Origin of the sequence: Kosakonia sp. N21 (assembly GCF_050587465.1) — a bacterium.
GTDB lineage: Bacteria > Pseudomonadota > Gammaproteobacteria > Enterobacterales > Enterobacteriaceae.
This window is the reverse complement of record NZ_JBOBHR010000011.1, coordinates 1-57,671: the sequence shown is the minus strand read 5'-3', so window position 1 is coordinate 57,671 and position 57,671 is coordinate 1. Positions and strand designations below refer to the sequence as shown.

The window sequence follows — 57,671 nt, the reverse complement described above, 5'->3', positions numbered from 1 at the left end:
CCGGACTCTTTCTCCCCTCAGTTACTGTTTCTGGATGCCGATCGCAACACGCTGATCCGTCGTTACAGCGATACCCGTCGTCTGCACCCTCTTTCCAGTAAAAATCTGTCGCTGGAAAGCGCCATCGACGAAGAGAGTAACCTGCTGGAGCCGCTGCGTTCCCGTGCGGATCTGATTGTTGATACTTCAGAGATGTCGGTGCATGAGCTGGCAGAAATGCTGCGCACGCGCCTGCTGGGTAAACGTGAGCGCGAGCTGACGATGGTGTTTGAATCCTTCGGCTTTAAGCATGGCATCCCCATTGATGCGGACTACGTGTTTGACGTGCGTTTTCTGCCTAACCCGCACTGGGATCCCAAGCTGCGCCCGATGACCGGTCTCGACAAACCTGTCGCCGCGTTTCTTGACCGGCATACCGAAGTCCACAACTTTATCTACCAGACACGCAGCTACCTTGAGTTGTGGCTGCCGATGCTGGAAACCAACAACCGCAGCTACCTGACCGTGGCTATCGGTTGTACCGGTGGTAAACACCGCTCTGTTTATGTCGCCGAACAGCTTGCGGATTATTTCCGCTCGCGCGGTAAAAACGTTCAATCCCGTCACCGTACGCTGGAAAAACGCAAAACATGACCGTAAAACAAACTGTTGAAATCACCAATAAGCTGGGCATGCACGCGCGCCCGGCGATGAAACTGTTTGAACTGGTGCAGGGCTTCGATGCAGAAGTACTGTTGCGCAACGATGAAGGCACCGAGGCGGAAGCCAGCAGCGTTATTGCGTTGCTGATGCTGGACTCCGCGAAGGGGCGGCAAATAGAGATTGTGGCAAGCGGTCCCCAGGAAGCTGAAGCGCTGGCGGCAGTGATTGCCCTGTTTAATGCGGGCTTTGACGAAGACTAATTAATGCAGCTTGTTACGCTGCAAGAACTCTTCACCACCCAACTGGCGCATCTGCCGCATGATCCACGCCTGCCGGCTACGAACATAGCCTGACGGCGCGCCTGCATTAAAGCGAATGGGGTTAGGTAACACCGCAGCCAGTAGCGCCGCTTCAGACATCGACAACCGACTGGCGGGTTTATGAAAATAGCGCTGCGCCGCCTCTTCCACACCAAAAACGCCCTCGCCAAATTCCGCGATATTCAGATAAACAGTGAGGATCCGTCGTTTGCTCCAGACGGTTTCCATGCCTAGCGTCAGTCCCGCTTCCAGCCCTTTACGCACCCAGCTCTTCCCATCCCAGAGCAGCAGGTTTTTTACCGTTTGCTGTGAAATCGTCGATGCGCCGCGGATACGGTTTTCATGGCGCTCATTATGGGAAAGCGCTTTTTGGATCGCGGGAAGATCCAGTCCCCAGTGATCGGGAAAACGCTGATCTTCTGCCGCAATCACCGCCAGCGCCATCGATGGAGAAATCTCATCCATACTGACCCAGTCAGAATGCGCCACGTAGCCGAAGTCGCCGGTAAACCATGCACCCAGTTGGCGCTCCACCATCACCGCAGAGAAGGGCACCGGCAGGAAGCTGAACAGCACAATGCTGCCGCCCCAGAAAATAGCCAGCACCAGTAAAAACCGCAGGAAAAGTCGCTTCAGGATAGTTTTCAGCGGGCCGCGAAACACCGTCTTCATTCGGTCAGCACCAGCACCCGCGCCACCAGTTTTTCGATGCCTGTCGCCGCCTGGGCGATATCTTCCGCCAGCATATAAGCAGGCGTGGTCACCACTTTGTTCTCTTCGTCGACAACAATGTCATCCACCGGGCAGGGAACGTGTTCCGCCCCCATCTCTTCCAGCACCTCGGCGGTATCGATGTCTGTCCCGATGGTTAGACGTAGCGGAAAGTCAAAAATCTTCGGCAGCATCGCAGGGGCGATACACATAAAGCCCAGTGGTTTCCCCGCTTGGTGCATCTCAAGCACCAGGTGTTTTAACGCGCTGTCGACCACGCATTCGCTGCCCTGACTGGCAAAATTACTCAGATTTTTGGCCGCGCCAAAACCGCCCGGAACAATCAGCGCATCCAGATCGTTTGTTGATGCCTGGGCCAGATTTTGGATCGCGCCGCGCGCAATACGGGCGGATTCAATCAGTACATTACGGCTACCGGCCAGCGTTTCGCCGGTAAGGTGATTGATAACATCGCTCTGGCTTTTATCAGGCGCAAAACAGACAGCCTGTGCGCCATTGCGTGCGATGGCCAGCAGGGTAATGACAGCCTCATGAATTTCTGACCCATCATAAACGCCTGCGCCGCTGAGAATAACGCCCACTTTTTTCATTTTGCTCATCCCTTACGCAACGTACTGTCGATAATTAAAAATTTTGATAAGAGCGCCGTGCTTCACACATTTCACTGATTGATGTAACAAGTCATTTAAGATTTGCTATCTTATGTGCGTGCAGTCGAATTTTTTCTGACTACGCCCTTGCAAAAAAATCTAAAAATTACGGCGCAGCCACGGTTTCCCTGGTGTTGGCGCAGTATTCGCGCACCCCGGTTAATCCGGGGTCATTTTTTTCCAGCGTCCGCAACCCAGGCTTTCAATACCGCAACATCGTTACGCCACTCTTGCTTCATCTCTTCCACCCAGTCACCGACATTGTCTGACCAGGCCGGAAGATCCGGCGACTGGATCTGCTGACCCAGTTGCTGCAAATGGCGCAACCCAACAGAGCCCGCCGCGCCCTTGATTTTGTGCCCTTCGTCGACGATCCCTTTCTGATCGCGCGCAGTCAGATTCGACTCCAGCACACTCAGGTAGCCCGGCATCATTTTCTCGAACACCGCCAGCCCGTCAGTGATCAATTTCGGCCCGACCAGCTCGATATATTGCTCAAGCATGGCGATATCAAGCAGCGTTTGCGCTTTACTGTTATCCGTGGTCGTCACTTGCTCCTCCTCGTCATCACCGGCATCCCAGAACTTTTTAATCATGGCAGTTAATGCCGGGACCGCCAGCGGTTTGCTCAGCACATCATCCATGCCAGCATCGAGATATTCCCGTTTGTCTTTCAGCACGTTGGCGGTTAACGCCACCAATGGTGGTAACTCTTCGCGGGGATACCGGCTGGTCAGCGCCCGGGAAATATCCAGACCGGTCATATCCGGCAACTGGATATCCAGCAACACCAGGTCGTATTCGCCCGGCGTGAACATCTCCAGCGCAGCCGTACCCGTCATCGCCACGTCCACGCTGCTGCCCAGTTTTTCCAGCACCGAGCGGGCAACAATCACGTTCAGCTCAATGTCTTCCACCAGCAGCACATGCAGTGCTGGAAGCGGCATGTCATCGTCGTCAAACGCGTCTTCGACTTCTTCCGCGACCGCCGGGGCATGGATGGTCAGGGTAAAGACGGAACCGGAACCCGGCTCACTGCTGACGGTAATATCGCCGCCCATATTTTTCGCCAACCGACGTGATACGGCCAGACCGATACCGGTCCCGGTGGCCGGTTTACCGCCATGGCTATCTTTGACCTGATAGTACATGGCGAAAATTTTATCCTGCTCTTCGCGGGGAATACCGATACCAGAATCCTGCACGTCAAAGTGCAGCATCTCGCCTTCGTCGTAGCGCACGCGCACCACAACCTGACCTTCGCGGGTAAATTTGACGGCGTTACTGATCAGGTTCCACAGGATCTGCCGCAGTCGCGTACCATCGGCGATAACCTGATGCGGCAATGGCAACGTCGGTTCAAGCACAAAACGCAGCCCTTTCTGATGCGCCTGCAAGCCGGAGAGGTTTTCCAGGTCCGCCAGGAAACTGGTGAAGTCGAGCGGCTGGTTATCCAGTTGCACCTTACGGCGCTCCATCTTATCCATGTCGATAATATCGTTAAAAATATTCCCCAGCGTGACCGCAGAGACATGGATAGTTTTCAGGTATTTCTCTTGCTCTTCCGTCAGCTCAGTGTCGAGCAAAATGCGGCTCAGCCCGACAATGCCGTTAAGCGGCGTACGCAGCTCGTGGCTGATCGTTGAGATAAAGGTCGTCTTATCCCGGCTGGCGCGCTCCAGCGCATCCTGATAGCGCTTACGCTCGGTAATATCGCGGCCAAAGCCCATCAGTCCGTGGCGTTTACCGACACGGTCGTAATAAGGCACTTTGCGGATTTCGAAACAGGCTTTGCGCCCGTCAGGATAGTCAAGCCACTGCTCATAGGTCAGTGACACGTTATGGCGGAAGACTTTCTCATCGGTTTCGATCACTTTTTCCGCCGCTTCCGGTGAGTAGACATCCTGCGGTTTCAGGTTGATCAACTGTTTTTCGCTTTTCCCCGTCAGCAGCTCCATCGCCCGGTTACAGCCAGAAAACTCTTTGTCTTCATTGCGGTAAAACACCAGATCCGGGGAGGCATCGAGGAAAGAGCGCAGGAAAGAAGATTGTTGTTCGAGCTGGATCTGCGTTTGTTCGCGCTCCTGCATCTCTATTTTGAGTTGCTCAAACGTCGACTGCCGTTCAGCCTCCGCCTTTTCGCGATCGCTGATTTCCTGATTGAGCTGCGTAATGTTGTCTTTCAGTTGCACATTGAGCTTCAGATCGCGCTCACGCATCTCTTCCAGCTTATCCACAAGGCGAGACAAGCGCTGACGCGACTCTTCAAGCTGCTCCACCACCACCGACAGGAAGTAGACCGCCCAGGGCGTAATCAACAGACCAAAGAAGATGGAGCGGATAACGTCAATGCTTTCCACCTCCCCTTGCAACACCATGGTAACGGCCATCTGCACCACAATCGCAGTCACGACCAGCGCCAGCGCCAGCAAGAGGGAAAAACGCACCAGACCCAGTTTCATCATCAGGTCGACGTAATATTGCGCCAGTAAACGGATTTGCTTCATAGAGATTTCCTCAAACAAGTCCGCTCAATAATACCCAATTCTGAGCAAAGGGTTGAAGCGTGTGCGAAAAATGCGGCGGTAATTTGCGTTCCGATGGAAAAATACGAAGGAAGCAGCGAATGTTACGCGGGAGATTGCCAACAGCGACCTAATGCGGAGCCTTGCACACCGTGGGCTGTCAGATAACGATCGAGCTCCACCATGCCCGTCCAACGGTTTTCGCACCATAACGGCGCCAGCAACGTCGGGCGACGCGCGCTGGCAGAAACGCGGTGATAGATCACCTCTGGCGGCGTATGGCGGATCATTTCGCCGGCAATCACCGTGTACTCCTCCAGCCCGATGCCATTAAGACGACCGGCTTCCCACGCTTTCGCCATGATGCTGCCTTTTACAATATGCAGCGGATGCAGCTTAATCCCGTCGACGCCGGTCTCAACAACGCGTTCAATGGTTTGCAGACAGTCCGGCTCACGCTCGCCAGGTAATCCCACAATCAGATGGGTACACACTTTCAGACCGCGTTCACGGGCCAGTTGCGTGGTTTTCTGATAGCAGGCGAAGTCATGGCCGCGATTAATACGATGCAGTGTTTTATCGTGTGCGGTTTGCAGACCCAGCTCCAGCCAGACTTCATAGCCCTGATGGTGATATTCGCACAGCAGATCCAGCACCGCGTCCGGAACGCAGTCCGGGCGCGTGCCGACGCATAGCCCGACAATGCTCGCCTGGCTGACGGCCTGCTGGTACATCGAGCGCAGCACCTGCACTTCAGCCCAGGTGCTGGTATAGGCCTGGAAATACGCAAGATAACGCCTGGCGCGGTTAACAAGCATGGCCTGATGGGTCAGTTGTTCAGCAATGGAGCGATGCTGCTGCGCCTCGTCAGCAAAGGAAGCCACATTGCAAAAGGTGCATCCCCCACGACCAATCGTGCCATCGCGGTTAGGGCAACTAAAACCGCCATGCAGCGTCAGTTTGTGAACTTTTTGCCCATAACGGCGAGCAAGATCCCCACCAAACATATTGACTAATTTCTGTAACTGCATAATCTGGAAGGCCGCCCTGAAGAAAGGGTGTAGCCTGCCACTTTTAGCTTTCGTCGGCGATGACCTGGATCAATCGCCCGGGAAGGCCTTTATCCATTGCATAAACAGTCAATATAATCGCAATTTCATTCACGCTACAGGCAATTACTTTTCCTTATGTTCCTGCATTATTTTGCAGAAATACGAACACCGGTGAAAAACAGTGACTTTATGCGGGCGGCGCGTCAGGAGCAGAATAAAAATCTGCCATTAATTCGACAATCAGAATAGAACATCATAAAGAGCGCTTTTGGATAGTGAGTCAGATCACACTCTGCTGCCGCTTAGTCTGCCGTTTACTTAATGTAAAAATAGTTAAATTTACTTATTTATCAAATAGTTAGTGCATTTTTAGCACATTTTTGTATAAATAAGCTCGGCATTTGACCTGTGTACGGATTCCCGATAACTTGGAAATCCGCTGGAAGCTTTCTGGATGAGCAGTCTGCTCATCATATTTATGCAGTTATTGAGATTCCCTCTTAAGCAAGTCCTCAACACTTGTGTATCGATGCGAAAAGGAAATTAAAAGAGGGCGACATGCGAGGCAAATGCCCCGTCGCCATGCTCTTTTTACGCCTGTGCGCATCGTTCAGGAGGGGCTCCCATAGAGCCTGGGGAGGTTCACTGATATGTTGTACGATAAATCCCTTGAGAGGGATAACTGTGGTTTCGGCCTGATCGCCCACATAGAAGGCGAACCTAGCCACAAGGTAGTGCGCACCGCTATTCACGCACTGGCCAGAATGCAGCACCGCGGCGCAATTCTCGCCGACGGTAAAACCGGTGATGGTTGCGGTTTGCTGCTGCAAAAACCCGATCGTTTCTTCCGTATTGTGGCGGAAGAGCGCGGCTGGCGTTTAGCCAAAAATTACGCCGTGGGCATGCTGTTCCTGAACCAGGATCCGGAAAAAGCCAGCGCATCGCGCCGTATTGTTGAAGAAGAGCTTCAACGTGAGACCTTGTCCATTGTTGGCTGGCGCGATGTGCCGACGAACGACGGGGTGCTCGGTGAAATCGCCCTCTCCTCGCTGCCTCGTATTGAGCAAATTTTTGTTAACGCCCCGGCAGGCTGGCGTCCGCGCGATATGGAGCGTCGTCTGTTTATCGCCCGTCGCCGTATTGAAAAACGCCTGCAGGAAGATAAAGAGTTCTACGTTTGTAGCCTCTCGAACCTGGTGAACATCTATAAAGGTCTGTGTATGCCGGCTGACCTGCCGCGCTTCTACCTGGACCTGGCGGACCTGCGTCTGGAATCGGCCATTTGCCTGTTCCACCAGCGCTTCTCCACCAATACCGTACCGCGCTGGCCGCTGGCGCAGCCGTTCCGCTACCTGGCACACAACGGTGAAATCAACACCATCACCGGCAACCGTCAGTGGGCGCGTGCGCGTACCTATAAATTCCAAACGCCGCTGATTCCGGATCTCCATGATGCCGCGCCGTTCGTCAACGAAACCGGCTCAGACTCCAGCTCAATGGATAACATGCTCGAACTGCTTCTGGCAGGCGGGATGGATATCGTGCGCGCAATGCGTCTGTTGGTGCCACCAGCATGGCAGAACAACCCGGATATGGATCCGGACCTGCGCAGCTTCTTCGACTTTAACTCCATGCATATGGAGCCGTGGGACGGCCCGGCGGGCATTGTGATGTCCGACGGTCGTTTCGCCGCCTGTAACCTCGACCGTAACGGTCTGCGTCCGGCACGCTATGTCATCACTAAAGACAAGCTGATCACCTGTGCTTCTGAAGTGGGCATCTGGGATTACCAGCCGGACGAAGTGGTGGAAAAAGGCCGCGTTGGCCCCGGTGAGTTGATGGTTATCGATACCCGCGGCGGGCGCATTCTGCACTCGGCGGAAACCGATGACGATCTGAAAAGCCGCCACCCGTACAAAGAGTGGATGGAGAAAAACGTCCGCCGTCTGGTACCGTTTGAAGATCTGCCGGATGAAGAAGTCGGCACCCGCGAAATGGATGACGACCTGCTGGCCAGCTATCAGAAGCAGTTTAACTACAGTTTTGAAGAGCTGGACTCCGTTATCCGCGTACTGGGTGAAAATGGCCAGGAAGCGGTCGGATCGATGGGGGATGACACACCATTCGCCGTGCTCTCCAGCCAGCCGCGCATTATTTATGACTACTTCCGTCAGCAGTTTGCGCAGGTGACCAACCCGCCTATCGATCCGCTGCGTGAAGCGCACGTGATGTCGCTGGCCACCAGCATTGGCCGCGAAATGAACGTCTTCTGTGAAGCCGAAGGCCAGGCGCACCGTCTGAGCTTTAAATCGCCGATCCTGCTCTATTCCGATTTCAAACAGCTCACGACGATAAAAGAAGAGCACTACCGCGCCGATACGCTGGATATTACGTTCGACGTCACCGAAGTGACGCTGGAAGAGACCGTTAAAGCGCTGTGTGATAAAGCTGAACAGATGGTGCGTAACGGCACCGTGCTGCTGGTGCTCTCCGATCGCAATATCGCGAAAAATCGCCTGCCGGTTCCGGCGCCAATGGCGGTGGGCGCTATCCAGACACGTCTGGTTGATAAGAGCCTGCGCTGTGACGCCAACATTATTGTCGAAACCGCCAGCGCCCGCGACCCGCACCACTTCGCGGTGCTGTTGGGCTTCGGCGCGACGGCTATCTACCCGTACCTGGCGTATGAAACGCTGGCAAAACTGGTCGACAATAAAGCCATCGAGAAAAACTACCGCACCGTGATGCTGAACTACCGTAACGGCATCAACAAAGGTCTGTACAAGATCATGTCCAAAATGGGCATCTCGACCATTGCCTCTTATCGCTGCTCAAAACTGTTCGAAGCGGTCGGTCTGCATGACGATGTCGCCGCACTGTGCTTCCAGGGTGTGATTAGCCGTATTGGCGGCGCAGGCTTTACCGACTTCCAGCAGGATCTGCTGAACCTCTCTAAAGTCGCCTGGCTGGCGCGTAAGCCGCTGTCACAAGGCGGTCTGCTGAAGTATGTCCACGGCGGCGAATATCACGCTTACAACCCGGACGTGGTGCGTACGCTGCAACAGGCGGTGCAGAGCGGCGAGTATAGCGACTATCAGGAATATGCGAAGCTGGTGAACGAACGCCCGGCGGCAACGCTGCGCGACCTGTTATCCATCACGCCAAACGGCGAAGCGGTCAATCTGAAAGACGTGGAACCGGCAAGTGAGCTGTTTAAACGCTTTGATACCGCGGCCATGTCTATCGGTGCATTGAGCCCGGAAGCCCACGAAGCGCTGGCTGAAGCCATGAACAGCCTTGGCGGTTTCTCTAACTCCGGTGAAGGCGGTGAAGATCCGGCGCGTTACGGCACCAACAAAGTCTCGCGTATTAAGCAGGTTGCTTCCGGTCGCTTCGGCGTAACACCGGCTTATCTGGTGAACGCTGATGTTATCCAGATCAAAGTCGCGCAGGGGGCCAAACCGGGTGAAGGCGGTCAGTTACCAGGCGATAAAGTCACGCCGTACATCGCGAAACTGCGCTACTCCGTACCTGGCGTCACGCTGATTTCCCCGCCGCCGCACCACGATATTTACTCTATTGAAGATTTGGCGCAGCTGATTTTTGACCTGAAACAGGTCAACCCGAAAGCGATGATCTCCGTGAAGCTGGTTTCCGAACCGGGCGTCGGCACCATCGCGACCGGTGTGGCAAAAGCGTACGCCGACCTGATTACTATCGCCGGTTACGATGGCGGCACCGGCGCAAGCCCGCTCTCCTCGGTGAAATATGCCGGTTGCCCGTGGGAACTGGGTCTGGTGGAAACCCAACAGGCACTGGTCGCCAATGGCCTGCGCCATAAGATCCGTTTGCAGGTGGATGGCGGTCTGAAAACCGGGCAGGACATCATTAAAGCGGCGATCCTGGGTGCAGAAAGCTTTGGCTTCGGCACCGGTCCGATGGTGGCACTGGGCTGTAAATATCTGCGTATCTGTCACCTGAACAACTGCGCCACCGGTGTAGCAACACAGGACGATAAACTGCGTAAGAACCACTATCACGGTCTGCCGTTCAAAGTGACGAACTACTTTGAATTCATCGCACGTGAAACCCGCGAGCTGATGGCGCAACTGGGTGTTAAACGCCTGGTCGACCTGATTGGCCGCACTGACCTGCTGAAAGAGCTGGATGGTTTTACCGCCAAACAGCAAAAACTGGATCTGGCGAAACTGCTGGAAACCGCTGAACCCCATCCGGGTAAGGCGCTGTACTGCACCGAAAACAACCCGCCGTTTGATAATGGCGTGCTGAATGCGCAGTTGTTGCAGCAGGCGAAACCGTTTGTGGATGAGAAACAGAGCAAAACCTTCTGGTTCGATATCCGTAACACCGACCGCTCCGTTGGCGCGTTGCTGTCTGGCTATATTGCGCAGACGCACGGCGACCAGGGTCTGGCGGCCGATCCGATTAAAGCCCACTTTAGCGGCACCGCGGGCCAGAGCTTCGGCGTGTGGAACGCAGGCGGCGTTGAGCTTTACCTGACCGGTGATGCCAACGACTACGTCGGGAAAGGTATGGCGGGCGGTCTGCTGGCCATTCGTCCTCCGGTGGGTTCGGCTTTCCGCAGCCATGAAGCGAGCATTATCGGCAACACCTGTCTGTATGGCGCCACCGGTGGCCGACTCTACGCCGCAGGGCGTGCTGGCGAGCGTTTCGCGGTGCGTAACTCGGGTGCGATTACCGTGGTGGAAGGCATTGGCGATAACGGTTGTGAATACATGACCGGCGGTATTGTTTGCGTACTGGGTAAAACCGGCGTCAACTTTGGTGCGGGTATGACAGGCGGCTTCGGCTATGTACTGGATGAAGACGGTGAATTCCGTAAACGCGTTAACCCGGAACTGGTGGAAGTGTTGAGCGTCGATGACCTCGCCATCCATGAAGAACATCTGCGCGGTCTGATCACCGAACATGTGCAGCATACCGGTTCTCAGCGCGGCGAAGAGATCCTGGCGAACTGGCCAGCATTTGCGGCGAAATTCGCTCTGGTTAAGCCGAAATCCAGCGATGTGAAAGCCCTGTTAGGTCACCGTAGTCGCAGCGCGGCTGAGTTGCGCGTGCAGGCGCAGTAAGGAATTCAGATGAGTCAGAATGTTTACCAATTTATCGACCTACAGCGCGTTGACCCGGCAAAAAAACCGCTGAAGCTACGTAAAATCGAATTTGTTGAGATCTATGAGCCCTTCTCTGAAGGCCAGGCCAAGGCGCAGGCAGATCGCTGCCTCTCCTGCGGCAACCCTTACTGCGAGTGGAAATGCCCGGTTCATAACTACATTCCGAACTGGCTGAAGCTGGCTAACGAAGGGCGTATTTTCGAAGCTGCGGAACTGTCGCATCAGACCAACACCCTGCCGGAAGTGTGCGGGCGCGTATGCCCGCAGGATCGTCTGTGCGAAGGTTCCTGTACGCTGAATGACGAGTTTGGCGCTGTGACCATCGGCAATATCGAGCGTTATATCAACGATAAAGCCTTTGAAATGGGCTGGCGTCCGGATTTAACCGGCGTGAAGCAGACCGACAAGCGTGTCGCCATTATCGGCGCGGGTCCGGCTGGGCTGGCGTGCGCCGACGTGCTGACCCGCAACGGTGTCAAAGCGGTCGTCTTCGATCGTCACCCGGAGATCGGCGGCCTGCTGACCTTTGGTATTCCGGCATTTAAGCTGGAAAAAGAAGTGATGACGCGTCGCCGTGAAATCTTCACCGGCATGGGCATTGAGTTCAAACTGAATACGGAAGTCGGTCGTGACGTACAGCTGGAAGATCTGCTGAAAGAGTATGACTCCGTCTTCCTGGGCGTGGGGACTTACCAGTCCATGCGTGGTGGCCTGGAGAATGAAGATGCGCAGGGTGTTTATGACGCATTGCCGTTCTTGATCGCCAATACCAAACAGCTGATGGGCTATGGCGAAACGCCGGACGCGCCGTACGTCAGCATGGAAGGTAAACGCGTTGTGGTGCTTGGCGGGGGCGACACGGCGATGGACTGCGTACGCACTTCTGTTCGTCAGGGGGCCACGCACGTTATCTGCGCCTATCGCCGTGACGAAGAGAACATGCCGGGCTCGAAACGCGAAGTGAAAAACGCACGCGAAGAGGGTGTGGAATTCCAGTTTAACGTGCAGCCGCTGGGTGTTGAGATCAACGCCAACGGCAAAGTCTGCGGCGTGAAAATGGCGCGTACCGAGATGGGCGCACCGGATGCGAAAGGCCGTCGTCGTGCAGAGATCGTTGCAGGTTCAGAGCATGTGGTGCCAGCGGATGCGGTTGTTATGGCGTTTGGTTTCCGTCCTCACAGCATGGAGTGGCTGGCGAAGCATAGCGTGGAGCTGGACTCTCAGGGCCGTATTATCGCGCCTGAAGGTAGTGAAAATGCCTTCCAGACCAGCAATCCAAAAATCTTTGCCGGTGGAGATATCGTACGGGGTTCCGATTTGGTCGTTACCGCCATCGCCGAAGGCCGTAAAGCGGCTGAGGGCATCATGAATTTCCTCGAAGTGTAATATCCATGTAGTGCCCAAAAGGAGGCTTCGGCCTCCTTTTTTATTGTCTTTTTTCAGGGAAGGACTACAGGGAACTGCCGATAGCAAAACAGGGCCAACCGGCCCTGTTTTGTTTTACTTCACTACCCGCAGCGACGGACGCCCACCACGCGGCGGCGGATCGTCGTCAGGATCGTTATCCTGATCTTCTGCGTGGTCAGGTTTATCACCGTCGATAACCGACATTACCGTCTCGCTTTCCTGCGCGGAAGTCTCGTCGTCACCGTTCAGACTAACGGCGTCTTCGTCGTATGCAGCTTCCGGTTCAAACATGGTGCCGGCACCGTTTTCACGGGCATAAATCGCCAGTACGGCGGCCAGCGGCACAGAGACCTGGCGAGGTACACCACCGAAGCGAGCGCTGAAGCGCACTTCGTCATTGGCCAGCTCCAGGTTTCCGACCGCGCGCGGCGCGATGTTTAACACGATTTGCCCGTCACGCGCATACTCCATCGGCACGCGTACGCCCGGCATCGTCACATCAACAACCAGATGCGGCGTAAGCTGGTTATCCAGCAGCCATTCGTAAAAGGCCCGTAATAAGTACGGACGGCGTGGAGACAGTTGTGACAAATCCATGCAATTAACCCCGGCCCAGGCGCATTTCGCGCTCGGCTTCTGTCAGAGAGGCGAGGAAGGAGTCGCGTTCAAATACCCGCGTCATATATCCTTTCAGCTCTTTAGCGCCTGTACCGCTCAGCTCAATACCCAGTACCGGCAAACGCCACAGCAGCGGAGCAAGGTAGCAATCCACCAGGCTGAATTCGTCATTCAGGAAGTAAGGTTTCTGGGTGAACAGCGGGCCAATTGCCAGCAGTTCTTCACGGAGCTGTTTACGCGCCGCGTCAGCCTGCGCACCACTGCTGTTCTGGATAGTATTCATCAGCGAATACCAGTCCTTCTCAATACGGTGCATGTACAGACGGCTTTCACCACGCGCGACCGGATAAACCGGCATCAACGGCGGATGCGGGAAACGCTCATCCAGATATTCCATAATGATGCGTGATTCCCACAGAGTGAGCTCACGATCTACAAGTGTCGGTACGCTTTGATTCGGGTTGAGGTCAATCAGATCCTGAGGAGGATTATCCTTTTCCACGTGCTCAATTTCGAAGCTGACACCTTTTTCGGCCAGCACGATACGGACCTGATGGCTATAGATGTCCACAGGACCAGAAAACAGCGTCATTACCGAACGTTTGTTGGCAGCGACAGCCATGAAAACCTCCAGGTATATTCAGTATTTACTACTACCGGACCAAATCGACCGGTCAGATGTTGAGTTAACCACCCGCGCGTACTGTCACTCTCGTTTAAAAAGCAAACAAAAAATGAACAATCCCAGCCATTTGGGCAGAAAATTGGATGATAGTTTACCAGATTTTGCGGGCTTTGTGGTGAGGGGATTCTGGAAATGCTGAAAAAGAAGAGATAATCAATCAATTACTGTGGATAACATGATTTTTATCCATAAAAAAACCCGGTTTGCACCGGGTTTTTTCGCCAATCGTTCTGCCGAAGCAGAAACCAATTAACGTTTGGAGAACTGCGGACGACGACGTGCTTTGCGCAGACCGACTTTTTTACGTTCAACCTGACGAGCGTCACGGGTGACGAAGCCAGCTTTACGCAGTTCGGAACGCAGGGACTCGTCGTACTCCATCAGAGCGCGGGTGATACCGTGACGGATCGCGCCGGCCTGACCAGAGATACCACCACCTTTAACAGTGATGTACAGGTCCAGTTTTTCTACCATATCAACCAGTTCCAGCGGCTGGCGAACTACCATGCGAGCAGTTTCGCGACCGAAGTACTGTTCCAGAGAACGCTGGTTAATAACGATTTTACCGTTGCCCGGTTTGATGAACACGCGAGCGGCGGAGCTTTTGCGGCGACCAGTGCCGTAGTATTGATTTTCAGCCATTGCCTATAATCCCGATTAGATGTCAAGAACTTGCGGTTGCTGTGCCGCGTGGTTGTGCTCGTTGCCTGCGTAAACTTTCAGTTTACGGTACATAGCACGACCCAGCGGGCCTTTTGGCAGCATGCCTTTAACCGCGATTTCAATCACACGCTCAGGACGGCGGGCAATCATCTCTTCAAAGGTCGCTTCTTTGATACCACCGATGTGACCAGTGTGGTGGTAGTACATTTTGTCTTCGCGCTTGTTGCCGGTTACAGCAACTTTTTCTGCGTTCAGAACGATGATGTAATCACCAGTATCAACGTGCGGAGTGTATTCCGCTTTATGCTTACCGCGCAGGCGACGAGCCAGTTCGGAAGCCAGACGGCCCAGAGTTTTACCGGTCGCGTCAACAACATACCAGTCGCGTTTTACGGTTTCTGGTTTAGCTGTAAAAGTTTTCATTAAAAGCTTACCCAAATAAATTAGTTACACGTTGGTGAACACCCAAACGCTTAAATACAAGTGAGGTTCACACGACATTGTCCAGTAAACCCACCCCTTCGGATATGTTTAGCCGGCACACAAGTGTTTCGGGAAAAAAACCTTGTTGTAACGTGGGGTCGCAGGATTATAGAGAAGTCGGGGTCAAAGATCGACCCCTTTTTGTGATTTGGATGGGGATTTGTCGCGTCTTTTCCCGCCCCACTACGGCATATGCGTGCGTTTCAGGTACTCCTCGCTCTGCATCTCCTGCAAACGCGATAAGCAGCGCTGAAATTCAAACTTCAGACGTTCGCCTTGATAAATCTCATGCAGCGGCGATGCGGCGCTCACCACCAGTTTTACATGACGCTCGTAAAACTCATCCACCAGTGCGATAAAGCGCCGTGCCTCACTTTCCATCAGCGGCGTCATCACCGGCACCTCAAATAACAGAACGGTATGGAACAGCCGTGAGAGTGCAATGTAATCGTGCTGGCTACGCGCATCCACACAGAGCGTGGCAAACGACACCGCCAGCGTCTGGTTTTCCACGCCCAGAGTCGGCAACGGACGGTGATTAATTTCCAGCTCCGGCGCACGCTCGCGTTTTGCGCCCGCCAGCGCCAGCCAGAGTTTGTCCATCTGCTGACTGGTTTCACCATTGAGCGGCGTCAGCCACAGATGCGCCTGCGTTAACGTACGCAGGCGATAATCGACACCCGTATCGACATTCATAATGTCACAGAACTGCTTGATTGCATCGATAGCAGGCAGGAAACGCGAACGCTGCAAGCCGTTGCGATAGAGCTCATCTGGCGGAATATTCGAGGTGGCGACCAGCGTGATCCCACGCGCGAACAGCGCTTTCATCAACCCGCCAAGCAACATTGCGTCGGTAATGTCCGACACGAAAAATTCATCGAAACACAGCACATCAGTTTCAGCTTTAAAGCGGTCAGCCACAATCTCCAGTGGGTCCGTTTGCCCTTGCAGCGACGTCAGCTCTTCGTGCACGCGCAGCATAAAACGGTGGAAATGCAGGCGCTGCTTACGGGCTCCTGGCAGGCTTTGATAGAACAGATCCATCAGCCAGGTCTTCCCGCGCCCTACGCCGCCCCACATATACAGGCCACGTACCGGCGCTGGCGTGCGCGTATCGCGCTTGCCCAGCAATTTGCCGAACGTCGCCAGCAGGCCGCTGCTCTGCGGCGCGGCAGTTTCACTGCGGTTGATTAACGCCTGGTAAATAATATCCAGCCGGTTAACCGCTTCTTTTTGCACATCATCCGGCTGATGGCTACCCTCGTGCAGGGCATTGAGATATCGCGATGTCGGGGAAAGGCTTTGCATGGTGTTATTGTTGTTCCTTGAAAATCGATCCGCCCCCACAGGGTTGACGAAAAAAAGGCCGTTCTACACTACGCGATGCTGCGGCAGGATTCCACTTCTGCACTATTAGCGGTTATAGTGGCACTATCAGGCGCAGGCAGGAGCTTGCCGCCGGGACCCTACGGAATCACAAAACAACGGGAGAAGTTCATGACCTGGGAATATGCGCTAATTGGGTTGGTTGTCGGCATTATTATCGGTGCCGTGGGCATGCGTTTCGGAAACCGCAAATTGCGCCAACAACAGGCCTTGCAGTACGAACTGGAAAAAAACAAAGCCGAACTGGAAGAGTACCGCGAAGAGCTGGTGAGCCACTTTGCCCGCAGCGCAGAGCTTCTGGATAACATGGCGCACGACTACCGCCAGCTTTACCAGCACATGGCTAAAAGCTCCTCCAGCCTGCTGCCGGAAATGTCCGCGGAAGAAAACCCGTTCCGTAACCGTCTGGCTGAATCGGAAGCCAGCAACGATCAGGCGCCGGTACAGATCCCGCGCGACTATTCAGAAGGTGCATCCGGCCTGTTGCGCAGCAGCGCAAACCGCAAATAGTCGATCCTTTTCCTTATTTTTACGGGCGCGTATCGCGCGCCCGTCCCTTCTTCTGCATCGCAGCTATTATTTAGTCGTTCACCTCATTGTTACGCGGTTGAAATTTCAATAACATCAAATTGTTTTGGGGCGTCATTCCTTTCACTTCAGGTAACGAGAGCCAGCATCAATGAAGAAACCAACCCAGCTGTTGAGTGCGTTTGCGTTAAGTGTCGGGTTAACTCTCTCGGCACCATTCCAGGCGATGGCGGCGATGCCGTCACAGGTGCCTGGCCAGGGTGCGCTGCCAAGTCTCGCGCCGGTTCTGGAAAAGGTTCTGCCCGCCGTGGTGAGCGTGCAGGTTGAAGGCACAGCCGTACAGGGTCGGAAAATCCCTGAGGAACTGAAGAAGTATTTCGGCGAAGAGATGCCGGATCAGCAGCAGCAAGCGCAACCCTTTGAAGGTCTGGGTTCCGGCGTCATTATCGATGCCGCCAAAGGCTATGTGTTGACCAATAACCACGTCATCAATCAGGCGCAAAAAATCAATGTGCAACTGAACGATGGGCGCGAGTTCGAAGCCAAACTGATTGGCAGCGACGATCAGAGCGACATCGCTCTGCTGCAGTTGCAAAACGCGTCTAACCTGACGCAAATCGCCATCGCCGATTCGGATACGCTACGCGTAGGCGATTTCGTTGTCGCCGTCGGCAACCCGTTCGGCCTGGGTCAGACAGCGACATCCGGGATTGTCTCGGCGCTCGGACGAAGCGGTCTGAATCTGGAAGGGCTGGAAAACTTTATTCAAACCGACGCCTCCATCAACCGCGGTAACTCCGGCGGCGCGCTGCTGAATCTTAACGGCGAGCTTATCGGCATCAATACAGCGATCCTCGCGCCGGGCGGTGGTAGCGTTGGTATTGGCTTTGCCATCCCCAGCAATATGGCGCAGACGCTCTCTAAGCAGTTGATTCAGTTTGGTGAGATCAAACGCGGCTTGCTGGGTATTAAAGGCACGGAAATGAGCGCAGACATCGCCAAAGCCTTTAATCTCAATGTTCAGCGCGGCGCGTTTGTCAGCGAAGTGTTACCGAATTCCGGCTCTGCGAAAGCGGGGATCAAATCCGGCGATGTAATTGTCAGTCTGAACGGGAAGCCTTTAACCAGCTTTGCTGAACTGCGTTCACGCATTGCCACCACAGAACCCGGTTCGAAAGTGAAACTCGGCATTCTGCGCGATGGCAAACCGCTGGATGTAGAAGTGACGCTGGATAAAAGCACCTCCTCTTCCGCCAGCGCGGAGCTGATTTCGCCGTCCTTGCAGGGTGCGGAATTAAGCGACGGCCAGCTTAAAGACGGCACCAAGGGCATTACCATTGGCGAGGTGGAGAAAGGCAGCGCCGCTGCGCAGGCTGGTCTGCACAAAGATGATGTGATCATTGGCGTGAACCGTGACCGCGTGCAATCCATCGCGGAAATGCGCAAAGTGCTGGAAACAAAACCCTCGGTAATGGCGTTGCATATCATCCGCGGAAACGACAGCATCTATTTATTGCTGCGTTAAGCGTTTCCTCTTCCCGGGCATCACCGCTGCATGTGATGTCCGGGTAACTCATGATATGCTGCTGCCGTTCCCTTTTTAATGACTATCCCATCATGTATGTGAAGCTTTTACGCTCGGTTGCAATCGGTGTTGTCGTGGGTGGCCTGATCATCGCCGCCATGCCTTCGTTACGCCAGCATAACCCTCTGATGTCGCGTCAATTCGACAGCACGGATGAAACACCTGCCAGTTATAACCAGGCGGTTCGTCGCGCGGCGCCTGCGGTGGTGAACGTCTATAACCGCAGCCTGAATAGCTCCACCCATGACCGCCTCGAAATCCGCACTCTGGGTTCTGGTGTGATCATGGACCAACGCGGCTATATCATTACCAACAAACACGTGATTAACGACGCAGACCAGATCATCGTCGCGTTGCAGGATGGTCGGGTGTTTGAAGCGCTGCTGGTCGGTTCGGATTCACTGACCGATTTGGCAGTACTGAAGGTGAATGCCACCGGCGGACTGCCAGTGATCCCCATCAATGCCAAACGCACGCCGCATATCGGTGATGTGGTTTTGGCCATCGGCAACCCGTATAACCTCGGGCAAACCATTACCCAGGGGATTATCAGCGCCACCGGGCGTATCGGCCTGAACCCTACCGGGCGGCAAAACTTCCTGCAAACCGATGCTTCCATCAACCACGGGAATTCCGGCGGTGCATTGGTTAACTCGCTGGGCGAACTGATGGGTATCAACACCCTTTCCTTCGATAAAAGCAATGATGGTGAGACGCCCGAAGGTATTGGTTTTGCGATCCCCTTCCAGCTGGCTACCAAGATTATGGATAAGTTGATCCGCGATGGCCGGGTAATCAGGGGCTATATCGGTATTGGCGGGCGGGAAATCGCGCCATTGCATTCGCAGGGTGGCGGCATCGATCCGATTCAGGGGATCGTCGTTAACGAAGTCTCAACCGATGGGCCAGCCGCACGCGCAGGCATCCAGGTGAATGATGTTATTACGTCCGTGAACGGTAAACCTGCGGTTTCAGCTCTCGAAACCATGGATCAGGTAGCGGAAATTCGCCCGGGCTCGGAAATCCCGGTGGAAGTGATGCGTGATGATAAGAAATTGACCTTCAAGGTCACCATTCAGGAATACCCATCGACCAACTGATGACAACAAAAAACCGGAGCGACAGGCTCCGGTTTTTTTCGCTTCCCGCCATCGCGGGGCAACAGCATTTAGCGGTTAACGAAGTCTACGCCAAGCTGGATGTCTTTATGTAGCGTCTCCAGCATGCCTTCCAGCGACTGCTGCTCAAATGCGCTGAGCTTACCGATAGCATGACGCTCTTCGACACCGTTTTTCCCCAGACGCAGCGGTTGTGCGAAGAAACGCGCGTACTCGCCGTCACCTTCAACATAAGCACACTCCACCACGCCTTGTTCACCCTGTAGCGCGCGCACCAGCGACAGACCAAAACGCGCAGCGGCCTGGCCCATAGAAAGCGTTGCAGAGCCGCCACCGGCTTTCGCTTCAACCACTTCAGTACCCGCATTCTGGATACGTTTGGTCAGATCAGCGACTTCCTGCTCGGTAAAACTTACACCCGGAACCTGTGACAGCAACGGCAGGATCGTGACGCCAGAGTGGCCACCGATCACCGGCACTTCAATACTGCCTGGCAGTTTGTTTTTCAGCTCGGCGACAAAGGTGTTAGAACGGATGATATCCAGCGTGGTCACGCCAAACAGTTTGTTCTTATCATAGACACCGGCTTTTTTCAGCACTTCCGCAGCAATAGCTACCGTGGTGTTCACCGGGTTGGTGATAATGCCAATGCAGGCTTTTGGCGCGGTTTTCGCCACCTGCGCCACCAGATTTTTGACGATACCGGCATTCACGTTGAACAGGTCGGAGCGATCCATACCCGGTTTACGCGCGACGCCAGCCGAAATCAGTACGACATCGGCTCCGACCAGCGCAGGCGTAGCATCTTCGCCGGCAAAGCCTTTAATATTCACATCGGTAGGAATATGGCTAAGATCCACAGCGACCCCTGGCGTTACAGGGGCAATATCATAGAGTGAGAGTTCTGAACCAGAAGGCAGTTGTGTTTTCAGTAGTAGGGCTAGCGCCTGACCGATACCGCCGGCCGCGCCGAGGACTGCGACTTTCATCCTAAACTCCTTATTATGGTTAGCTAAATATTTTGTTACTCCGTTGCGGCGACCTTAATTCACCCTGATAATTATGACAATGACCCTGCAAAAATTCTGCGGACTGGCACACTGTTAGATCTTATAGTAGGTGGATACGACCGACAGATCGGCAAACTAAGCAACTAACACAGAGAGTTTATAATATAGCTCTGTTATTCACCAAAATTACATCAACTTTATAACATTTACTTTACTTTCAAATGTTATTTGCGACGCAGGACACAAGCCTCTGTCCTTCATGGCAGTTTTTGATAAACTCCGCGCCTTCCACGGTTTTTTTCAGAATTTACCTCAGTAGATTATTTGCATAAAAATTCATCCATATGCATAATAATGTTGTTTTCATGACCATAATACGGGTGACTTATGCGAAGCTCGGCAAAACAAGAAGAATTAGTTAAAGCGTTCAAAGCGCTGCTTAAAGAAGAGAAATTCAGTTCTCAGGGAGAGATTGTCCAGGCTTTGCAGGATGAGGGCTTCGACAATATTAACCAGTCCAAAGTATCCCGCATGCTGACCAAATTCGGCGCGGTGCGCACGCGCAACGCAAAAATGGAAATGGTTTACTGCCTGCCGGTAGAACTTGGCGTCCCGACCACGTCCAGTCCGCTGAAAAATCTCGTGCTGGATATCGACTATAACGACGCGGTGGTCGTTATCCATACCAGCCCTGGCGCTGCGCAGCTTATTGCACGTCTGTTGGACTCTCTGGGTAAAGCAGAAGGGATCCTCGGTACCATCGCTGGTGACGACACCATCTTCACTACGCCTTCCAGCAACTTTACCGTTAAACAACTGTACGAAGCGATCCTGCAAGTCTTCGAACAGGAGCTCTAATCGCGCTTCCCCGCGGTTTTTACCGCGGGGGAATATTCGGCTTTTCTTTCCTTCACCCCGACATTTCACCACATCCACTTTAACAGTTAGTGCGATTTATCGTTTCGCTTGACCACTCCAGCGCATACCACCGCACAAAAAATCAAATCCAGATATCCATATGATTTTATTAACTATCGTTAAGTAATTTATGACGAAGCGGTGATTTTTTATGCTTTAAGGTAATAAAAAAGCACGTCAATTATTCCCATAATTGAGTGTTATAATTAGCCTGGTATTAATTCTTTGCGTGATTAGTGTATACTTGATTTTGTGATGAGGGTCACGAAATAAGACCCCCGAAGAAATTAAAGCAAAGAATACGACGAGGTAAGCATCATGAATATCAAATCAACTGTAGCAACACTGGGCCTGCTGTCTGCACTGTCATTCGGCGCATTCGCCGCTGATTCCATCAATGCGGATCAGGCACAATCCCGCCAATCTCTGGGCACCGTTTCTGTTGGCGCGATCGCATCTTCTCCGATGGATATGCGTGCTGAGCTGAACAAAAAAGCGGAAGCACAAGGCGCATCGGCTTACCGCATCATCGAAGCCCGCACCGGTGACCAGTGGCATGCTACTGCAGAACTGTACAAATAAGTTTTACCGATAAACCCTATGTAATGTCGCTCAACAGCACCAGGTATAAAAAAAGTGGTTCAATCCTTCTCGCTGTTGAGACGCTCTTAAGGAGACTGACAATGAAACGTAATCTGATCATCGCATCCCTTGGCCTTGCTTCACTGATCTCTTTCGGCGCAAGCGCCGCCACCCTGGTCACTAACGATCAGGCCAGCAACCTGCAACCTATGGGCAGCGTCTCTGTATCACAGGTAGCCGGTGTGCCGATGGATATTCGCCAGGAATTGTCCGCAAAAGCGGACCAGGCTGGCGCCAGCAGCTATCGCATTATCGAAGCACGTACGGGCGACCATACCCACGTAACGGCTGAACTGTATAAATAAACCCTCGTCGTCTTGTCCGACGACTTGCCCCTGCCTGTCAGGGGCTTTTTTTTGCCTTCAGCGAACGTTAAAGCGCAATTGTCCTTCCAGTTCCTCTTCGGCTTCATCAAACAACAAGATCAACGCCCCAAAACGCCGACGTTGTTTTTCCGGTAAATGGGTAAACACAATCTCCACCGGTAACGGTAACTCCCCTTCCATCACCGCATCCCACAATGAATCCAAATCGTGAATTTTCTCGCGATCAATAGCGAACTGGTGGGTAAATTCGCGATAGAAAGCACGTTGATCATCAATGTTTTTAAAATCGAACGTATAGGTTTTCATGGTCTCCGCCCCCCCGCCAATGGGGCGGCATCCGCCGCCCGTAACGTTACAGTCCCCCGAGATGCAGGGTTTTCACTTCAAGGAATTCCTCCAGTCCCAGCACCGATCCTTCCCGGCCCAGGCCAGATTCCTTCACCCCGCCAAATGGCCCCAGTTCCGTTGATACAGCGCATTCGTTAATGCCGATCATCCCGCTCTCAAGCGCCTGCGAAACGCGGAACACCCGCTGCAGATTCTGCGTATAGAAGTAGGCCGCAAGGCCAAATGGCGTTGCGTTGGCGCGCGTCACGACCTCCTCTTCCGAGGTAAACCGGAAGCAGGCCGCTACCGGGCCAAATGTCTCTTCCTGCGCCAGTTTCATACCGTCGCTGCAATCGCCCAGAACCGTGGGCAGCCAGAAGTTACCCCCCAGGCTATGAGGTTTGCCGCCTGCCAACACTTTCGCCCCTTTGGCCACCGCATCGTCCAGGTGCTCGCGCACTTTCTCCACGGCGGCAGGTTCAATAAGCGGGCCAACGACAACCCCCTCATCCAGGCCATTTCCCACCTTCAGTGCGCTCACCGCAGCGCTCAGCTTCCGGGTAAACGGCTCATAGACCGATTCATGGATATAGAAGCGATTAACGCTGACGCAAACCTGACCGGCATTACGGAATTTATTCGCAATTGCGCCCTGTACCGCCGCGTCGATGTCCGCATCCTCAAACACGATATACGGTGCGTTCCCGCCGAGCTCCATCGACACTTTCTTCATCGTTTCAGCGGCGTTGCGCACCAGCGTTTTACCGACAGCGGTCGAGCCAGTGAACGAAATCTTGCGCACGTCATGGCTGGCCATAATCGCATCGCTGATTTCAGGCGTATTTCCGGCAACGGCATTCAGCACGCCATCCGGTACACCCGCTTTTTTTGCCAGCGTCAGTAAGGCAAACGCACTAAGCGGCGTGTTATTGGCGGGTTTGATAACCCCGGTGCATCCCGCCGCCAGCGCCGGTCCCAGTTTGCGCGTCAGCATCGCCATCGGGAAGTTCCACGGCGTAATAGCCGCCACCACACCGACGGGTTCACGGGTTGCAAGGATCCGCGAACCGGGCTTAATCGGGGGAATAATCTCTCCATTGGCGCGTTTGGCCTGCTCCGCAAACCACTGAATAAAGCTGGCGGCATACTCCACTTCGCCTTCGGCTTCTTTCAAAGGCTTGCCCTGTTCGGTGGTCATCAGCTGACCCAGCCAGCTTTTGTTTTCAATGATCAATTCATACCAGCGATAAAGAATGGTGGAGCGTTCTTTCGCGGTTTTCGCCCGCCATGCGGGGAAGGCCCGGGTCGCAGCAGCGATAGCCTCTTCCGTCTCTTTTTTGCCTGCTTTAGCAACTTTCGCGATGACGTCACCGGTGGCGGGGTTCAGAACGTCAAATGTGGTAGCCAGCGATTTCCAGACGCCATCAACCAGATAACCGGTCTGAAAAAGTGCGTTATCCTGCAGTGCCTGCGTGCTCATTTGTCCTCCTGATCGGTGATGTGTGAAATTGTGAAATCTCTTCCCAAGTATAGACATAAAAAAACCGACGCTTTTGGCGTCGGCTCTGCGTTTAACTGCGGGTAAGCGCATGCTGGTATTTCCGCAACATGCCCGTCAGCCGGTGCACCGGCTCGGTAACCTGCGGCGGGGCATCCCAGTGGTGCAATTTATGCTGGTAGATATCCAGCTCATCCAGTAACTGCGTAAAACTGAGCTGGCGCTTATTATCGTTACCGGCAGAAATGACCTGCGCGGCGGTACGGCGTAGCTGTCGGTGAAACGCCGAGAGATCATCATTAATCGGTACAGGCGCATCACGCAGGCGCTGGTGAGCAATAATCAGCGTTAATGCGAGGCGAAACTTCGCTATATCGCCGGGGAATTTGTTCAACAGCAGAAAAAGCTGCTGATACAGCGCAGGCAAGTGGTTCTCTTTACGGCGCGCAGTATTGGTGGTCATCGCCGATACCGCCGCCGACACAAACTGATTCAGCAACATGCGTCCGGTGCGTGCTTGTGAATTATCCCGCACCAGCAGCAACACCAGCATCGCCAGCACCACGCCCACCAGTTGCCCCAGCGCATTATCCAGAAACTGGCTGAATTTAAAGGTCATGGGATTATCCAGCACCAGGATATTAATGGTCCCCGCCAGCGTCGCCATTGAACCCAGACGCCGTTTCTGCACTTCAATGCCAATGAAGAACGCGAGCACCGCCATACTGATACAGAGCAGCAGCATGCTTTGCTGGGTGGAGGGCAGGATCACTAAGTAGTAGAACGACCCGATAGGCAACGCCCATAACATGCCGTAAATAAAGTCTTTTGCCACCATTTTCGGGTTAGGCAAACGCATCGCCAGTGAGGTGACAACGGCAATCATCACCATCGAACCGCTGCCCGATGTCCAGCCCGTCCACAACCAGAACAGCGTCCCGAGCATGCATGACAATGTCGTGCGCCAGAAGTTAACCATCGCATGATGGCGCTCCGCCGACTCCGGTTTCACCACCGTTTCGCCCTGCAACACCTCTTCTTCAATGGTGCTGATCTTCGCATTGCCAATCACGCCGCGTTTCAGCAACAGATAGCGGGTTGCCGCGCCGACCCAGCTATAAATGGTCACCGGCGTCTCCCGCTCACCGGTCCAGGCGATCACCCGACGCACTCTTTTCATCTGCTTGTGAACATCCTGCACGCTGTCAACGGGTTCATTAAACAGCTCGCGGAAGGTGTCGGTGATCAGCTCCGGGCGAGTATTTTGAATCAGGTAGGTTTCACACGCCTGTGTTATTAACGTCAACGACAGGGTATTAATCGCCTTCAGGCGTCGGTTGGCGCGCCCCCAGCGGGAAGACTCAATCTTCAGGTTGGTGCGCATGCCATCCAGCGCGGTCGTTCGCCGCACCAGGGCTGCCCAGGCTTTGTCGACCTCTTCACTATCGCCATGTTTGATGCACAACTGCATCAGTTGATAGTGCGCCACCAGCAGGCTATCCAGTTCGCGGTCAATTTCCTGCTTAATTGAGCGAGGGGAAAACAGCAGGTCGGCAACAATCGCGCAGAGAATGCCCACCACAATTTCGCTGCAACGTTCAACGGCAAATTGCGGCGCCAACAGCGGCTCGGTTTGAATGGTGACGACAATAATTAACGCGGTGTAGCCCGCCAGCCCCCACGCATAGGAGTTTTCGACGCGCACCAGCGAAGAGACCCAGGTGCAAAACCCGGCCCAGATACAGCACACCATCAGCATCAGCAGCGGCGTGCGGATCAGCATGATAATAATGGTTAAGCCGGCAATACAGCCAATAAAGGTGCCGATAATGCGCAACATCCCGCGATAACGGATCGCGCCGGAATAAGGTTCGCCGCCGGCGGCAAAGGCCGGACCCGCAGCAACGATAGCGGCGGTCAGCACCGCCCAGCGTGGCGTTTCAAGCTGAAAGTGGAAACCCACGAACAGCGCCAGCACCACGGCAAAGGCCAGTTTGAAGGCAAAACGCAGATGCTGGCTGGCAATTGAGAACAGCCCCATAGCGATTACCCCAGCTCACGCAGACGATGCGCCATTTTGCGGAAGAAAGAGTCCTGGCTTTCATCGCGATCGGATTGCCCCGTCACCACCACCGTGGCGGTCGTGCCCGACGGCCACAAATTCCCCTGTTGCTGATCGAGACGAATACGCACTGGCACACGCTGCGCCAGACGAACCCACTCCAGATTGGAGTCAATGGTCGCCATTCCTTTGCTGTCATTGCTGCTGCTGGCATTCGTCACCCCAGCGGCAATGCTGTCCACGGTTCCTTTCAACACCTGATTACTGCCCAGCGGGGTGACTTCCGCCCGGTAACCCGCGCGTACGCCTTCCAGCTTGGTCTCTTCCATATAAGCCAGAACATAGAACGTGTTCTGCTTCACCAATGCCACAGCGGTGGAGCCACGGGTGATAAACTCGCCAGCGTAAACGTTGAGGTTGGTGACCCAGCCGTCCGACGGGGCACGAATAATCGTACGTTCAAGATCCAGCTTTGCCAGATCGCGGGTCGCAACGGCTTTTGCTAACTGATGCAGTTCGGTTTGCAGTGTATTATTGGCCTGATCGATTTCTTCACGCGACATTGCCTGCACGCCCAACTGGTTACGACGCCCGGCTTCACGACGTTTTTCACTGACCAGCGCCTCGTAATAGGCGACATCCGCCTCGTCTTGCTCGAGGGCTTTTTGATAGCGTGGCTGATCGATAGTGAACAGGACTTGTCCCTGTTTCACCAGTTGGTTGTCATGCACATTGACTGACGTGACCAGCCCGGTGACATCCGGCGCGATGGCGACGACGTCAGCACTAAAACGCGCATCACGCGTCCAGGGCGATTCAGTGTAATAGACCCAGGCGCGGAAGATAGCGATGAATGCCAGGATAACCAGTACCATCGTGATAGCGGTACGGGAGATATTTCTTGTTAGTGTTTTCACATCTACCTCAAACAAACAGGCGCGACAGCAGATAAAACAGGCAGCAGTAGAGCGCGGTATTAAATAACGCCGGGTGCCAGACAAAGTCGTAGATCCCGGTCGGGACCAGCACACGACGCACCAGCCAGAAGATCGCCAGTGACAAAATTAATTCGAAAAAAATCGGTGGGAACGATAAACCGAACACCACGATTACGGGAAACAGACTCATGTTGACCTTGATTAGAGAGCACGCAGGTGACAATTTTTCTCACGTCACCGCAGGAGTAAGGGCAAGGAAAGCCAGGCGAGAGTGACGCGTTTTTTCTTACCCTGACCGGGCTTAGCCGCCCCAGGGTGATTATTCAGCTAACAGTATATTAACGTAACTGTTATGCTGTTATCTATATAATGTGATCTAAATCACTTTTAAGCCAGAGTGAATAATGGAACGACTAAAGCGGATGTCGGTATTCGCCAAAGTGGTGGAGCTGGGCTCTTTTACCGCCGCTGCCCGACAGTTACAAATGAGCGTTTCGTCCATCAGCCAGACGGTGGCAAAGCTGGAAGATGAGTTGCAGGTTAAGCTGCTAAACCGCAGTACACGCAGCCTGGGGCTGACCGAAGCCGGAAAAATTTACTACCAGGGCTGTCGGCGGATGCTGCATGAAGTACAGGATGTACACGAGCAGCTTTATGCGTTTAACAACACGCCTATCGGCACGCTGCGCATTGGCAGTTCTTCAACCATGGCGCAAAATGTGCTGGCAAAAATGACAGCGGATATGCTGAAAGAGCATCCGGGGTTGTCGGTTAACCTGGTGACCGGGATCCCGGCGCCGGATCTGATCGCCGACGGGCTGGATGTGGTGATCCGCGTTGGAGCATTGCAGGATTCCAGTCTCTTCTCCCGCCGCCTTGGCGCGATGCCGATGGTGGTCTGCGCCGCCAAAAACTACCTTGCCCAATACGGCATTCCTGAAAAACCCGCCGATCTGGCGAGCCACTCCTGGCTGGAGTACAGCGTGCGTCCGGATAATGAGTTTGAGCTGGTCGCGCCGGAGGGGATCTCTACGCGGTTGATCCCGCAGGGGCGCTTTGTCACCAACGATCCGATGACGCTGACGCGCTGGCTTACCGCCGGCGCCGGGATCGCGTTTGTGCCGTTAATGTGGGTGATCGATGAGATCAACAATGGCGCGCTGGAGATCCTGCTGCCACGCTATCAATCGGATCCCCGCCCGGTTTACGCGCTGTATACGGAAAAGGATAAGCTGCCGCTCAAGGTGCAGGTGTGCATTAACTATCTGACGGATTATTTTATCGGCGTGGCAAAGGTTTACCAGGGTATGCAAGGACGCAGGGTGTAATGCTCCCCTCCCGCAAAAGGAGAGGAGCTGGGGGGATTATGCGGTACCGCCGACGGTGAGTTTGTCCACTTTCAGTGTCGGCTGACCCACGCCGACCGGTAAACTCTGACCTTCTTTGCCACAGACGCCAACGCCGTTATCCAGCTTCAGGTCGTTACCCACCATGGAGATCTGCTGCATTGCTTCAATGCCGGAGCCAATCAGCGTCGCGCCTTTAACCGCTTTGGTGACTTTGCCTTTTTCGATCAGGTAGGCTTCAGAGGTAGAGAACACGAACTTGCCGGAGGTGATATCCACCTGTCCGCCGCCAAAGTTCGGTGCATAGATACCGTAATCCACCGACTCAATAATTTCCTGCGGCGTGGATTTACCTGCCAGCATATAGGTGTTGGTCATGCGCGGCATCGGCAGATGCGCATAAGACTCACGACGCCCGTTGCCGGTAGGGTTAACCCCCATCAGACGCGCGTTCATTTTGTCCTGCATATACCCTTTCAGCACGCCGTTTTCGATCAGCACGTTGTACTGACCCGGCGTACCTTCATCGTCAATAGCAACCGAGCCACGGCGGTCGACAATGGTGCCGTCATCCACCACGGTACAGAGTTCAGAGGCGACCCGTTGCCCCATCTGGCCACTGAACACCGATGTGCCACGACGGTTAAAATCGCCTTCCAGCCCATGACCGACCGCTTCGTGCAGCAGCACGCCCGGCCAGCCAGCGCCCAATACCACCGGCAAAGTGCCCGCAGGCGCAGCAACAGCAGAAAGATTGACCAACGCCATACGAACGGCTTCTTTGGCCCAGGCATCTGCACGTACGTCACCATCGACTTCTTGCAGGAACCAGTCATAACCAAAACGACCGCCGCCGCCGCTGGAACCACGCTCGCGCTTACCATCATCTTCAACCTGGACGCTAACCGAGAGACGCACCAGCGGACGCACATCCGCCGCCAGCGTACCGTCGGTTGCCGCCACCAGAATCAGCTCATAAACACCGGTCAGGCTGGCGGAAACTTCCTGCACGCGCTTGTCCGCGGCCCGTGCGACGTTATCCACGCGGCGCAGAATATCCAGCTTCTCTTCGCGACTCATACTTTGCAGCGGATCGATGCTGGTATAGAGGCTCTGATGCTCAATCGCCCCCAGGGTTTTTACCTTCCCGTCGCCCTCTTCACGCACAATGGTGCGCGCGGCTTGTGCGCTCTGCTCCAGCGCCAGCAGGCTGATTTGGTCAGCATAGGCGAAACCGGTTTTCTCTCCACTCACGGCCCGCACGCCTACGCCCTGGTCGATGTTATAAGAACCATCTTTGATGATGCTGTCTTCCAGAACCCAGGATTCGTGATAGCTCGACTGAAAATAGAGATCGCCGTAGTCAAGACGACGCGCGGTCAGTTGGCCAAGAATGGTAAACAGGTCCTGATGGCTCAGGCCATTCGCTGCCAGCAGTTGTTCACTCACCAGATTAAGACTCATCATTATTTTCTCGTCGTTGCCGCCACTTCGGGCAGTAAAAAATGCGATATAAGGAGCTTGAGGCAATTCGCTGATGCCGTCAAATCATTGCTTTTTATCCGTCCGCGCCTGGCGCAGGACTTCGTTGATCTGCGGCTGATCCACCGGACCGGTAATGCGATAACGCAGAATCGAGACCTTATTCCACAACGGTCCCAGAACTTTGCTGGCGGCAAACACCGCAGCGCCAACAATCGGGTTAACCGCAAATGCCGCCGCCACGCCAACGGTAGCGGAAATTTCCGGCGCGACGACCGCTTCAACATCCAGTTCCCGCCGGACCAGGTCCACCGAACCTTTCATGGCGATATCCGCTTCCAGGCCGTCCACCAGCGTATCGTCGCTGTGCAGCACACCATCTTTGATCCACGCGGTGCTGCGAATCGAGTCGAACCAGAAACCCTCACTGCTGAATGTGTCGCTAAAATCCAGACGCAGCTTACGCAATAACGAATCAACGCTGAACAGACGCAATAGCTGCCCGGCATGCCCGGTGCTGATATCGGTAATTTGCCCCTTGCCCAGCCGCGTACGCAAAATACCGTTGAGTGACTCCTCCTGCGGCTCCCAGGGCGGGTTACGCCAGTGCAGGTCATAGTTGATATCGAAAGAGGAACCCCGCACAGGCGTTGGCACGCCGAAGAAGCCCATTGCCGAATCAAGTTTATCGCCGCGCAGCGCGCCCTTGATGGAGGTACGCTCTGCGCCGGCTTTGTTCACCCATTCGCCTTCAGCCGTCAGGCGTGCAAGACCGCTGTCGACCAGGCCGCCGACCAGCGTCATCGTATCGCCTTTAATCGCGAAATCCCCGTCAATACGGCCATATTTTTGCCCCCACAGCCAGCACTCTGCGCAACGCAACTGCAAATCGGGCCAACCGGTGAAATCCACCCGGGTTTTGCCGCGTAGCAGCGTGGAAGGCGACGAAATATCATCATCGTTGGGCGCGGTGCTTGACGGATTGTAGTAGAGATAACGAATCGCAGCCTGCCACGGCGCATTGTCGCGCAGCGTCAGTGTCCCACTGATCTCCCGCCCCTGCGCTTCAATCAGCGAGCCGGAAGCCTGCGGTTGCGACACAATACTCAGGTTATTCCACTGCTGACCGCCCAGCGTCAGCGCTGGCGTGCGCAGGGTGATACTTTGTGGGAACGTGGTGGCGTTACTGACATTGTTCGCCACCCCCTGGCGTAACAGGCCCAGCCACTGCGCGCCGTTCATCGGCGGAAGATTCAATTCCAGCCCGCTCTGTTCCGGCAACGGAGGCACAGTCCGGCTGTCTGAGGTCCAGATCCCGCGATCGAGCCCCAGCTTATTACTCAGCAACCAACGGCTATTAAAATGATTAGTGCTGCCCGCGTTTCCGGTGAGATCAAAACTGTGCAGATTCCCTTCCACCTTCAGCTTGACCGGTAGCGCTTTGCCCGCCTGTTTGTCCAGCGGCGGCGGTAAAGTACTGGCGAGATTATTCAGATCGCCATCGATGTTAACTTTATAGGTCGCGCCAGCGTGATACGGTAACTCAATGCCGACATCCCCTTTCCACGCCACACTGCCGCGCAGTGCATCATTGAGCTGTGAGGGTAAAACGCCGGTGCGCGCGGGTTGCCAGTTACCGTCCAGATTCACCGCGACCTGATAGGCTTTGTCGCCTTCAGTGGTTGAGAAATTCACGTTCAGCGGCTGGTTAAACCAGGTGGCCTGTAGCGGCTCGCTCTGCAGATTGCCGTTCACAAAGCTGAACTTACCGCTGAGATCTTTCAGGGTGCTATTAAGCGGTTTGATAAACAGGCTGTTATTACGCAGCATGACATCGCCTTTGGCGGTCGTCTTCTCGCCGTCCAGCGGGATATCAAGATGTAAGCGAGCATTCACATTGCCATCAACTTGCAGCTCTTCCAGCGCATTGCCAAGAGAATCATGCAGCGGCGTCTCTTTAAAATAGGGGCCTACCGCCTTGCCAGGCCCGTTGATGTCGGCATCGATGAGCAGTTTTTCTTTTACGTAGTCCGGGATATTCGCGGTCAGATTACTGGCCGTCACTCCGCCGAGCGCGACGTTATCGCTCTTCATCCACAGGCCATCGTTAATAAAATCGAGCTGAATATCGAGATTTTTCAGCGCCGGCCAGTCAGGCTGGAAAGCAAACGTTGCGTTACGCAGCGGCACCAGTACTTCAAACTGGCCTTCATTGTGTTTGTACGGGAACAGACGCGGGTTGCCGCCATAGACCAGCGTGGCATCTTGCGCCTGACCGCCCTGAATGGCCGCACTGAGATAATCCACCAGCGCTTTGCCCATCAGATTTTCCGGGAAATAACGCCATGCCTGACCGCCATCCGTGACGTTGATCCCCGCCAGAATACCGAGCCAGGGTTCATCATCCTGCGGCTGAAGATAACGGAAACCGCCATGAGCATGAATGGCATTGGCCTGCACATCAATGTTGCGCCCATCGAGCTGAAAACCGTGTTCGTTCTGCTGCCAGTTCAGCGTGGCCTCGCCCTTTTCAATCTCCAGCGGCGCACGGAACACGGTCTCATACGGCATCTTCGCTTGCGCCATATTCACGGTCAGCCGCCCGTCACCCACGCTTCCTTCAAGTGTTCCGCCCACGTGCTCCACGCCAGGCAGTAGCTGCCACTGTTTCCAGGCGATATCTTTCCAGCGCGCCTGGAAACGCATTTTATCGGGAGCCTGCAGCGGAATATCCAGTGCTAACTGTTCCAGCAGCCCGCTGGGCTGCATCGTGCCCCAGATGCTGTAAAGCTGTGGCGAGATTTTCTCGGCAATCGGCAACAACCCTTCCAGCCTGCTGAGCTCAAGATTGCTGGCGCGCACACGCAACTCATCGCTCTGAACGCGGCTTGCCCCGCCAGCTTCCTGCGCCGGAACCCAGGCAAAACTCAGCGAACCTTGCGGCCAGGCACGATCATCAATGGCAATACGCGTAGCAGGCACATCAAACTGCCACCCCTGCTGCTGGCGCGACACGTGTGCCGTAAGGTTATCCACCGTCATCCGGTGTAACCTGTTATCCCCTTGCCAACTGGCGCCGCCCCGCTTTAACCAGACATCGCCGCTTTCGACCACGCCTTTATTCAGCGCCATCCAGCCTTCCAGGCTGAAGCGCGCGCTATCGAGCGCAACGTTGTCCCGCATCCATTCGCCAAGCCAGGGTTTGACATCAATATCATCCGCCTGCAACCAGACACGCCCATTGTTCAGTAACCCGTTGTCATCACGCAGGTCCATTCGCACCTGCATAATGCCGTGTTGGCCGGTCAGGCTGGAAAGACTGACTTGCCCTTCTGCACGGTGCCGATCGTTACTGTTGAGCCAGGTTAATTGCGGGATCGCCAGTTCGGCACGTTGGCCGGAAAGGGTCAGGAAGCTGATGCGGCTGTCGCGCAGATCAAAGTGATCGAACTGACGCAGGAACAGATCGCTCATGCGATCCGTCTCAAGGGCGTCGCCCGTATCGTTGCGTTGTAGCGGCGTGTTGGTATGTGCGACCAGTTGCCAGAAGGTGAGATTGCGGAACTGCCAGCGCAGGTGTAACAGGCTCTGCCAGATATCCAGCGCCAGCGTTACGCGTTTAATGGAGAGATCGCTGCCGTCTTTCATCGAGGCGTGGATATCACGCACTTCCAGCTCAGGGCCGAAATTCTCCCAGCGCGCCTGAATCTGCTCGGCCTGAACCGCGATGCCCGTGCGGGCTTCGATCTGCGCCAGAATCTGCGGACGCCAGTTATCCAGATGGGGAAGAACAAGGCGTAACCCGCTCACCAGCAGCGCCACGATGACAATCAGCGTCGCTCCTGTAAGCAGCAATATCCCCGGCAGTCGCCTCACGCCTCTCTCCTTGTCAACCCAACAACCAGACCCGCTCGTGTTGCAGCGCGCTGCGCAATCACATCATTACTACGTCGAACTGTTCCTGATTATAGAGCGGCTCGATTTGTACTTTGACCTGTTTACCGACGAAGATTTCCACCTCCGCCAGCGCGTGTGACTCTTCGCCTTTCAGCGTCTCCGCCACCGCCGGAGAAGCATAAACCAGGAAACGATCGGAATCGTAAGCATGGTGCACACGCACAATCTCGCGCATGATTTCATAGCACACGGTTTCCACCGTTTTTACGGTGCCGCGGCCATGACAGGTCGGGCATTCATTGCACAGAACATGTTCCACGCTTTCACGTGTACGCTTGCGGGTCATTTCCACCAGCCCAAGTTGGGAGAAACCATTGATGCTGGTTTTCACCCGATCCTTGCTCAATGCTTGCTCCAGCGAGTGCAGCACGCGACGGCGATGATCCTCATTATTCATGTCGATGAAATCGATAATAATAATGCCGCCAAGGTTGCGTAAACGCAGCTGGCGGGCTATCGCCTGAGTGGCTTCAATGTTGGTGTTGAAGATAGTGTCGTCGAGGTTACGGTGGCCGACAAACGCGCCGGTATTGATATCCACCGTGGTCATCGCCTCGGTCTGATCAATGATCAAATAGCCGCCCGATTTCAGCTCAACTTTACGCTCCAGCGCGCGCTGAATTTCGTTTTCCACATCAAAGAGATCGAAAATCGGCTGCCGCCCGCTGTAGTGCTCAAGCTTGCTGGTCATCTCCGGGATGTACTCTGCGGTAAACTCCAGCAGCGCTTCAAACGTCAGCCGGGAGTCAACGCGAATACGGTCGAGATGAGCATCGGCGAAATCGCGCAGCACACGCTGCGCCAGCGCCAGTTCGCCATACAGTTTGCAGCGCGACTGCTGGCGCTTTTTGCGCTCCATCACCTTGGTCCAGACGCGCTTCAGGTAGGCGGCATCAGAGGCGAGATCCTCTTCGCACACACCTTCCGCCGCCGTGCGAATGATAAAACCGCCCTGCTCATCGCAATAGGCAGCCACGACCTGTTTGAGGCGTTCACGCTCGGCTTCACTTTCAATACGTTGGGAAACCCCCACGTGTGCAGCGCCCGGCATAAACACCAGATAACGTGAAGGCAGGGTGATGTCCGTGGTCAGGCGCGCGCCTTTCGTGCCAAGGGGATCTTTCACCACCTGCACCATCAGATCCTGTCCCTGACGGACCAGTTCGGAAATATCGCGGACGGTGAAGTTCTTCTGCTCTTCCCCGGCAACGCATTCGGTGTGCGGCATAATGTCGGAGGCGTGAAGGAACGCCGCCTTTTCCAGACCAATATCTACAAAAGCCGCCTGCATACCCGGCAGAACCCGGCTAACCCGACCTTTGTAGATATTGCCTACTATCCCGCGCCGTGCTTCACGCTCGATGTGAATTTCCTGAAGGATACCGCCGTCAATATACGCGACGCGTGTTTCCGATGGTGTTACGTTGACCAGTAATTCAGCCGTCATGATTATCTCTTCCCTCGCGCAGTGCGTTAAAATTGCTCAGCAATTCCCAGGTTTCCACCAGCGGTAACCCCACAACGGCATGATAGCTACCGTTAATCTTCCTGACAAAACAGCCGCCGGCGCCCTGAATACCATAAGCGCCCGCCTTATCCAGTGGCTCGCCGCTGGCAACATAAGCAGCGATATCCGCGTCTGACAACACTCTGAAGGTCACTTCCGTTTCCACCAGGCAATCGAGCAGATACTGGCTGTCCGCCAGCGCGACTGCGGTCATCACCTGATGTGTTTGCCCGGAAAGCTGACGCAACATACTGGCAGCATGCGAGGAGTCTTTCGGTTTTTCAAGCACTTCACCATTAAATATCACGATGGTGTCAGCACCCAGCACCGGCAGATCCTGCGTTGCCATCGCCACGCCCGCCTGCGCTTTCTCTCGCGCCAGCCGCGTTACGTATTGCCGGGCGGATTCCTGCGCCTGACGCTGTTCTTCAATGCCCGGAATAATGCGCCTGAACGTTACGCCCAACTGAGTGAGCAGTTCCTGACGACGAGGGGAGCCGGAAGCAAGCCAGATATCTGTCATAAAAACCTTTATTGCACCGCGAACTGCTGGCGAATTTTACGCATTAACAGGAACAGCCATGGCCAGAGCACGCCATTGACAAGGCTGCTCCAGAAAATATCAGGCTTGAACGAAACGTTAATCACTAAAAATTCCGCCCAGAAGACAATCACTTCGGTAGCCAGCGACAACAACATCACCACCAGCGCCTGTTGCCAGAGCGCCAGATTACGGAATAACTGAAATTTCAGTGCGACCAGATAGGCGACAATGCTTAACGACAACGCACGTACGCCAAGTGTGGATCCGCTAATCAGATCCAGTATGGCACCCATGGCGAAACCCGTACCGACATTTACGCGGTGCGGCAACGCCAGGATCCAGTAAAGCAGAATAAGCAACACCCAGTTTGGCCGGTAGACAATGATGTCATCCGGCCAGGGCATAATTTGAAGCAACAGAGCAATGAAAAACGAGAGCCAGATAACCCAGCGCCCCTGGCTACGGTAACTTGCCACTATTGCCCTCCCGTCGAGGCTGGCGGAGGCGGTTGCGTTATGCCAGTCGCCGGAGCGGGCATTGGAGCGGGCGGCCCCATCACATCCGGAGAAGGCAGCACCTGCGGCATCATTTGCAGCAGACGTTCATTCGCAACGCGATGGACATCTTCCGGCGTTCTTGGGTTAGAACCGTTACGATCCGCGCCCCATAACAGCAGCAGATAACGCAGACGTTGCAGACCCGCCGTCGGGCGCGCCTGAATCACCGTGTAAGCACGCTGTGTATCCAGTTTTACCGAGGAAACGACCGCCACCGGATAACCTTCCGGGAAACGTCCACCAAGGCCAGAGGTCACCAGCACGTCGCCGACACGGATATCGGTGTTCGCGGGCAGGTGTTCCAGCTGGAGATCATCGGTGCAACCGTTACCGGCAGCAATCACGCGGATATCATTACGCAGCACCTGGATGGGCAACGCGTGGGTCGCATCGCAAATCAGCAGCACCCGGCTGGTGAGCTTCGCGACCGCGACAACCTGCCCCACCACACCTTTATCGCTGATCACCGGCTGACCTTCATAAACGCCGTTGACGCTGCCTTTATCGATAACCACCTGATCGCTGTAAGGATCATTCACCGTGGAGATCACCTGGGTCACCATTTTTTGCTCATCCTGACGCAGCGGCGAACCCAGCAGTTCACGCAGGCGCGCGTTCTCCTGCTTATACTGCCCTAACATCAGCAACTCGCTGTTTTTCAGCAGCAGTTCCTGACGCAATGCCCGGTTTTCAAGCTCAAGCTGATCGCGCGACGCCAGCGTTTGTGAAACGCTGTCCAATAATTCGCGAGGACCGTTAGAAATAAAATAGAAAGGACTGACGGCAGTATCCATGTACGTTCTGATTTGGCTGAACGTACCGAGGCGGCTGTCGGCAATAATGACTCCGAGCGCCACCAGGACCGCCAGAAAAAGACGAATCTGCAGTGACGGGCCACGGCTAAAAATTGGCTTCATAGGCTTTGCGTATTCTCAGGCCAGCCAGATTCGGAGCGACGTATCGCCCCAAATCTGACACGGACTATTCTTCGCTGAACAGGTCGCCGCCGTGCATGTCGATCATTTCCAGCGCCTTGCCGCCGCCACGCGCTACGCAAGTCAGTGGATCTTCTGCAACTACAACTGGAATACCTGTCTCTTCCATCAACAGGCGATCGAGGTTACGCAGCAGCGCGCCGCCGCCGGTCAATACCATACCGCGTTCGGAGATATCGGACGCCAGTTCCGGCGGGCACTGTTCCAGTGCGACCATCACAGCGCTTACGATGCCGGTCAGCGGTTCCTGCAACGCTTCCAGAATTTCGTTGGAGTTCAGCGTGAAGCCACGCGGTACGCCTTCAGCCAGGTTACGGCCACGCACTTCGATTTCACGCACTTCATCGCCCGGGTACGCAGAGCCGATTTCATGTTTGATGCGCTCTGCGGTCGCTTCACCGATCAGAGAACCGTAGTTACGGCGCACATAATTAATAATCGCTTCATCGAAACGGTCACCGCCGATACGCACGGAAGAGGAGTACACAACACCGTTCAGGGAGATAACCGCCACTTCGGTGGTACCACCACCGATATCCACAACCATTGAACCGGTCGCTTCAGAAACCGGTAAGCCTGCGCCAATCGCGGCAGCCATCGGTTCTTCAATCAGAAACACTTCACGGGCGCCAGCACCCTGTGCGGATTCACGAATTGCACGGCGTTCAACCTGGGTCGCACCAACCGGAACACAAACCAGTACACGCGGGCTCGGACGCATAAAGCTGTTGCTGTGCACTTGTTTAATAAAGTGCTGCAGCATTTTTTCGGTCACGAAGAAATCAGCGATAACGCCGTCTTTCATCGGGCGGATAGCAGCGATATTGCCCGGTGTACGACCAAGCATCTGTTTCGCTTCATGACCTACAGCGGCTACACTTTTCGGTGAACCGGCACGATCCTGGCGAATGGCCACCACGGAAGGCTCATTCAATACGATGCCTTGTCCTTTTACATAAATCAGGGTATTCGCGGTACCCAGGTCAATGGACAGGTCATTGGAAAACATGCCACGAAATTTTTTCAACATACTGAGGGATAATCCTGAAAGCTGGGGCGGAAACAAAATCCGCTTACTTTACCAACCACACGCAGCAGCGACAAGGCGCAAAAACTGTCTGCTACGGTGAAAATTAGTGCAGTTTGTTTCCTTTGTTGCAAAACGACATGACTTCGTCCGGAAGCGATAAAATCCACCTGTTCCAGTCCCTGCGTTTACAACCTGTCAAAGGTCAAACCGGCTTTTAAAGTGCTGCAACGATCCGGCAGGCAGGCAAGCACACCTCCATACAAAGCAGCGCGCATTATTCTACGTGAAAACGGCTTAAACAGCAGTTCAAACCGAATATCTTTGCGAATATTTTTTCACATTGGTATCGAGCGGTTGAGAAGCGGCGAAGAAATCACCCTGTCCACCCACAACACCACATTCCGCCAGTGTCTGCCATTCCCCCCGAGAGCGAACGCCCGTGGCGAAAACCCGCGTTCGCGTGCCTTTGCACGCTTCCACAAGGCTTTGAACCAGCAACTGGTTTTCCGTACGTTTTTCAATGTTCCTGACCAGCCCCGGATGCAGCTTTAATAACTCAACATCCAATGCTTTAATCCAACTGGTGCTGACCAACGTCAGCCCCGCCTGATTCACCACCACGCGAGCACCTAATGCATTGATCAAACGCACAACCGACTGTAACCGGCTGATGTGTTGACAAACATCCGCCTCGGCAAGTTCAAAAATAATCCGTTTACGTTGCGATTTTTCGCACTGCATTAGCGTATCGCGCACCCAGCGCTGAAAACGCGGGCGGATCAGCGACTCAACCGTCACCTGCATAGCAAGATTCTCTTCCGGCCAGAAACGGATAAACGGAATCAGTCGGGTCACCTGCTGGCGGTCATACTCTTCGGATAAACCAAATTGCAGCACCATCGGCATATACTCTTCGGCAATCACTTCCTGCTCGCCGTCGAAAATACGACACATTAATTCCCGATGATGCACCAGCCCGTCGCGATTCACCGCCGGTTTCTGGTAAACACGCGGCCCACCCCGGCTTAACATCTGCTCAATCAGCGTGCGCCAGCGAACGTTGCCACGCCCCTGTTCCGGTAACGAGTCATCATACACTGACCAGCTATTACCGCCTTGCAGCACCGCATTGCGCGCGGCGGCTTCACTGTGCTCCATCACCTGTTCGGTGGACTGCCCGCTGCGCCAGGCGCAAATCCCGATATGCATCATATCTTCGCGGGTCAACATTTTGCTCGGCGGTAAGCCATCCACCGCGTTGAGGATCTGCCCGGCGATACTTTCCGCTTCTTTTAACGTGCGATGTGGGAGCAGAACCGCAAAATCACTACGATGATAACGGGCCAGCAGCGCACCGGGGTAACGCATAATAAAGGTGGAGAGTAAATTGATCAGCGCAAAGAGATGCTCCTGGACCGCCGACAATCCCCAGCTATCGCGCAGCAGGTCAAAGTCCGGCAGGCGGATCATCATCACCACGCCATGCGCGCCGACTTTTTCCTGGTCCTCCAGTAAGGTCGCTAACTGGTTATCAAAAAACAGACGGTTATTGAGGCCAGTACGGGTATCTTGCGCGGCGTAAGAGCGGATGAGCGTATCCATACGACTGCGTTGATCGCTGGCGAACTGGATATCCGTCAGCAGCACATCCAGTGCGCTGCTGGTGCGCGACGGCCATTCATAAATGCTGCCGCGGACTTGCGGGCCTCGCTCGCCATTGAGGATCCGCGTGGCGCGCGTTTCCAGCAACTCCTGCCCGGAGAGTTGCCGGCGCAGCCAGCGCACCGACAAAAAGATAATGACGATCATAAAGCCGATCGCCAGCGTTAGCGGCGCGGTCGTCAGCAGCGAACGGAAATAGTTCGCCATCGGATCCTGATAGACCAGCGTGATCACAAACCCCGGGTTTTTCAGCGAAGGAATCTGCAATTCCCGGTATTGATAGTTGCTGCCTGCCGGGCGGTAAGTACTTTTACGGGTGTAACTCAGGATGACGTGTTCGCCCTGTTTGATATCAATGCCGATGATGTCTACCGGCACCATTAATTCATCAAGCTGATGCAACAGAGCAGAGGGCGGGGAGGAGATCAAACGTGCGTCAACAACGGCCGCCACCGCTTGTACGCGGTTAGCCACCTTATTCTGGATAGCAGTATAAAAACTGAATGAGCAGCCAATCAGGGTAACGAAGATCGCCAGCCCCGTCAGTAGCGTCACAAATGCTGAGAATTTCGTCGTTAATCGCATCCCTGTGTTAACTCCGTTTATATAAAGAACGAGACGGTTCCGACCGGGATAACGTCACCCTGGTGAGTACTAACTTCGGCGTATTTACGCCCCCGAAATAGCCTGCTGATATTGGCAATAAAACGGCACCGTATTTCATTATTGCGAGTATAGACCTCAGAAATTATTTTCCAATCATCAATAAGCCAAAGAAATAGTTAAGCCGCTCAGTTTACAATGTTTGGTAACACACTCCCACTCGCACTAACGCATTGTTTCCACCATGCTTAAGGAGAGAGTAGCGGAGGATGCCATGAAGAAGAAACTGACCGAAGCCGACATAACCGCCGAATCCGTTTTTATGTTACAACGCCGACAGGTACTGAAGATGTTGGGCATTGGCGCAACTGCGCTAACCCTCCCCGCCAGCGGCCATGCTGATTTACTGGACTGGTTTAAAGGCCATGACCGCCCGAAAGCTCCGTCCGGTAAAGCCCTTGATTTCACTAAACCGGAGGCGTGGCAATCCACGCTGGCGCTGACGCCTGAAGATAAGGTCACCGGTTATAACAACTTCTACGAATTCGGTCTGGATAAAGCCGACCCCGCCGCCAACGCCGGCGGGATGAAAACCGATCCCTGGACATTAACCATTGATGGTGAAGTCGCAAAGCCATTAACCCTCGACCATGATGCGCTGACGTCGCGCTTCCCGCTGGAAGAGCGCATTTACCGGATGCGCTGCGTGGAAGCCTGGTCAATGGTTGTGCCGTGGATTGGCTTCCCGCTGCATAAACTGCTGGCGCAGGTTGAACCCACCAGCAAGGCAAAATATGTTGCTTTCCAGACGCGCTACGCACCAGAAGAGATGCCGGGGCAGAAGGATCGTTTTATTGGCGGCGGCCTTGCGTATCCTTACGTCGAAGCATTACGTATAGATGAAGCCATGCATCCGCTAACGCTGCTCACCGTTGGCGTTTACGGTAAAGCGCTGCCGCCGCAAAACGGTGCGCCCATTCGCCTGACAGTGCCGTGGAAATACGGTTTTAAAGGCATTAAGTCGATTGTCAGTATCAAGCTGACCAGCCAGCGTCCGCCTACGACATGGAACCTGTCAGCTCCCGACGAGTATGGTTTTTTCGCCAACGTGAATCCGCATGTTGACCACCCTCGCTGGTCGCAGGCTACCGAACGTTTTATTGGTTCAGGCGGCGTGCTGGATGTAAAACGCCAGCCAACGTTACTGTTTAACGGCTACGCTGAAGAGGTGGCTTCGCTGTATCGTGGGTTAGATTTACGGGAGAATTTCTGAGTGCGTTTAACGGCAAAACAGGTGACCTGGCTTAAAGTCCTCCTCCATCTGGCGGGGTTATTGCCTTTTATCTGGCTGTTTTGGGCTGCAAGCCAGGGCTATTTCAGCGCCGATCCGGCAAAAGATATTCAGCATTTTACCGGCAGAATGGCGCTAAAATTCCTGTTAGCCACGCTGCTGGTCGCCCCGTTGGCGCGTTATGCAAAGCAACCTTTATTGATCCGCACCCGCAGGTTGCTGGGATTATGGTGTTTTGCCTGGGCGACGCTGCACCTCACCAGCTATACCTTGCTGGAACTGGGCATCAACAATCTGGCGCTGCTGGGTCAGGAACTGACCACGCGGCCCTATTTAATGCTCGGCGCGGTAAGCTGGCTCATTTTACTGGCGCTGGCGGTAACGTCGACACAGTGGGCGCAACGTAAATTGGGCAAACGCTGGCAGCAATTGCATAACTTCGTCTATCTGGTGGTGATCCTCGCGCCCATTCACTATCTCTGGTCGGTGAAGATCCTCTCACCACAGCCGGTGATCTATGCAATCATCGCGCTGGCGCTATTAGCATGGCGTTATAAGAAGTTCCGCCAATGGTGGCATTAGCGTTTCATTCTGTGCACTTTCCCGCAGATCTTCTATCATTCACAGCCATGCTGCTGGCGGTGATGGATAATCTTCCCTGATAAGACCAGTATTTAGCTGCCAAATGCTACGAAATCGTTATAATGTGCGACTTTGGTTTTCCTGACAGGGGTTTTTAGCCTCTGAAAAGGTGACAATCGCGCATCGAAGGTATATTTTGTTTTTTACCGGCGAATAGCAGGAGATAGCAGCATAATGGCTGACAAGTTCCACATTTTGCTTTTGAACGGACCGAACCTTAATATGCTCGGTGCCCGTGAGCCGGAGAAGTACGGCACGCTGACGCTGGACGATATTGTTAAGCAGTTGAGTACAGAAGCAGCAGCGCTTGATGTGGAACTGACGCATTTTCAGTCTAACGCGGAGTACGCAATTATCGACCGTATTCATCAGGCTAAAGATACCGTGGACTCTATCCTGATCAATCCGGCCGCATTTACGCACACCAGCGTCGCTATCCGCGATGCATTGCTGACAGTGGACATCCCGTTTATCGAGATCCACCTCAGCAATGTGTATGCGCGGGAGCCGTTCCGCCACCACTCTTATCTGTCTGATATCGCCGCTGGCGTTATCTGCGGGTTCGGTGCGGATGGTTATTCATACGCTTTACAGACAGCGGTAAAACGCTTGTCACAATCACACTAAACAAGAGTACGGAACCCACTCATGGATATTCGTAAGATTAAAAAACTGATCGAGCTGGTTGAAGAATCAGGCATCTCTGAACTGGAAATTTCTGAAGGCGAAGAGTCAGTACGCATCAGCCGTAGCGCGCCGAATGCAGGTTTCCCGGTGATGCAGCAGGCTTATGCCGCACCGATGATGCAACAACCTGCACTGTCTAACGCTGTAGCACCGACAGCCGCTCCTGCAATGGAAGCACCGGCAGCGACAGAAATCAGTGGTCACATCGTACGTTCCCCGATGGTCGGGACTTTCTATCGTACCCCGAGCCCGGACGCGAAAGCGTTCTGTGAAGTTGGCCAGAAAGTCAACGTGGGCGACACCCTGTGCATCGTTGAAGCGATGAAAATGATGAACCAGATCGAAGCCGATAAAGCAGGCGTGGTGAAAGCCATTCTGGTTGAAAGTGGCCAACCGGTTGAATTTGACGAGCCGCTGGTCGTCATCGAGTAACGAGGCGCACATGCTGGATAAAATTGTTATCGCCAACCGCGGCGAGATTGCACTGCGTATTCTTCGTGCCTGTAAAGAGCTGGGCATCAAGACTGTCGCTGTGCACTCCACTGCGGATCGCGATTTAAAACACGTACTGCTGGCGGACGAAACAGTCTGTATCGGTCCGGCGCCGTCCGTAAAAAGTTATCTGAATATCCCGGCAATTATCTCCGCTGCCGAAATCACCGGTGCGGCTGCGATTCACCCGGGGTATGGCTTCCTTTCCGAAAACGCCAACTTTGCTGAGCAGGTTGAGCGCTCCGGCTTTATCTTCATCGGCCCGAAAGCAGAAACCATCCGCCTGATGGGCGACAAAGTGTCTGCAATCAACGCGATGAAACTGGCTGGCGTACCGTGCGTACCCGGCTCTGATGGCCCGCTGGGCGATGATGCCGATGTGAACCGCGCCCATGCTAAACGCATTGGTTACCCGGTGATCATCAAGGCATCCGGCGGCGGCGGCGGTCGCGGTATGCGCGTTGTGCGTAAAGATGCCGATCTGGCGCAGTCTATCGCCATGACCCGTGCGGAAGCGAAAGCCGCTTTCAACAACGACATGGTGTACATGGAGAAATACCTGGAAAATCCTCGCCACGTCGAGATCCAGGTACTGGCGGATGGCCAGGGCAACGCTATCTATCTGGCCGAACGCGACTGTTCCATGCAGCGTCGTCACCAGAAAGTGGTTGAAGAAGCACCCGCACCGGGCATCACGCCGGAACTGCGTCGCTTTATCGGTGAACGCTGTGCGAAAGCCTGTGTTGAAATCGGTTATCGCGGAGCGGGTACGTTCGAGTTCCTGTTCGAAAACGGTGAGTTCTACTTCATTGAGATGAACACCCGTATTCAGGTTGAACACCCGGTAACCGAAATGATCACCGGCGTTGACCTGATCAAAGAGCAGTTGCGTATTGCCGCGGGTCAGCCGCTGTCCATCAAACAGGAAGACGTGATTGTTAAAGGCCATGCGGTAGAGTGCCGTATCAACGCCGAAGATCCGAACACCTTCCTGCCAAGTCCGGGTAAAATCACGCGTTTCCACGCGCCGGGCGGTTTTGGTGTACGTTGGGAATCGCACATTTATGCCGGGTACACTGTCCCGCCGTATTACGATTCAATGATCGGCAAGCTGATCTGCTTTGGTGAAACCCGCGAAGTCGCGATTGCACGTATGAAGAATGCGCTGCAGGAGCTGATTATCGACGGTATTAAAACCAACGTTGATCTGCAGATGCGTATTATGAGCGACGAGAATTTCCAGCGCGGTGGAACCAACATCCACTACCTGGAGAAAAAACTCGGTTTGCAGGAAAAATAATCTGCAAGCAGCACAAGAGGCCGGATTTTCCGGCCTTTTTTCTTTTTCTCTCCCCTCATCTTTGCCATAGGGTACAATCCCCGCTTTCTTCATCCACAAGGGAATACAATGGACAAGCGTTTTGTTCAGGCCCACAAAGAAGCCCGCTGGGCACTGTGGCTGACCCTTCTTTATCTGGCTGCCTGGTTAGTGTGTGCTTACCTACCCGATTCCGCGCAGGGATTCACCGGGCTGCCGCGCTGGTTTGAGCTGGCCTGCCTGCTCACGCCATTGGTGTTTATTTTGCTGTGCTGGGCAATGGTGCGTTTTATCTTCCGCGATATCGCCCTGGAGGATAACGATGCAGAATGAAATCATTGCCGTACTGATCATCTATTTAATTGTGGTTTTTGGCCTCTCTTTCTACGCCATGCGCCAGCGCAGCAGCGGAACCTTCCTGAGCGAGTATTTCCTCGGTAGCCGTTCGATGGGCGGCTTTGTGCTGGCAATGACGCTGACCGCCACCTATGTCAGCGCCAGTTCTTTTATCGGCGGACCGGGCGCTGCCTATAAATTCGGGCTGGGTTGGGTGCTGCTGGCGATGATCCAGGTGCCGACTATCTGGCTGTCGCTGGGTATTCTTGGCAAGAAGTTCGCCATTCTGGCGCGCCGTTATAACGCCATCACCCTTAACGATATGCTGATGGCGCGCTACCAAAGCCGCGCGGTGGTCTGGATTGCCAGCGTCAGCCTGTTGGTGGCGTTTGTTGGCGCTATTGCGGTGCAGTTTATTGGCGGCGCGCGTTTACTGGAAACCGCTGCCGGCATCAAATACGAAACCGGGCTGCTGATCTTCGGCATTACGATTGCGTTGTACACCGCGTTTGGCGGCTTCCGCGCCAGCGTATTGAACGACACGATGCAAGGAATGGTGATGCTGGTTGGCACCCTGGTGCTGCTGGTCGGGGTGATCCATGCCGCAGGAGGCCTGCACAATGCGGTCGACACCTTGCAACATATCGATCCCAAACTGGTCAGCCCACATGGCGCGTCGGATATTCTCACCCCGGCATTTATGACCTCATTCTGGGTGCTGGTCTGTTTCGGTGTGATTGGCCTGCCGCATACCGCCGTACGCTGCATCTCGTATAAAGACAGTAAATCCGTGCATCGCGGCATCGTTATCGGCACTGTCGTCATTGCGCTGCTAATGCTCGGCATGCATCTGGCAGGCGCACTGGGCCGTGCCGTGCTGCCTCATCTGTCGGTACCGGATCAGGTGATCCCAACGTTGATGGTTGAAGTGCTGCCGCCCTGGGCGGCGGGTCTGTTCCTCGCCGCGCCGATGGCGGCGATCATGTCGAATGTGAATGCGCATCTGTTGCAGGCTTCCGCGACGATCGTGAAAGATCTGTGGCTCAACGCACAGCCGACTAAAATGCATCATGAGCAGCGGCTGAAACGCATCTCTACGATCACCACCCTGGTGCTTGGGATCCTGATGATGCTGGCGGCATGGCGCCCGCCGGAGATGATCATCTGGCTTAACCTGCTGGCGTTTGGCGGGCTGGAAGCCGTGTTCCTGTGGCCGCTGGTACTGGGGCTTTACTGGGAGCGCGCGAACGCAGTGGGCGCACTCAGCGCCATGATTGTCGGTGGCGTGCTGTATGCCGTGCTCGCCACCTTTAATATTCAGTACCTGGGCTTCCACCCGATTGTGCCCTCGCTACTGCTAAGTTTGCTGGCTTTCGTCGTCGGGAACCGTTTTGGTCAACCCGCGCCGCAGGCTCCGACTATCTCTGTTAATCAATAAAGAGTTAAGACATGCCCTGGATCCAACTGAAACTGAACACCACCGGCGCTAACGCCGAAGAGCTGAGCGATGCCCTGATGGAAGCGGGCGCCGTTTCCATTACTTTCCAGGACACGCATGATACGCCGGTGTTCGAGCCATTGCCGGGCGAAACGCGCCTGTGGGGCGATACCGATGTTATCGGCCTGTTCGATGCCGAAACCGAGATGAATGACGTTATCGCCCAACTCGCTTTCCACCCGCTGCTGGGTGAAGGCTTCGCCCACAAGATTGAGCAACTGGAAGACAAAGACTGGGAGCGCGAATGGATGGATAACTTCCACCCGATGCGTTTTGGCGAGCGTCTGTGGATCTGCCCGAGCTGGCGCGATGTCCCGGATCCTAAGGCGGTTAACGTGATGCTCGATCCCGGGCTTGCTTTTGGCACCGGTACTCACCCGACCACGTCGCTGTGCCTGCAATGGCTGGACGGGCTGGATCTTACCGGCAAGACGGTGATCGACTTCGGTTGTGGTTCCGGGATCCTCGCGATCGCCGCTCTGAAGCTTGGCGCGGCAAAAGCGATCGGTATTGATATTGATCCGCAGGCTATTCAGGCAAGCCGCGATAATGCCCAGCGCAATGGCGTATCTGAACGGCTGGAACTTTATCTGCCGAAAGATCAGCCAGAGGCCATGCAGGCCGATGTGGTGGTCGCCAACATTCTGGCTGGCCCGTTGCGTGAACTGGCGCCGTTAATCAGCGTGCTGCCCGTTGAGGGCGGTTTACTGGGCCTTTCCGGTATCCTTGCCAGCCAGGCGGATAGCGTCTGTGAAGCCTATACCGACGTTTTCACCCTCGATCCAGTGGTGGAGAAAGAGGAGTGGTGCCGCATCACCGGTCAGAAAAAATAAGCTTCTCAGTGTGGCCTGCGGGCCACGCTTTCAAACCTTCGTCTTTTTCGTCTTTTACCCACCACAATTCACCCTCAGCCACCCCAGTAACAACCGCTGCAAGGGTATCGGGTTGTCGAATAATCCCAAAAATTGTCAGGTCAAAAAATGCGAGCAGGTTCGCAAAACCCGCCCTTTTTGCACGAAAAAAAAGCAATCCGCCCGCTTATCTCCCCACAAAAAACGATTACTTGCGTGAATTTATCGCCTTAACAAAATTTTTCTCTTTCCAGTAAGCTAATGATAAATATGATTTATTATTTTAAACCCCTGCCGTTGCTGGCGATTCCTTGATCTACAACAGAGGATTGGTCAAAGTTTGGCCTTTCATCTCGTGCGAAAAATGCGTAATATACGCCGCCTTGCAGTCACAGTATGGTCATTTCTTAACTCATGCGCATCGGACACCACCAGCTCAGAAATCGCCTGATAGCAGCGCCGATGGCTGGCATTACTGACAGACCATTCCGGACGTTGTGCTACGAGATGGGAGCCGGTTTAACCGTATCCGAGATGATGTCGTCTAACCCGCAGGTGTGGGAAAGCGACAAGTCCCGACTGCGGATGGTGCACATTGATGAACCCGGTATTCGCACCGTGCAAATTGCCGGCAGCGACCCGGATGAAATGGCGGAAGCCGCACGTATTAACGTGGAAAGCGGCGCCCAGATTATTGATATCAATATGGGCTGTCCGGCCAAAAAGGTGAATCGCAAGCTTGCAGGCTCGGCCCTGTTGCAATACCCGGATCTGGTGAAGTCAATCCTGACCACGGTGGTTGCAGCAGTGGATGTCCCTGTCACGCTGAAAATTCGCACTGGCTGGGCTCCGGAACATCGTAACTGTGTAGAAATTGCCCAACTGGCTGAAGATTGTGGCATTCAGGCTCTGACCATTCATGGACGCACCCGCGCCTGTTTGTTCAATGGAGAAGCTGAGTACGACAGTATTCGGGCAGTTAAGCAGAAAGTTTCCATTCCGGTTATCGCGAATGGCGACATTACTGACCCGCTTAAAGCCAGAGCTGTGCTCGACTATACGGGGGCGGATGCCCTGATGATAGGCCGCGCAGCTCAGGGAAGACCCTGGATCTTTCGGGAAATCCAGCATTATCTGGACACTGGGGAGCTGCTGGCCCCGCTGCCTTTGGCAGAGGTTAAGCGCTTGCTTTGCGCGCACGTTCGGGAACTGCATGACTTTTATGGTCAGGCAAAAGGTTATCGAATCGCGCGTAAACACGTCTCCTGGTATCTCCAGGAGCACGCTCCGAATGACCAGTTTCGGCGCACATTCAACGCCATTGAGGATGCCAGCGAACAGCTGGAGGCGTTGGAGGCATACTTCGAAAATTTTGCGTAAACAGAAATAAAGAGCTGACAGAACTATGTTCGAACAACGCGTAAATTCTGACGTACTGACCGTTTCTACCGTTAACTCTCAGGATCAGGTAACCCAAAAACCGCTCCGTGATTCGGTAAAACAGGCACTGAAGAACTATTTTGCTCAACTGAATGGTCAGGATGTTAATGACCTGTATGAGCTGGTACTGGCTGAAGTAGAACAGCCACTGTTGGACATGGTGATGCAATACACCCGTGGTAATCAGACCCGCGCGGCGCTGATGATGGGCATCAACCGCGGCACGCTGCGTAAAAAACTGAAAAAATACGGCATGAACTGATTTTGAATCAGTGAGTTGTATTGATAAAAAGGCGCTAACCGGCATGGGGAAGCGCCTTTTTTATTGCCCGAAATACCCCACAAAACCCCGCTTTCCTCGTCTTTTCACCGTCGTGGATTCGTGTATATTTTCAGCAAATGGTTGCAAGATAGGGAAACACGGAATGATTCGCAAATATTGGTGGCTGGTGGCTTTCGCTCTGTCGATCCTGATTCTGGATGTCGTCATCATGCAATGGATTGAGTATCTGACGACCGAGATTGATAAGTGCCGCAATATGGACTCCGTGAACCCGCTCAAACTGGTGAACTGCGAAAGCTTGTAAGTGGCGGAAACTCGCGACAATAGCGCTTTCACCCTGGCTAACGTTGGGGTTTAAATCATTTTGAGCCATCCCCTTACGATGATAATGTCTCAGCCCTTTTCGCCCGACGACGGCAGTAATGCGTAACGCCCTTAGTGAATGAGTTGATGACATCATGCTGGTTAGCCAATACGACTATATCCTTGTTGTTGTTTCTTTTATCGTCGCCATCCTGGCCTCCTATACCGCACTGAATATGGCCGGTCGCGTCTCCACCAGCACGGGGGCATCAGCCTGGGTCTGGTTAACAGGCGGCGGCATCGCAATGGGGATCGGCATCTGGGCGATGCATTTTATCGGTATGCTGGCCATGGACATATCAATGAGCATGCGCTACAAACCGCTGCTTACCGTCATATCCATGTTCATTGCCATTGGCTCCTCGCTGTTCGCACTCTGGCTGGTTAGCACGCCACGGCTCCATCTACAGCGCCTGATTCCCGGTTCCATTGTGATGGGGCTTGGCATTGTCGCGATGCACTATACCGGAATGGCTGCCTTGCAGGTCTCACCGGCCATTGTCTGGAATATGAACTGGGTCGCCCTGTCGGTCGTGATTGCGTTGGCGGCGTCTTTTGCCGCGTTGTGGCTCACTTTCCGCTTACGTCATGAAGCCGCACAGGTGGCATTGATGCGCTTTGGCGCCGCCATTCTGATGGGGATCGCCATTGCCGGGATGCATTACACCGGGATGATGGCTGCGCAATTTCCCCAGCAACACGTCATGGGGCATAGCGGCTTTAACAATAACTGGCTGGCGATTCTGGTCAGTATGATGGCGTTCTCGGTGCTGGGCATTACGTTACTGGTGTCGATGTTCGATGCGCGTTTGCAGGCGCGGACGTCGTTGCTGGCAACGTCGCTGGCTGCGGCTAATCGTGAACTGGCGCGCCTGGCCCTGCACGATACGCTGACGCGTTTACCTAACCGCGTATTACTGGAAGACCGCCTTGAGCAGGCTATTACGAAAGCCAAACGCGAAGACTCCCGTTTTGCCCTGATGTTTATGGATCTTGATGGTTTTAAAACCGTCAACGACGCATGGGGCCACGATGTCGGCGATAAGCTTCTGATTGCAGTGACCGACCGCCTGACGCAACAGCTAAAAGGGCAATATACGCTGGCGCGGATCGGCGGCGATGAATTCGTCTTACTGGTAGAAGTCAGTGCGCCTGACGAGGCGGCCACGCTTGCCAATTCCCTGGTACACGTTATTGATAAACCGTTCAACATCGACCCCTATGATGTCATGGTCACGCTGAGCGTGGGCATCGCGCTGTATCCGCATGACGGCAAGAGCGAGCGTGAGATGATGTTCAACGCCGACGCAGCGATGTATCACACCAAGCATATGGGGCGTAATGGCTATCATTTTTTCCAGCCGTCAATGAATGCGCTGGCGCAAACGCAGCTCCACTTGCTCAATGATTTATGGTCTGCGCTTGAACATCAGGAATTCCGTCTGGTGTACCAACCTAAATTCAATGCGCCTTCAGGTCCGGTGATTGGTTTTGAGGCGCTCCTGCGCTGGGATCATCCACAAAGAGGCCGCCTGACGCCGGATGTGTTTCTCCCTTTGGCCGAAAAAACCGGGCTTATCGTCCCATTGGGCAACTGGGTGGTAGATGAGGCCTGCCGACAGCTTAGCGAATGGCGCAAGCAGGGCCGTCTGGCATGGTCAATTGCGGTGAATCTCTCAACGCTTCAGTTTGAGCAATCCTCACTGATCGACACCATCGTTGCCACGCTCAGGAAGCATGATGTGCCAGCGGACAAGCTGATCCTTGAAGTGACGGAAACCACCGCGATGAGCAATCCGGACGAGAGCGTACGGGTGCTGACAAAACTGACTGAACTGGGTGTAAAGGCGTCTATTGATGATTTCGGGACGGGTTATTCCAGCCTGCTCTATCTGAAACGCCTGCCGGCCAGTGAGCTAAAAATCGATCGCGCATTTGTGCGTGAGCTCAGCCGCAAAGGCGATGACGCCACGATAGTCTCCGCCATCGTGGCACTGGCGAAGACACTGAATCTGAAAGTGGTCGCCGAAGGGGTGGAAACGGAAGAGCAACGCGCGTTCCTCACCGAACTCGGCTGTAATACACTGCAAGGTTATTTACTGGGAAAACCGGTAAGCGCCGAATCCATTACCGAAGAAGCCTGGACTCATCCCGATGATGATATTCACTAAGGAAAATGAACAGGTTAAATAAAAATGCCTGAGGGCGTTTTTATTTAATCGGAGCGGATAACTGTTTTTTATTATTCTCGCGGTGACGGATGCGTAATGCCTGACTTGCCCTGTCATTAATCAAGACGTTACGCCAGTAAAGAATATATCGTTTATTTCCGATTCATCTTTTCTGCACGATGACTCATTTATCCGGTTTTATCTCCATGATGTTTACACTGCACATACTTTGAGATTATTACTACAGGGCAAGCCAATATGCCAATGGTAAAATAATGGCATCGGTTCTGGACGGGGTATCGCTATTATTGATACCGGGGATCGTGATTATTTCGAGGTAATATCATGAAAAAATTCATTTCCGTTGCGTTGCTGTCTACTGTTCTGGCTGGCTGCGCTCACGATTCTCCTTGTGTGCCGGTATACGACGATCAAGGCCGCCTGGTGCATACCAATACCTGCATGAAAGGGACCACTCAGGACAACTGGGAAACCGCTGGGGCGATAGCCGGTGGTGCCGCTGCGCTGGCCGGTCTGACGCTGGGTATCGTGGCATTAACGAAATGATCTCTCGAAAGCGCGGCACACGCCGCGCTTTTGCTTTATAACGGTGCAACGCTTTCCTCAGGCGTAAATTTTTGGCTTCACAAGGAAGCAATAAAAGAAAAGATCCTTTTCATCCTGCCGGTAAAACCCTCTCTTTTTTATTTCCTTTGCGCCGGGACGTGATTTATTTCACAAAGCGATGCCATTCAATATTTTGCTTATATTCACCCTGGAAACTTGTCTGTTAATTCCCGGTGACAAATGTTCCTTTTTTGCTCCATTTTGTGGCGCAGGTTATAGTTTTGCACCAGTACAGGGCAAAAGTTTTATTTTTTACTGTCTACACTCTCAATATTGCGTGTTCAGCACCCTCAAATGTGCCGTCCGCAAAACTGGCACTACCTTTGCTTTAAAGAGTATGGCCATAGCCACAGACAGGTTTCAGGCGTTTCCCGGACGCCTTATATAACGATAAATTTTCGCCACACAGGATGCATTATGAAAAAGATGATGATCGCCAGCCTGGCCGCCGCCAGCGTGCTGTTTGCCATTGCAAACCAGGCGCACGCGGGCACAACGCTGGATGCCGTGAAAAAGAAAGGCTTTGTACAATGCGGTATCAGCGACGGTCTGCCTGGCTTCTCCTACGCGGATGCGAGCGGTAAATTCACCGGTATCGACGTGGACGTTTGCCGCGGCGTTGCCGCCGCCGTATTCGGTGACGATACAAAAGTTAAATACACCCCGCTGACCGCAAAAGAGCGTTTTACCGCGTTGCAGTCCGGCGAAGTGGATATGCTCTCACGTAACACCACCTGGACCTCCTCGCGCGATGGCGGTATGGGTCTTTCCTTTACTGGCGTCACCTATTATGACGGTATCGGCTTCCTGACGCATAACAAAGCGGGCCTGAAGAGCGCCAAAGAGCTTGATGGCGCAACCGTTTGTATTCAGGCTGGCACCGACACCGAGCTGAACGTGGCGGATTATTTCAAATCCAACAATATGAAATATACGCCGGTCACGTTTGACCGTTCCGACGAATCGGCAAAAGCACTGGAATCAGGCCGTTGCGATACGCTGGCGTCTGACCAGTCTCAGCTGTACGCATTGCGTATTAAACTGAGCAACCCGGCCGAGTGGATCGTACTGCCGGAAGTGATCTCTAAAGAACCGTTGGGCCCGGTTGTTCGCCGCGGCGATGATGACTGGTTCTCCATCGTACGCTGGACGCTGTTCGCCATGCTGAATGCCGAAGAAATGGGCATCAACTCGAAGAACGTCGACGAGAAAGCGGCGAACCCGGCTACACCGGATATGGCGCACTTGCTGGGCAAAGAGGGCGATTTCGGCAAGGATCTGAAGCTGGATAATAAATGGGCTTATAACATCATCAAGAAAGTCGGTAACTACTCTGAGGTGTTCGAGCGTAACGTCGGTTCTGAGAGCGCGCTGAAAATCAAACGTGGCCAGAACAATCTCTGGAACAACGGCGGCATCCAGTACGCTCCGCCGGTACGCTAATTTGTAAGTGCTGTAACGGGCGTCACTCCGCGTGGCGCCCAGCCCAGAGTCATGGTTACTGAGGTTTTCCCTATGTCCCATCGCCGCCCAACCGTGAAAGGCGCTATCTCCCTTTCAAACCCTGCGGTTCGCGCCTGGCTGTTTCAAATTATTGCGATTGTGGCCGTCGTCGCTATCGCCATCTATTTGATACACAACACTGTTACTAACCTGAATAATCGCGGGATCACCTCCGGCTTTGCCTTCCTCGACCGCGCCGCCGGTTTTGGCATTGTTCAACATCTTATCGATTATGAGCAAGGCGATACCTATGGCCGTGTGTTTCTTGTTGGCCTGCTTAATACGCTGCTGGTATCAGCATTGTGTATTGTTTTCGCGTCTTTCCTTGGCTTTTTCCTGGGGCTTGCGCGTCTTTCAGAAAACTGGCTGCTGCGTAAATTATCGACGATTTATATCGAAACTTTTCGCAATATCCCGCCGCTGTTGCAGATTTTCTTTTGGTACTTTGCGGTGCTGCGTAATTTGCCGGGCCCCCGTCAGGCAGTCAGCGCCATGGATCTTGTCTTTCTGAGCAACCGTGGGTTGTATATTCCTTCCCCCCAGATGGGCGAGGGTGTACTGGCATTTGTTGTCGTCATTGTGATAGCGCTGATCGCCTCTGTCGGTCTGTTCCGCTTCAATAAAGCACACCAGACTAAAACCGGGCAATTACGCAGAACATGGCCAACGGCGCTGGTGCTGATCATTGGCCTGCCGCTGCTGGCGCATTGGGTGTTTGGTGCTGCATTGCACTGGGAAATACCGGAACTGCGCGGGTTTAACTTCAGCGGCGGGATGGTGCTGATCCCGGAACTGGCGGCACTGACCATTGCGCTGTCGGTGTATACCTCTGCGTTTATCGCCGAGATTATTCGCTCTGGCATCCAGTCCGTCCCCCATGGGCAACACGAAGCGGCTCGCTCGCTGGGGCTGCCGAATCCGGTGACACTGCGCCAGGTCATTATTCCGCAGGCGCTGCGTGTGATTATTCCTCCACTGACCAGCCAGTATCTGAATATCGCGAAGAACTCCTCTCTGGCCGCCGCTATCGGCTACCCGGATATGGTGTCGTTATTTGCCGGTACAGTACTGAACCAGACGGGTCAGGCCATTGAAACGATTGCTATCACGATGTCTGTTTACTTGCTTATCAGCCTGTCGATTTCCCTGCTGATGAACATCTATAACCGTCGCATTGCACTGATTGAGCGCTAAGGAACGAAGATGACAAAAGCTATTCTGTCTCCTGCTACGCGCCCGACACCGGCAGGCAGTAACGGTATTGTGTTATGGGTGCGGAAAAATCTCTTTTCCAGTTGGTCTAACTCTCTGCTGACTCTTTTTTGTCTGTGGTTGATGTGGGTATTGCTCCCACCACTGTTGGAATGGACGCTGTTCCAGGCAAACTGGGTGGGTTCTACTCGAGCGGACTGCACGAAAGCGGGTGCCTGTTGGGTGTTTATTCATGAGCGTTTTGGCCAGTTTATGTATGGTCTTTATCCTCACGATCAGCGCTGGCGTATTAACCTGGCATTGATTGTGGGCCTGCTCTCTATTGCACCGATGTTCTGGAAAGCGTTGCCGCACCGTGGCCGCTATATCGCTTGTTGGGCCGTCGTCTATCCGATTGTGGTCTGGTGGCTGATGTTCGGTGGGTTTCTTGGGCTGGATCGTGTTGAGACCCGTCAGTGGGGCGGTTTGACCCTGACGCTGATTATCGCGTCAGTGGGGATTGCCGGCGCATTACCACTCGGCATTTTGCTGGCGTTGGGTCGTCGTTCGAAGATGCCGGTTGTGCGCGTGCTGTCCGTCGTCTTTATTGAGTTCTGGCGCGGCGTTCCGCTGATCACCGTTCTGTTTATGTCCTCCGTAATGCTGCCGCTGTTTATGTCCGAAGGAACCAGCATCGATAAGCTGATTCGTGCGCTGGTCGGGGTGATCCTGTTCCAGTCGGCTTATGTGGCGGAAGTGGTGCGCGGCGGCTTGCAGGCGCTGCCGAAGGGGCAATACGAAGCGGCAGAGTCACTGGCGCTGGGTTACTGGAAAACACAGGGCTTAGTGATCTTACCGCAGGCCTTGAAGCTGGTGATCCCTGGCCTGGTGAATACCATTATTGCGCTGTTCAAAGATACCAGCCTGGTGATCATCATCGGTCTGTTTGATCTGTTTAGTAGTGTGCAGCAGGCCACCGTGGATCCTGCATGGCTTGGCATGTCGACTGAAGGTTATGTCTTTGCTGCATTAGTTTACTGGATTTTTTGTTTTAGCATGTCGCGCTATAGCCAGCATCTGGAGAAGCGCTTTAACACCGGGCGTACACCGCACTGAGGATCCCCATGAGTAATACAATTATGCAATCTGGCGACGCGATGATTACGCTCGAAAATGTGAACAAGTGGTATGGGCAGTTCCATGTCCTGAGAGATATCAATCTGAATGTGAAACAGGGCGAGCGCATTGTGCTTTGCGGCCCTTCAGGTTCGGGAAAATCGACAACGATCCGGTGTATTAACCATCTGGAAGAACATCAGCAGGGGCGGATTGTCGTGGATGGTATCGAGTTGAACGAAGATATCCGCAATATTGAGAAGATCCGTCAGGAAGTCGGTATGGTGTTCCAGCATTTCAATTTATTCCCGCATCTTACGGTACTGCAAAACTGTACGCTGGCACCTATTTGGGTACGTAAGATGCCGAAGAAAGAAGCTGAAGCCTTGGCGATGCACTACCTGGAGCGTGTGCGTATTGCCGAGCATGCGCATAAGTTCCCGGGGCAAATTTCCGGTGGGCAGCAACAGCGTGTGGCTATTGCCCGTTCGCTGTGCATGAAGCCGAAGATTATGTTGTTTGATGAACCCACTTCTGCACTGGATCCGGAGATGGTAAAAGAGGTACTGGACACCATGATCGGGCTTGCTCAGTCAGGCATGACAATGTTGTGTGTGACGCACGAAATGGGGTTTGCCCGTACTGTAGCTGACCGGGTGATCTTTATGGATCGTGGCGAAATCGTTGAGCAGGCGCCACCTGAGGAATTCTTCGCGAATCCGAAATCAGAACGTACTCGCTCGTTCTTGTCGCAGGTTATTCATTAATCTGTAAGACTGTTTTAGTGAAGGCCACCTGTGCAGGTGGCTTTTTTATTGCCTGTACATCAACAATCTGAGATTGGTACAAAACAAAAGGCCCCGTCTTTCGACGAGGCCTTTTGTTTTAATTGATGCCTGGCAGTTCCC

The 57,671-nt window shown here is 54.1% G+C and carries 51 protein-coding genes (1 of these 51 running past the window's edge); 28 read left to right on the top strand and 23 right to left on the bottom strand.

Translation table 11 applies throughout. The annotated features are described in order from the left end of the window. Both rapZ and npr read left to right on the top strand, forming a co-directional pair. Positions 1-633: the 3' portion of an RNase adapter RapZ gene (rapZ, locus tag ACQ3G7_RS21465; protein WP_263099138.1), read on the top strand. It extends 222 nt beyond the left edge of the window; the window shows 633 of its 855 coding nt (coding positions 223-855); its start codon lies off the left edge, out of view; its stop codon occupies positions 631-633. Beyond that, on the top strand, positions 630-902 hold the full coding sequence (gene npr, locus ACQ3G7_RS21460) for a PTS phosphocarrier protein NPr (protein WP_263099137.1): 273 nt from the start codon (positions 630-632) through the stop codon (positions 900-902). Before rapZ ends, npr begins: the two co-directional genes overlap by 4 nt. On the opposite strand, the gene mtgA is transcribed toward npr, so the two are convergent. From mtgA to mnmL, 4 genes are all read right to left on the bottom strand, one after another. Next, a complete protein-coding gene (mtgA, locus tag ACQ3G7_RS21455; protein ID WP_263099136.1) occupies positions 903-1,634 on the bottom strand; it encodes a monofunctional biosynthetic peptidoglycan transglycosylase in 732 nt (243 codons plus the stop codon). Beyond that, positions 1,631-2,284: an isoprenoid biosynthesis glyoxalase ElbB gene (gene elbB, locus ACQ3G7_RS21450; RefSeq protein ID WP_430892006.1), complete on the bottom strand. Its 654-nt coding sequence runs from the start codon at positions 2,282-2,284 to the stop codon at positions 1,631-1,633. The genes mtgA and elbB overlap by 4 nt, the downstream gene beginning before the upstream one ends. Positions 2,285-2,514: 230 nt before the next feature. Beyond that, positions 2,515-4,851 carry an aerobic respiration two-component sensor histidine kinase ArcB gene (gene arcB, locus ACQ3G7_RS21445; protein WP_430892004.1) on the bottom strand — a complete coding sequence of 779 codons (2,337 nt, stop codon included), beginning with the start codon at positions 4,849-4,851 and terminating at the stop codon, positions 2,515-2,517. A gap of 122 nt (positions 4,852-4,973) precedes the next feature. Beyond that, on the bottom strand, positions 4,974-5,900 hold the full coding sequence (gene mnmL / locus ACQ3G7_RS21440) for a tRNA modification radical SAM protein MnmL/YtqA (RefSeq protein ID WP_430892002.1): 927 nt from the start codon (positions 5,898-5,900) through the stop codon (positions 4,974-4,976). Positions 5,901-6,571: 671 nt separating this feature from the next. On the opposite strand from mnmL, the gene gltB reads away from it, so the two are divergent. Further along, positions 6,572-11,032: a glutamate synthase large subunit gene (gltB, locus tag ACQ3G7_RS21435; RefSeq protein ID WP_430892000.1), complete on the top strand. Its 4,461-nt coding sequence runs from the start codon at positions 6,572-6,574 to the stop codon at positions 11,030-11,032. 9 nt (positions 11,033-11,041) lie between these two features. Then, entirely contained in the window at positions 11,042-12,460 is a 1,419-nt protein-coding gene (locus ACQ3G7_RS21430) for a glutamate synthase small subunit (protein ID WP_263099131.1), read from the top strand. Between the two features lie 114 nt (positions 12,461-12,574). Here ACQ3G7_RS21430 and sspB read toward each other — a convergent pair whose 3' ends face one another. From sspB to zapE, 5 genes are all read right to left on the bottom strand, one after another. After that, positions 12,575-13,078 (bottom strand): ClpXP protease specificity-enhancing factor, encoded by a 504-nt coding sequence (sspB, locus tag ACQ3G7_RS21425; protein ID WP_430891997.1) that lies wholly within the window; start codon positions 13,076-13,078, stop codon positions 12,575-12,577. A 4-nt stretch (positions 13,079-13,082) separates the two neighbouring features. Then, complete coding sequence (gene sspA, locus ACQ3G7_RS21420; protein WP_045512693.1) at positions 13,083-13,721, bottom strand: stringent starvation protein SspA; 639 nt, start codon at positions 13,719-13,721, stop codon at positions 13,083-13,085. A 312-nt stretch (positions 13,722-14,033) separates the two neighbouring features. Then, positions 14,034-14,426 carry a 30S ribosomal protein S9 gene (gene rpsI, locus ACQ3G7_RS21415; RefSeq protein ID WP_000829818.1) on the bottom strand — a complete coding sequence of 131 codons (393 nt, stop codon included), beginning with the start codon at positions 14,424-14,426 and terminating at the stop codon, positions 14,034-14,036. Positions 14,427-14,441: 15 nt separating this feature from the next. After that, on the bottom strand, positions 14,442-14,870 hold the full coding sequence (gene rplM, locus ACQ3G7_RS21410; protein ID WP_004868222.1) for a 50S ribosomal protein L13: 429 nt from the start codon (positions 14,868-14,870) through the stop codon (positions 14,442-14,444). Positions 14,871-15,113: 243 nt separating this feature from the next. Further along, positions 15,114-16,241 carry a cell division protein ZapE gene (gene zapE, locus ACQ3G7_RS21405; RefSeq protein WP_430891984.1) on the bottom strand — a complete coding sequence of 376 codons (1,128 nt, stop codon included), beginning with the start codon at positions 16,239-16,241 and terminating at the stop codon, positions 15,114-15,116. Between the two features lie 189 nt (positions 16,242-16,430). Here zapE and zapG point away from each other — a divergent pair, with 189 nt between their 5' ends. The 3 genes from zapG (at position 16,431) to degS (ending at position 19,532) form a co-directional block, all read left to right on the top strand. Next, a complete protein-coding gene (gene zapG, locus ACQ3G7_RS21400; protein WP_430891982.1) occupies positions 16,431-16,829 on the top strand; it encodes a Z-ring associated protein ZapG in 399 nt (132 codons plus the stop codon). Positions 16,830-16,998: 169 nt separating this feature from the next. After that, entirely contained in the window at positions 16,999-18,372 is a 1,374-nt protein-coding gene (degQ, locus tag ACQ3G7_RS21395; RefSeq protein WP_430891980.1) for a serine endoprotease DegQ, read from the top strand. A gap of 92 nt (positions 18,373-18,464) precedes the next feature. Further along, positions 18,465-19,532 (top strand): outer membrane-stress sensor serine endopeptidase DegS, encoded by a 1,068-nt coding sequence (gene degS / locus ACQ3G7_RS21390; protein ID WP_430891978.1) that lies wholly within the window; start codon positions 18,465-18,467, stop codon positions 19,530-19,532. A gap of 68 nt (positions 19,533-19,600) precedes the next feature. Here the strand turns inward: degS and mdh are convergent, their stop codons facing one another. Beyond that, positions 19,601-20,539 (bottom strand): malate dehydrogenase, encoded by a 939-nt coding sequence (gene mdh / locus ACQ3G7_RS21385; RefSeq protein WP_430891976.1) that lies wholly within the window; start codon positions 20,537-20,539, stop codon positions 19,601-19,603. A 408-nt stretch (positions 20,540-20,947) separates the two neighbouring features. Here mdh and argR point away from each other — a divergent pair, with 408 nt between their 5' ends. The 3 genes from argR (at position 20,948) to yhcN (ACQ3G7_RS21370) (ending at position 22,425) form a co-directional block, all read left to right on the top strand. Next, entirely contained in the window at positions 20,948-21,418 is a 471-nt protein-coding gene (argR, locus tag ACQ3G7_RS21380; RefSeq protein ID WP_061492976.1) for a transcriptional regulator ArgR, read from the top strand. A gap of 378 nt (positions 21,419-21,796) precedes the next feature. Next, positions 21,797-22,060 carry a peroxide/acid stress response protein YhcN gene (gene yhcN / locus ACQ3G7_RS21375; protein WP_430891974.1) on the top strand — a complete coding sequence of 88 codons (264 nt, stop codon included), beginning with the start codon at positions 21,797-21,799 and terminating at the stop codon, positions 22,058-22,060. Positions 22,061-22,161: 101 nt separating this feature from the next. Then, complete coding sequence (yhcN, locus tag ACQ3G7_RS21370; RefSeq protein ID WP_430891972.1) at positions 22,162-22,425, top strand: peroxide/acid stress response protein YhcN; 264 nt, start codon at positions 22,162-22,164, stop codon at positions 22,423-22,425. Positions 22,426-22,482: 57 nt separating this feature from the next. Here yhcN (ACQ3G7_RS21370) and ACQ3G7_RS21365 read toward each other — a convergent pair whose 3' ends face one another. From ACQ3G7_RS21365 to aaeX, 5 genes are all read right to left on the bottom strand, one after another. Next, entirely contained in the window at positions 22,483-22,752 is a 270-nt protein-coding gene (locus tag ACQ3G7_RS21365) for a barstar family protein (RefSeq protein ID WP_263099123.1), read from the bottom strand. 46 nt (positions 22,753-22,798) lie between these two features. Further along, entirely contained in the window at positions 22,799-24,253 is a 1,455-nt protein-coding gene (locus tag ACQ3G7_RS21360) for an NAD-dependent succinate-semialdehyde dehydrogenase (RefSeq protein ID WP_430891970.1), read from the bottom strand. A gap of 91 nt (positions 24,254-24,344) precedes the next feature. Beyond that, entirely contained in the window at positions 24,345-26,312 is a 1,968-nt protein-coding gene (gene aaeB / locus ACQ3G7_RS21355; RefSeq protein WP_430891968.1) for a p-hydroxybenzoic acid efflux pump subunit AaeB, read from the bottom strand. A gap of 5 nt (positions 26,313-26,317) precedes the next feature. Next, positions 26,318-27,250 (bottom strand): p-hydroxybenzoic acid efflux pump subunit AaeA, encoded by a 933-nt coding sequence (gene aaeA / locus ACQ3G7_RS21350; RefSeq protein WP_263099120.1) that lies wholly within the window; start codon positions 27,248-27,250, stop codon positions 26,318-26,320. A gap of 7 nt (positions 27,251-27,257) precedes the next feature. After that, the gene (gene aaeX / locus ACQ3G7_RS21345; protein WP_061492969.1) at positions 27,258-27,461 is read right to left on the bottom strand and encodes a p-hydroxybenzoic acid efflux pump operon protein AaeX; all 204 of its coding nucleotides are present in this window, start codon (positions 27,459-27,461) and stop codon (positions 27,258-27,260) included. Positions 27,462-27,675: 214 nt separating this feature from the next. Between aaeX and aaeR the strand changes: the two genes are divergently transcribed. Next, entirely contained in the window at positions 27,676-28,599 is a 924-nt protein-coding gene (gene aaeR / locus ACQ3G7_RS21340; RefSeq protein WP_430891965.1) for an HTH-type transcriptional activator AaeR, read from the top strand. A gap of 36 nt (positions 28,600-28,635) precedes the next feature. Here aaeR and tldD read toward each other — a convergent pair whose 3' ends face one another. The 8 genes from tldD to csrD form a co-directional block, all read right to left on the bottom strand. Beyond that, on the bottom strand, positions 28,636-30,081 hold the full coding sequence (gene tldD, locus ACQ3G7_RS21335; RefSeq protein WP_430892122.1) for a metalloprotease TldD: 1,446 nt from the start codon (positions 30,079-30,081) through the stop codon (positions 28,636-28,638). 84 nt (positions 30,082-30,165) lie between these two features. After that, positions 30,166-33,975: an AsmA2 domain-containing protein YhdP gene (gene yhdP, locus ACQ3G7_RS21330; protein WP_430891963.1), complete on the bottom strand. Its 3,810-nt coding sequence runs from the start codon at positions 33,973-33,975 to the stop codon at positions 30,166-30,168. Positions 33,976-34,033: 58 nt separating this feature from the next. Continuing rightward, on the bottom strand, positions 34,034-35,503 hold the full coding sequence (gene rng / locus ACQ3G7_RS21325; RefSeq protein WP_061492965.1) for a ribonuclease G: 1,470 nt from the start codon (positions 35,501-35,503) through the stop codon (positions 34,034-34,036). Next, on the bottom strand, positions 35,493-36,086 hold the full coding sequence (locus tag ACQ3G7_RS21320; protein WP_263099117.1) for a Maf family protein: 594 nt from the start codon (positions 36,084-36,086) through the stop codon (positions 35,493-35,495). Before ACQ3G7_RS21320 ends, rng begins: the two co-directional genes overlap by 11 nt. Positions 36,087-36,094: 8 nt before the next feature. Beyond that, entirely contained in the window at positions 36,095-36,583 is a 489-nt protein-coding gene (gene mreD / locus ACQ3G7_RS21315; protein WP_061492963.1) for a rod shape-determining protein MreD, read from the bottom strand. Then, positions 36,583-37,581, bottom strand: a complete 999-nt coding sequence (gene mreC / locus ACQ3G7_RS21310; RefSeq protein ID WP_430891960.1) for a rod shape-determining protein MreC — start codon at positions 37,579-37,581, stop codon at positions 36,583-36,585. Before mreC ends, mreD begins: the two co-directional genes overlap by 1 nt. 64 nt (positions 37,582-37,645) lie before the next feature. Beyond that, positions 37,646-38,689 carry a rod shape-determining protein MreB gene (gene mreB, locus ACQ3G7_RS21305; protein WP_006818047.1) on the bottom strand — a complete coding sequence of 348 codons (1,044 nt, stop codon included), beginning with the start codon at positions 38,687-38,689 and terminating at the stop codon, positions 37,646-37,648. 306 nt (positions 38,690-38,995) lie between these two features. Next, the gene (csrD, locus tag ACQ3G7_RS21300) at positions 38,996-40,936 is read right to left on the bottom strand and encodes an RNase E specificity factor CsrD (protein WP_430891957.1); all 1,941 of its coding nucleotides are present in this window, start codon (positions 40,934-40,936) and stop codon (positions 38,996-38,998) included. A 292-nt stretch (positions 40,937-41,228) separates the two neighbouring features. Here csrD and msrP point away from each other — a divergent pair, with 292 nt between their 5' ends. The 17 genes from msrP to ACQ3G7_RS21215 all read left to right on the top strand — a co-directional run bounded on the left by msrP (position 41,229) and on the right by ACQ3G7_RS21215 (position 57,530). Next, on the top strand, positions 41,229-42,227 hold the full coding sequence (gene msrP, locus ACQ3G7_RS21295; protein WP_430891955.1) for a protein-methionine-sulfoxide reductase catalytic subunit MsrP: 999 nt from the start codon (positions 41,229-41,231) through the stop codon (positions 42,225-42,227). Continuing rightward, positions 42,228-42,827, top strand: coding sequence for a protein-methionine-sulfoxide reductase heme-binding subunit MsrQ (gene msrQ, locus ACQ3G7_RS21290; RefSeq protein WP_430891953.1), 600 nt, complete (start codon positions 42,228-42,230; stop codon positions 42,825-42,827). Between the two features lie 234 nt (positions 42,828-43,061). Continuing rightward, positions 43,062-43,514 (top strand): type II 3-dehydroquinate dehydratase, encoded by a 453-nt coding sequence (gene aroQ, locus ACQ3G7_RS21285; protein ID WP_430891951.1) that lies wholly within the window; start codon positions 43,062-43,064, stop codon positions 43,512-43,514. Between the two features lie 21 nt (positions 43,515-43,535). Next, positions 43,536-44,006 carry an acetyl-CoA carboxylase biotin carboxyl carrier protein gene (gene accB, locus ACQ3G7_RS21280; RefSeq protein ID WP_061492957.1) on the top strand — a complete coding sequence of 157 codons (471 nt, stop codon included), beginning with the start codon at positions 43,536-43,538 and terminating at the stop codon, positions 44,004-44,006. A gap of 10 nt (positions 44,007-44,016) precedes the next feature. Further along, the gene (gene accC, locus ACQ3G7_RS21275) at positions 44,017-45,366 is read left to right on the top strand and encodes an acetyl-CoA carboxylase biotin carboxylase subunit (RefSeq protein ID WP_263099111.1); all 1,350 of its coding nucleotides are present in this window, start codon (positions 44,017-44,019) and stop codon (positions 45,364-45,366) included. A gap of 108 nt (positions 45,367-45,474) precedes the next feature. Continuing rightward, positions 45,475-45,717 (top strand): YhdT family protein, encoded by a 243-nt coding sequence (locus ACQ3G7_RS21270; protein WP_263099110.1) that lies wholly within the window; start codon positions 45,475-45,477, stop codon positions 45,715-45,717. Further along, positions 45,707-47,158: a sodium/pantothenate symporter gene (panF, locus tag ACQ3G7_RS21265; protein ID WP_430891948.1), complete on the top strand. Its 1,452-nt coding sequence runs from the start codon at positions 45,707-45,709 to the stop codon at positions 47,156-47,158. The genes ACQ3G7_RS21270 and panF overlap by 11 nt, the downstream gene beginning before the upstream one ends. Positions 47,159-47,169: 11 nt before the next feature. Beyond that, the gene (gene prmA, locus ACQ3G7_RS21260) at positions 47,170-48,051 is read left to right on the top strand and encodes a 50S ribosomal protein L11 methyltransferase (protein WP_430891946.1); all 882 of its coding nucleotides are present in this window, start codon (positions 47,170-47,172) and stop codon (positions 48,049-48,051) included. 432 nt (positions 48,052-48,483) lie between these two features. Next, on the top strand, positions 48,484-49,449 hold the full coding sequence (gene dusB / locus ACQ3G7_RS21255) for a tRNA dihydrouridine synthase DusB (RefSeq protein ID WP_263099107.1): 966 nt from the start codon (positions 48,484-48,486) through the stop codon (positions 49,447-49,449). 25 nt (positions 49,450-49,474) lie between these two features. Further along, on the top strand, positions 49,475-49,771 hold the full coding sequence (gene fis, locus ACQ3G7_RS21250; RefSeq protein ID WP_000462905.1) for a DNA-binding transcriptional regulator Fis: 297 nt from the start codon (positions 49,475-49,477) through the stop codon (positions 49,769-49,771). A gap of 163 nt (positions 49,772-49,934) precedes the next feature. Continuing rightward, positions 49,935-50,096 carry a DUF2556 family protein gene (locus ACQ3G7_RS21245; protein ID WP_263099106.1) on the top strand — a complete coding sequence of 54 codons (162 nt, stop codon included), beginning with the start codon at positions 49,935-49,937 and terminating at the stop codon, positions 50,094-50,096. A gap of 154 nt (positions 50,097-50,250) precedes the next feature. Beyond that, on the top strand, positions 50,251-52,326 hold the full coding sequence (locus ACQ3G7_RS21240) for a putative bifunctional diguanylate cyclase/phosphodiesterase (protein ID WP_430891933.1): 2,076 nt from the start codon (positions 50,251-50,253) through the stop codon (positions 52,324-52,326). 345 nt (positions 52,327-52,671) lie between these two features. Continuing rightward, the gene (locus ACQ3G7_RS21235; protein ID WP_430891932.1) at positions 52,672-52,893 is read left to right on the top strand and encodes a putative periplasmic lipoprotein; all 222 of its coding nucleotides are present in this window, start codon (positions 52,672-52,674) and stop codon (positions 52,891-52,893) included. A gap of 477 nt (positions 52,894-53,370) precedes the next feature. Continuing rightward, positions 53,371-54,396 carry an amino acid ABC transporter substrate-binding protein gene (locus ACQ3G7_RS21230; RefSeq protein WP_061492949.1) on the top strand — a complete coding sequence of 342 codons (1,026 nt, stop codon included), beginning with the start codon at positions 53,371-53,373 and terminating at the stop codon, positions 54,394-54,396. Positions 54,397-54,468: 72 nt separating this feature from the next. Beyond that, a complete protein-coding gene (locus ACQ3G7_RS21225; RefSeq protein WP_430891931.1) occupies positions 54,469-55,650 on the top strand; it encodes an amino acid ABC transporter permease in 1,182 nt (393 codons plus the stop codon). A gap of 9 nt (positions 55,651-55,659) precedes the next feature. Further along, positions 55,660-56,763 carry an amino acid ABC transporter permease gene (locus ACQ3G7_RS21220; protein WP_430891930.1) on the top strand — a complete coding sequence of 368 codons (1,104 nt, stop codon included), beginning with the start codon at positions 55,660-55,662 and terminating at the stop codon, positions 56,761-56,763. Positions 56,764-56,771: 8 nt separating this feature from the next. Next, positions 56,772-57,530 (top strand): amino acid ABC transporter ATP-binding protein, encoded by a 759-nt coding sequence (locus ACQ3G7_RS21215; RefSeq protein ID WP_263099100.1) that lies wholly within the window; start codon positions 56,772-56,774, stop codon positions 57,528-57,530. Positions 57,531-57,671: the final 141 nt, after the last annotated feature.

Coding starts and splice junctions, on each gene's coding strand:
- yhcN (WP_430891974.1), top strand. CDS start 21,797: ATGAATATCAAATCAACTGTAGCAACACTGGGCCTGCTGTCTGCACTG.
- prmA (WP_430891946.1), top strand. CDS start 47,170: ATGCCCTGGATCCAACTGAAACTGAACACCACCGGCGCTAACGCCGAA.
- ACQ3G7_RS21320 (WP_263099117.1), bottom strand. CDS start 36,086: ATGACAGATATCTGGCTTGCTTCCGGCTCCCCTCGTCGTCAGGAACTG.
- aaeB (WP_430891968.1), bottom strand. CDS start 26,312: ATGGGGCTGTTCTCAATTGCCAGCCAGCATCTGCGTTTTGCCTTCAAA.
- mreC (WP_430891960.1), bottom strand. CDS start 37,581: ATGAAGCCAATTTTTAGCCGTGGCCCGTCACTGCAGATTCGTCTTTTT.
- csrD (WP_430891957.1), bottom strand. CDS start 40,936: ATGCGATTAACGACGAAATTCTCAGCATTTGTGACGCTACTGACGGGG.
- ACQ3G7_RS21225 (WP_430891931.1), top strand. CDS start 54,469: ATGTCCCATCGCCGCCCAACCGTGAAAGGCGCTATCTCCCTTTCAAAC.
- ACQ3G7_RS21270 (WP_263099110.1), top strand. CDS start 45,475: ATGGACAAGCGTTTTGTTCAGGCCCACAAAGAAGCCCGCTGGGCACTG.
- tldD (WP_430892122.1), bottom strand. CDS start 30,081: ATGAGTCTTAATCTGGTGAGTGAACAACTGCTGGCAGCGAATGGCCTG.
- ACQ3G7_RS21235 (WP_430891932.1), top strand. CDS start 52,672: ATGAAAAAATTCATTTCCGTTGCGTTGCTGTCTACTGTTCTGGCTGGC.
- rplM (WP_004868222.1), bottom strand. CDS start 14,870: ATGAAAACTTTTACAGCTAAACCAGAAACCGTAAAACGCGACTGGTAT.
- sspB (WP_430891997.1), bottom strand. CDS start 13,078: ATGGATTTGTCACAACTGTCTCCACGCCGTCCGTACTTATTACGGGCC.
- mtgA (WP_263099136.1), bottom strand. CDS start 1,634: ATGAAGACGGTGTTTCGCGGCCCGCTGAAAACTATCCTGAAGCGACTT.
- argR (WP_061492976.1), top strand. CDS start 20,948: ATGCGAAGCTCGGCAAAACAAGAAGAATTAGTTAAAGCGTTCAAAGCG.
- ACQ3G7_RS21365 (WP_263099123.1), bottom strand. CDS start 22,752: ATGAAAACCTATACGTTCGATTTTAAAAACATTGATGATCAACGTGCT.
- sspA (WP_045512693.1), bottom strand. CDS start 13,721: ATGGCTGTCGCTGCCAACAAACGTTCGGTAATGACGCTGTTTTCTGGT.
- ACQ3G7_RS21230 (WP_061492949.1), top strand. CDS start 53,371: ATGAAAAAGATGATGATCGCCAGCCTGGCCGCCGCCAGCGTGCTGTTT.
- aroQ (WP_430891951.1), top strand. CDS start 43,062: ATGGCTGACAAGTTCCACATTTTGCTTTTGAACGGACCGAACCTTAAT.
- mnmL (WP_430892002.1), bottom strand. CDS start 5,900: ATGCAGTTACAGAAATTAGTCAATATGTTTGGTGGGGATCTTGCTCGC.
- msrP (WP_430891955.1), top strand. CDS start 41,229: ATGAAGAAGAAACTGACCGAAGCCGACATAACCGCCGAATCCGTTTTT.
- dusB (WP_263099107.1), top strand. CDS start 48,484: ATGCGCATCGGACACCACCAGCTCAGAAATCGCCTGATAGCAGCGCCG.
- aaeX (WP_061492969.1), bottom strand. CDS start 27,461: ATGAGTCTGTTTCCCGTAATCGTGGTGTTCGGTTTATCGTTCCCACCG.
- rng (WP_061492965.1), bottom strand. CDS start 35,503: ATGACGGCTGAATTACTGGTCAACGTAACACCATCGGAAACACGCGTC.
- mdh (WP_430891976.1), bottom strand. CDS start 20,539: ATGAAAGTCGCAGTCCTCGGCGCGGCCGGCGGTATCGGTCAGGCGCTA.
- ACQ3G7_RS21245 (WP_263099106.1), top strand. CDS start 49,935: ATGATTCGCAAATATTGGTGGCTGGTGGCTTTCGCTCTGTCGATCCTG.
- accC (WP_263099111.1), top strand. CDS start 44,017: ATGCTGGATAAAATTGTTATCGCCAACCGCGGCGAGATTGCACTGCGT.
- ACQ3G7_RS21215 (WP_263099100.1), top strand. CDS start 56,772: ATGAGTAATACAATTATGCAATCTGGCGACGCGATGATTACGCTCGAA.
- degQ (WP_430891980.1), top strand. CDS start 16,999: ATGAAGAAACCAACCCAGCTGTTGAGTGCGTTTGCGTTAAGTGTCGGG.
- ACQ3G7_RS21240 (WP_430891933.1), top strand. CDS start 50,251: ATGCTGGTTAGCCAATACGACTATATCCTTGTTGTTGTTTCTTTTATC.
- fis (WP_000462905.1), top strand. CDS start 49,475: ATGTTCGAACAACGCGTAAATTCTGACGTACTGACCGTTTCTACCGTT.
- mreB (WP_006818047.1), bottom strand. CDS start 38,689: ATGTTGAAAAAATTTCGTGGCATGTTTTCCAATGACCTGTCCATTGAC.
- zapG (WP_430891982.1), top strand. CDS start 16,431: ATGACCTGGGAATATGCGCTAATTGGGTTGGTTGTCGGCATTATTATC.
- panF (WP_430891948.1), top strand. CDS start 45,707: ATGCAGAATGAAATCATTGCCGTACTGATCATCTATTTAATTGTGGTT.
- aaeR (WP_430891965.1), top strand. CDS start 27,676: ATGGAACGACTAAAGCGGATGTCGGTATTCGCCAAAGTGGTGGAGCTG.
- ACQ3G7_RS21220 (WP_430891930.1), top strand. CDS start 55,660: ATGACAAAAGCTATTCTGTCTCCTGCTACGCGCCCGACACCGGCAGGC.
- gltB (WP_430892000.1), top strand. CDS start 6,572: ATGTTGTACGATAAATCCCTTGAGAGGGATAACTGTGGTTTCGGCCTG.
- arcB (WP_430892004.1), bottom strand. CDS start 4,851: ATGAAGCAAATCCGTTTACTGGCGCAATATTACGTCGACCTGATGATG.
- ACQ3G7_RS21430 (WP_263099131.1), top strand. CDS start 11,042: ATGAGTCAGAATGTTTACCAATTTATCGACCTACAGCGCGTTGACCCG.
- yhcN (WP_430891972.1), top strand. CDS start 22,162: ATGAAACGTAATCTGATCATCGCATCCCTTGGCCTTGCTTCACTGATC.
- zapE (WP_430891984.1), bottom strand. CDS start 16,241: ATGCAAAGCCTTTCCCCGACATCGCGATATCTCAATGCCCTGCACGAG.
- npr (WP_263099137.1), top strand. CDS start 630: ATGACCGTAAAACAAACTGTTGAAATCACCAATAAGCTGGGCATGCAC.
- degS (WP_430891978.1), top strand. CDS start 18,465: ATGTATGTGAAGCTTTTACGCTCGGTTGCAATCGGTGTTGTCGTGGGT.
- elbB (WP_430892006.1), bottom strand. CDS start 2,284: ATGAAAAAAGTGGGCGTTATTCTCAGCGGCGCAGGCGTTTATGATGGG.
- ACQ3G7_RS21360 (WP_430891970.1), bottom strand. CDS start 24,253: ATGAGCACGCAGGCACTGCAGGATAACGCACTTTTTCAGACCGGTTAT.
- rpsI (WP_000829818.1), bottom strand. CDS start 14,426: ATGGCTGAAAATCAATACTACGGCACTGGTCGCCGCAAAAGCTCCGCC.
- accB (WP_061492957.1), top strand. CDS start 43,536: ATGGATATTCGTAAGATTAAAAAACTGATCGAGCTGGTTGAAGAATCA.